The sequence below is a fragment of the Serratia sp. SCBI genome, assembly GCF_000747565.1.
GTDB classification, from domain to species: Bacteria; Pseudomonadota; Gammaproteobacteria; order Enterobacterales; family Enterobacteriaceae; genus Serratia; species Serratia ureilytica.
Genome location: NZ_CP003424.1, coordinates 1,583,303 through 1,640,973 on the forward strand (window position 1 = coordinate 1,583,303; position 57,671 = coordinate 1,640,973).

Consider the following 57,671-nt stretch of genomic DNA (forward strand, 5'->3'; position numbering starts at 1 on the left):
CCGGCGCTGGGCTGGTGGCGGCGATCAACTATTTGGGCTATCTGTGCGGCGCCTACGACGCGATGCGCGCTACGCGCCACGTCGAGCGGCGCCTGTGGCTGGGCGTATGGGGCGCGATGGCGCTGACGCTGCTGTCGGCGTTGGCGCAGGATGAATGGACCCACGGCGCGCTGCGCTTCGTCATCGGCTGGGCCAGCGGCTGGGCGATGGTGCTGGTGGCGGCCTGGACCAACGAGCGGTTGGCGCACTACGGCCGGCCGGCGCTGAGCGCGGCGGTGTTCGCCGGGCCGGGCGCCGGCATCTTCCTCAGCGGCATGCTGGCGGTGGGCATCAACGCGCTGGGGCTGACGGCGGCGCAGGCCTGGCTGGTGTATGGCGGGCTGGCGCTGGTGCTGGTCGGGGGGATTAGCGCCTTTCTGCCGCGCAGCGGCGAGCTGCATCGCCCGGACGTGGCCCCGGAGCCGCTGCTGCTGACGCCGGCGCTCAAGCGTCTGGTGTGGAGCTACAGCCTGGCCGGCTTCGGCTATATCCTGCCGGCGACCTTCTTGTCGCAGATGGCGGCGGCGCGTTTTCCCGACAGCCTGTTCGCGCAGTTCGTCTGGCCGGTGTTCGGCGGCGCGGCGGTGCTGGGGATCGTTATCGGCATTGTGACCCGCCATCGGCTGACCACCCAAACCCGGTTGGCGATCACGCTGTGGGTACAGGCGCTCGGCGTACTGAGCGCCGAAGTGGTGCCGGGCGTGGCCGGCCTGGCGCTCGGGGCGTTGCTGACCGGCGGCGGTTTCCTCTGTGTGGTGCAGCTCGCCCTTCAGCACGGCCGTGAACTGGCGCCGCGCCATGCGCGTTACATGGCCGGATTGCTGACCACCGGTTATGCGATCGGCCAGCTGGTTGGGCCGATGCTGTCGGCGCTGTCGACCGGCTTGACCCATCGGCTGGAACCGGCGCTGTATGTGGCGGTGATAGCGCTGTTGGTGGCCGGAGGGCTGGCGGTGAATACCCCGGCGCGGCGGTTGGCGCAAAAAACGGCGACTCGGTGATTAAAATCCATACAAAAAGCGTGGAGACCCGCAGCCGGCCTGATTGTGCTAAATGCGAAGATTTCACCTCTGGATGAAGCACTATCACTGGATAATCGCCGCGCTCTCATCTACAGTGGGGGCAAAATCTTGACCGGGTTCACGTTATCCACCACGAAAACTCTGCCGTCACGAGAGCAAGCAATTCGCCGGCCGCACGCCCTATCAGGCCGCCGGCGGGTTCCGTCCGCAGGAGAACAAATACATGACATCATTAAGTAAAGAAGCCGCTCTGGTGCATGCGGCACTGGAAGAGCGTGGTCTGGAGACACCGCTGCGCGGGGAAGTGCTGGATCGCGAAACGCGCAAGCGTCGCATCAAAGAGCACATGACCGAAATCATGCAGCTGCTGAATCTCGATCTGTCTGACGACAGCCTGGCGGAAACGCCGCATCGCATCGCCAAAATGTATGTCGACGAGATCTTCTCCGGTCTGGACTACGCCAACTTCCCGAAAATCACCGTCATCGAGAACAAAATGAAGGTGGATGAGATGGTGACGGTGCGCGATATCACGCTGACCAGCACCTGTGAACACCACTTCGTCACCATCGACGGCAAGGCCACCGTGGCCTATATCCCGAAAGACTCGGTGATCGGTCTGTCGAAGATCAACCGCATTGTGCAGTTCTTCTCCCAGCGTCCGCAGGTGCAAGAGCGCCTGACCCAGCAGATCCTGGTTGCGCTGCAGACCCTGCTCGGCACCAATAACGTGGCGGTATCGATCGATGCAGTCCATTATTGTGTCAAAGCGCGCGGCATTCGCGACGCGACCAGCGCCACCACCACCACCTCGTTGGGGGGCTGTTCAAGTCCAGCCAAAATACCCGCCAGGAGTTCCTGCGCGCGGTGCGCCATCACCAGGGGTGATGGCGTTGCGGGGCGACTCGCAAAACGACAACAGGCGCCTGCGGGCGCCTTTTTCATGAGCGGAAGACAGCGATAAAAAATGAACAGTCATCCTCTGCCGCGCATCGCCACGCTGGACTGCGTGCGCGGCATCGCCATCCTCGGCATCTTATTGCTGAACATCAGCGCCTTCGGCTTGCCGAAGGCCGCCTACCTCAATCCGGCCTATCTGGGGATGCCGTCATCGCGCGACGCCTGGACCTGGGCGCTGCTGGATCTCTTCGCCCAGGCCAAGTTCCTGGCGATGTTCGCACTGCTGTTCGGCGCCGGGCTGCAAATGCTGCTGCGACGCGGCAAAAGCTGGATCCGCGCGCGGCTGTCGTGGCTGGTGCTGTTCGGCCTCGCGCACGCCATCTTCCTGTGGGACGGCGACATTCTGCTGGCCTACGGGCTGATCGGCCTGGTGTGCTGGCGCATGATCCGCGAAGCCAAAGACACATTCCAACTGCTGAAAACCGGCGTGGTGCTCTACCTGATCGGCGTGGCGGTGCTGCTGCTGCTCGGTTTTGTCTCGCACGGTGAACCGGGCAGCTTCTGGCAGCCGGGCGTGGCGGAGTTGCAGTACGAGAAGTTCTGGAAGCTGCAGGGCGGTTTCGAAGCCTGGCGCAGCCGCGCCGATCTGCTCTCGTCCAGCCTGCTGGCCATCGGCGCGCAGTATGGTTGGGAGCTGGCGGGGCTGATGCTGTTCGGCGCCGGGCTAATGCGCAGCGGCTGGCTGCGCGGCAGCTATTCCTCCGGCTATTACCTGCGGCAGGCGGCGTGGCTGTTGCCGCTGTCCGTGCTGATCCAACTGCCGGCGGTGGCGCTGCAATGGCAGGTGCACTGGGACTATCGCTGGAGCGGTTTCCTGCTGCAGGTGCCGCGCGAGCTGGGCGCGCCGCTGCAGGCGCTGGGCTATCTGGCGCTGTGTTACGGTTTCTGGCCCGCGCTGTCGCGCCTGCGCATCGCCCACTGGCTGAGCCAGGTGGGGCGCATGGCGCTGAGCAACTACCTGCTGCAAACGCTGATCTGCACTACGCTGTTTTATCGCTTTGGCCTCTATGAGCAGTTCGACCGGCTTCAGCTGTTGGCGTTTGTGCCTCTGGTCTGGTTGGTCAACCTGGTCTTTTCCGCGCTGTGGCTGCGTTACTTCGAACAGGGGCCGATGGAATGGCTGTGGCGCAAATTGACGCAGATGGCCGCCGGTGAAACGGAATCCAAAGCGCTGAAGTGAGCGCCCATCGGCAGGTTAAAAAAATGTATGTAAACGTTTTCTTTCCTGTGACGTAATTCACGCAGAGCTGCGGGTCAATCGGGGTAGGATAGCGCCACCGGCCACTACCCCGATTTCAGGATCCCGCATGCCTCCAGTTCATCCGATCACTATTCGCGACGTGGCGAAACGCGCCGGCGTCTCCGTGGCGACCGTGTCTCGCGTGCTCAATCACAGCGCGCTGACCAGCAAAGAGACGCGCGAACAGGTGCTGCAGGCGGTGGCGGAACTGGGCTACCGCCCCAACGCCAATGCACAGGCGCTGGCGACCCAAAGCAGCGATACGCTGGGCGTGGTGGTGATGGACGTGTCCGATCCATTCTTCGGCGCGCTGGTGAAAGCGGTAGACACGGTGGCGCAGAAACACCACAAGTATCTGCTGATCGGCAACAGCTATCATCAGGCGGATAAAGAGCGCCATGCGATCGAAGTGCTGATCCGTCAGCGCTGTAACGCCCTGATTGTTCACGCCAAAGCCTTGAGCGACGCCGAACTGATCGGCTTTCTGGAGCAGGTGCCGGGCATGGTGCTGATCAATCGAATTATCCCCGGCTATGAGCCGCGCTGCGTTGGGCTGGACAACGTCAGTGGCGCTGACATGGCGATGCGTCTTCTGCTCTCGCAGGGCCATCGGCGCATCGGTTATCTGGGCTCCAATCACCCGATCGAAGACGGGCCGCTGCGTCAGCAAGGCTATGCGCAGGCGATGGCCGCCGCCGGGCTGGCGACGCCCGACAGCTGGCGCGCGTACGGTTCGCCGGATCTGCAGGGCGGCGAGGCGGCGATGGTCGAGCTGCTGGGGCGCAACTTACAGCTGAGCGCGGTGTTTGCCTACAACGACGCCATGGCCGCCGGCGCCATGGCGGTGCTGAAAGAAAACGGTATCACGGTGCCGCAGCATTTCTCGCTGATCGGCTTCGACGACATTCCCATCGCGCGCTACACCAGCCCCAAACTCACCACGGTGCGTTACCCGATCGTTTCGATGGCCACGTTGGCGACCGAGCTGGCATTACAGGGCGCAGCAGGCCTGGCGGAGCCGCAGGCGAGCCATCTGTTCATGCCGACGCTGGTGCGGCGCCATTCTGTCGCCCCCTGGCAAAGTGAGGCGACGGTCACTCTCTGACGATTTAATCTTGTGTAACCGTTTTCAATCTGTGAGAAAATTCACAGAATATTAACATCACGCCGTCTATGCTCTAGGCGTTTTCAGGCGCAAAGGCCCTTGCCGCTGTAACCGTTTACCTCGCGCTGACACAGCATTTCTCGGAAATAACAAGATCCACGGACGACAGGTGTTGAGTGGAAATCGCCTGGCCTGGGGTGCGCGCACTGCCGGTGACCATTGGCTCAAAGACGAGTAATACCCTACACAGAACCGGAGATTGACAATGAATAAGAAGGTTTTCACCCTGGCCGCCATGGCCGCTGCCATGATGTTTGGCGCCGCAGCCCATGCTGATACCCGTATTGGCGTCACGATTTACAAATACGACGACAACTTCATGTCGGTGGTGCGCAAAGCGATCGAGAAAGACGCCAAGGCGTCACCGGACGTTACCCTGTTGATGAATGACTCGCAGAACGACCAGTCCAAACAGAACGATCAGATCGACGTGCTGCTGGCCAAGGGCGTGAAAGCGCTGGCGATCAACCTGGTCGACCCGGCCGCGGCGCCGGTGGTTATCGATAAGGCGCGCGCAAACGATATCCCGGTGGTGTTCTACAACAAAGAACCTTCCCGCAAAGCGCTGGACAGCTATGACAAGGCGTATTACGTCGGCACCGATTCCAAAGAGTCCGGCGTGATCCAGGGCGAACTGATCGCCAAACACTGGAAAGCCAATCCGGCCTGGGATCTGAACAAAGACGGCCAGATCCAATTCGTGCTGCTGAAGGGCGAGCCGGGCCACCCGGATGCCGAAGCGCGCACCACCTACGTGGTGAAAACGCTGAACGAGAAAGGCATCAAGACCCAACAGCTGCAGTTGGATACCGCGATGTGGGATACCGCGCAGGCGAAAGACAAGATGGACGCCTGGCTCTCCGGCCCGAACGCCAACAAGATCGAAGTGGTGATCGCCAACAACGACGCCATGGCGATGGGCGCGGTGGAAGCGCTGAAAGCGCACAACAAGACCAGTATTCCGGTGTTCGGCGTGGATGCGCTGCCTGAAGCGCTGGCGCTGGTGAAATCCGGCGCGATGGCGGGCACGGTGCTGAACGACGCCGACAATCAGGCGAAGGCCACCTTCGAGCTGGCGAAAAACCTGGCGGCGGGCAAACCGGCCACCGAAGGCACCCAATATAAAATCGAAAATAAAGTCGTGCGTATCCCTTACGTCGGCGTAGATAAAGACAACCTGTCTCAGTTCATTAAATAAGAATTGAGATCCCGCTAAGACCCCGCCTGCGGCGCCAACACCAGGGATACCGCCGGCGGGGATGTTTACGACTGCAAGATCGTTAAGCCAGGTGTATTTATGGCCGATAGCTCACGCGAATTTTTGCTGGAAATGACGGATATTTGTAAGTCATTTCCCGGCGTCAAAGCCTTGGACAATGTCAATTTACGCGTCCGTCCGCACTCCATTCACGCCCTGATGGGGGAGAACGGCGCGGGGAAATCGACGTTGTTGAAATGCCTGTTCGGCATTTACAAAAAAAGACAGCGGCAGCATTGTATTTCAGGGCCGGGAAATCGACTTCAAGAGCTCGAAGGAAGCGCTGGAGCACGGCGTTTCCATGGTGCATCAGGAGCTGAACCTGGTGCTGCAGCGCACCGTGATGGACAACATGTGGCTGGGACGCTACCCGACCAAAGGCCTGTTCGTCGATCAGGACAAGATGTTCAAAGACACTCAGGCGATCTTCGACGAGCTGGATATCGACATCAACCCGCGCGAAAAGGTGGGCAACCTGTCGGTGTCGCAGATGCAGATGATCGAGATCGCCAAAGCGTTTTCCTATGACGCCAAGATCGTCATCATGGACGAACCGACCTCTTCGTTGACGGAGAAAGAGGTCAATCACCTGTTCACCATCATCCGCAAGCTGAAAGAGCGCGGCTGCGGCATCGTCTATATCTCGCACAAGATGGAAGAGATCTTCCAGCTGTGTGACGAGATAACGGTGCTGCGCGACGGCCAGTGGATCGCCACCCAGCCGCTGGAAGGGCTGGATATGGACAAGATCATCGCCATGATGGTCGGCCGCTCGCTGAGCCAGCGTTTCCCCGACAGGCAGAACACGCCGGGTGAGGTGATCCTCGAGGTGAAGAACCTGACGTCGCTGCGCCAGCCTTCGATCCGCGATGTGTCCTTCGATCTGCACCAGGGCGAGATCCTCGGCATCGCCGGGCTGGTGGGCGCCAAGCGCACCGACATCGTCGAGACGCTGTTCGGCATTCGCGAGAAGGTGGCGGGCACTATCAAGCTGCACGGCAAGGCGATCGACAACCACAGCGCCAACGAAGCGATTAACCACGGTTTCGCGCTGGTGACCGAAGAGCGGCGATCCACCGGGATTTACGCCTACCTCGACGTGGGTTTCAACTCGCTGATCTCCAACATCCGCAATTATAAAAACAAGCTCGGCCTGCTGGACAACGCGCGGATGAAGAGTGACACCCAGTGGGTGATCGACGCCATGCGGGTGAAAACGCCGGGGCATCACACCCATATCGGCTCGCTGTCCGGCGGCAATCAGCAAAAGGTGATCATCGGCCGTTGGCTGCTGACGCAGCCGGAGATCCTGATGCTGGATGAACCGACGCGCGGCATCGACGTGGGCGCCAAGTTCGAGATCTATCAGCTGATGACCGAGCTGGCGAAGAAGGGCAAGGGGATCATTATCGTCTCGTCCGAAATGCCGGAGCTTTTGGGGATCACCGACCGTATTTTGGTGATGAGCAATGGTCAGGTTGCGGGCATCGTTAACACCAAACAGACCTCGCAAAATGAAATCTTACGTCTCGCCTCCCTGCACCTTTAAGGATTCGAATTATGAACGCGCTAAATAAAAAAACCTTATTTACCTATTTCAAGGAAGGCGGCATTTACGTGGTGTTGCTGGTGCTGTTGGCCATCATCATCATTCAGGACCCCACTTTCCTCAGCCTGATGAACCTGAGCAATATCCTGACGCAGTCTTCGGTGCGCATCATCATCGCGCTGGGCGTGGCGGGGCTGATCGTGACCCAGGGCACCGACCTGTCCGCCGGGCGGCAGGTGGGGCTGGCGGCGGTGGTGGCGGCCACGCTGCTGCAGTCGATGGATAACGTCAACAAAGTGTTCCCGCACATGGAAACCTGGTCGATTCCCGTGGTTATCCTGCTGGTGTGTGCGGTCGGCGCGGTGATCGGCCTGGTTAACGGCCTGATTATCGCCTACCTCAACGTGACGCCGTTCATCACCACGTTGGGCACCATGATCATCGTCTACGGCATCAACTCGCTGTATTACGATTCGGTCGGCGCGTCGCCGGTCGCCGGCTTCGATCCGAAATTCTCCACCTTTGCCCAAGGCTTCTTGCGCTTCGGCGACTTCAAGCTGTCGTACATCACCTTCTATGCGCTGATTGCCATCATTTTCGTCTGGATCTTGTGGACCAAGACCCGCTTCGGCAAGAACATCTTCGCCATCGGCGGCAACCCGGAAGCGGCCAAAGTGTCCGGCGTCAATGTGCCGCTGAACCTGATCATGATCTATGCGCTGTCCGGCGTGTTCTATGCCTTCGGCGGCTTGCTGGAAGCGGGGCGCATCGGCAGCGCCACCAACAACCTCGGCTTTATGTATGAGCTGGACGCCATCGCCGCCTGCGTGGTGGGGGGCGTCTCGTTTGCCGGCGGGGTGGGTACGGTGTGGGGCGTGGTGACCGGGGTGATCATCTTTACCGTCATCAACTACGGCCTGACCTATATCGGCATCAACCCGTACTGGCAGTACATCATCAAGGGCAGCATCATCATCTTCGCCGTGGCGCTGGACTCGTTGAAATACGCCAAGAAGAAGTAGATCTACCGCAGCAGAGACGACAAGGCCGGCCTATTGCCTAATGCTGGTCAGTTAGCGTTTTTTTGAAGTACTCGAGTCGTTTTCGGTCGATAAATGAGAGGTGCATCATGAGGCTCCAGCACCTCGACCGAGCCAGGGGCCGAAGGCGCGGCCCCTGGCAACCCGCGCCTTTGCCCTATCAGACGGTTGGCTTTGCCAACTGCCCTCTCTCCGCCATAGCGCATTGAGGCCGGTTGCGACAGGCGTCCCTGCCTGTCTCACCTGAAACCGCCGTCCATGGCGGTTTCTCCTAATGCACTATGCCTGCGTTCGGCGTCTTCAAGGGCGTCCAATACCGTGCTCATCTCCGATTACGCTTCTCTGTCATAACCTCATAAGGGACAGGTTGCCCGGTAGCTGCCAGCTCGGGTGTTGACCTTAGGCGCGCATCACCGGCTGCCGAGCAAGACGGCGTTGTCAGGGGCAACCGGCCAGGGAAGGCCGGTTGAGGCGAGACTAACAGGGACGTTTGTCGCAGCCGACCCGCCCGACAATGCAGACACGGCAAGGACAAATCTGCCGGGGAGCAGAATTGAACGCTGCTTGCAACGGCACCGAAGGGGCGAGACACAAAGTGGGCCGAGTAATTTCCGCACAGCGGACAGACGGTGTTAAGCAAGGGCGCGGGTGGAGGGGCCGCGCCTTCGGCCCCTCCAATTGCCGTTCATTGTAGTAACAGAGAAATTCGGGGGATTTACGGCAATTCATCCTGCACGTCACGTAAAGAGACTGGATAAAAAATACCAGTCAGGCTTAAGTGACCGGCATTAGGCCTATTCTTCCGGCTTTTTTGGGCGTTTGCCGCGTCAGGGCTGTTTGGCTTTCTGTTTCTCTTCTTTCAGCTTGTGCTCCAGCTCCACCAACTGTTCAGGCGAGACGGCGGGATAACCCTGGGCGTCTTCCGGCACGGTGTGCATGGCGGAGATCGGGATCAGCGGGCCGAGGAAGCGCGGCTCGCGCTTGAGGATGTACAGATCGGTCAGCGCGCCCAGACGGGCGAAGATCTCGCGGGCGCGCACCGTCATCATGTCCTTTGGCGACGGCACCGCGTAACACTGTGCCTGAATGCCCATGTGCAGGGCGATAAACAGCGCGCGCTCGCAGTGGAAGCGCTGGGTGATGATGATGAAATCGTTGGTGTCGAACACCTTGCGGGTGCGCACGATGGAATCCAGGGTGCGGAAGCCGGCGTAATCCAGCACGATATCGCTCGGCGCCACGCCGGCGGCGATCAGATCGCGGCGCATGGTCATCGGTTCGTTATAGCTTTGCTGGGCATTGTCGCCGCTCAGCAGCAGGTATTTCACCTTGCCGCTGTTATAGGCGTTGATCGCTCCCTGAATGCGGTAACGGTAGTACTGGTTGATCACGCCGGTGCGATAATACTTGGCGGTGCCGAGCACTACGCCGACCTGGCGATGTGGCAATTCCTGCAGTTCGTCGTAGACGTAAGGCGCGGTTTTCCAGCTGATCCAGCGATCGAGCGCAATAGCCGAGCCCATCAACACCGCAATGATGATGAACAGGCTGATTATCAGGCGTTTCCACATGTTGTTGCCTTACGCGCGCCGGGCTGAAAAAGATGGATCAAGGCTACTTTACCTGACCGACCGACGCAAGACGCGAACCGCCTGAAGCACGCGCGTCGCCGCATTTTTCGGCGGTTTTGCCGCACAAAAAAGCCCGGCGGAACCGGGCTGGGTCATTTCAGCGCGTCAATCAGAACGAGGTGCGCTTATAGCTGCGGTACTGCGGCCGCCAGAAGTTGTGCTCGATGGCTTTCGACAGTGCGTCTTCGGAGGTGACGATCGCCACACCCTGCAGCTGCGCCGCTTTGCCCACTTCCATGGCGATGCACTTGGATACGCCCTGAATATCGTCGATATTCGGCAGCAGCGCGCCGTGGCCGTCGGTCGCCAGCGGCGAACAATCCGCCAGCGCGCGGCTGGCGGCCATCAGCATGGCGTCGGTGACGCGGGTGGCGCCGGAGGCCAGCACGCCCAAACCGATGCCCGGGAAGATGTAGGAGTTGTTGCACTGGGCAATCGGGTACAGCTGCTCTTTGTAGCTTACCGGCGCAAACGGGCTGCCGGTCGCGACCAGGGCGGCGCCGTCGGTCCAGTTGATGATGTCTTCCGGACGGGCTTCCACGCGCGAGGTTGGGTTGGACAGCGGCATCACGATAGGGCGTTCGCAGTGCTTGTGCATCTCGCGGATCAGCTCTTCGGTAAACAGCCCCGGCTGGCCGGAAACGCCGATCAGAATGGTCGGCTTGGCGTTGCGCACCACGTCCAGCAGCGAGATGGCGTCGCTGGCGGTTTCCCAACCGGCCAGGTTGTCGCTCTTCTGCACCAGCTTGCTCTGGAAGTCGAGCAGGTTCGGCAGTTTGTCGGTCAGCAGGCCGAAACGGTCAACCATGAATACGCGGGCGCGCGCTTCGTCTTCGCTCAACCCTTCGGACTTCATCTGCGCGATGATCTGCTCGGCGATGCCGCAGCCGGCGGAACCGGCGCCGAGGAAGGTGACGGTCTGATCGCGCAGCTGGCTGCCGGCGGCGCGGCTGGCGGCGATCAGGCTGCCGAGGGTGACCGCGGCGGTGCCCTGGATGTCGTCGTTAAAGCAGCAGATCTCGTCGCGGTAGCGGTTCAGCAGCGGGGTGGCGTTGTTCTGCGCGAAGTCTTCGAACTGCAGCAGCACGTTCGGCCAGCGGCGTTTGACCGCCTGAATAAACTCTTCGACGAAGGCGTGGTATTCCTCGCCGGAGATGCGCGGATGGCGCCAGCCCATGTACAGCGGATCGTTGAGGCGCTGCGGGTTGTTGGTGCCGACGTCCAACACTACCGGCAGGGTATAGGCCGGGCTGATGCCGCCGCAGGCGGTATACAGCGACAGCTTGCCGATGGGGATACCCATGCCGCCGATGCCCTGGTCGCCCAGGCCGAGAATGCGTTCGCCGTCGGTCACCACGATCACCTTGACGTTCTGCTTGGTGGCGTTTTGCAGCATGTCATCGATGCGATCGCGGTTCGGGTAGGAGATGAACAGCCCGCGCGCGCGGCGGTAGATATCGGAGAAGTGCTCGCAGGCCTCGCCGACGGTCGGGGTGTAGATGATTGGCATCATCTCGCTCAGGTGCGAGTCCAGCAGGCGATAGAACAGGGTTTCGTTGGTGTCCTGGATGTTGCGCAGGTAGATGTGCTTATCGTTATCGTTCTTGAAATCCTGATACTGACGGTAGGCGCGTTCCACCTGTTCTTCGATGGTCTCCACCGCTTCCGGCAGCAGGCCGTGCAGGTTGAAGTGGCTACGTTCTTCCTCGGTGAAAGCGCTGCCTTTGTTCAGCAGCGGAAATTCCAGCAGAATCGGGCCGGCGTAAGGGATGTAGAGCGGGCGTTTGCTTTCGTATTCTAGTTCCATCAGTTTTACTCTTCACGTATCAGATAACTGTATTGCCGACGATCCTAAAAGATAAAGAGAAGATGTACAGCATTTGTTGCCCGATGATGAACCAGGTTGGCGTAATTATCGACAATCAAATGATTTTTTAACTAAAGAAAGTGTCTCTGGCGGCGTCGGGGCATTGTATTTGGCGGGCGGTGCTGTTAACGGCGGAACCGGATGGCCCCGCCGTCGTGCGCTTAGAAGGCGGCGCGGCTGACGTTTTGGCAACCCAGCGCCGCCAGGGTGACGCGGGTGGCGTCCCATTGGCTGATGCTCGCGTCCTGCGGTTCGGCCAGGACGGCGCGACGGATAGCCCGGCAGTCGCCGCCGGAGAGGTTCAGCAGGATCAGCGCGGCCTGCAGCGGCGGCAGACTCGGGTTAAAAGCGGCGTTTTCCGCATAGCGGCCGGCGTAGAGGCTGCCGTCTGCCGTTTCCAGCGCCACGCCGCTGTGGGCGTTGCTGTACGGCGCGTGGCTCCGGTTGGCCGCCGCCAGCGCCGCTAGCGTCAGCGCATCGTTCAGCGGCAGTTGATGCCCGTGATTGACCTCGTCCATCAGCAGTGAAGCGACATCCAGATCTTTCGGGCCGAAGGCGTCCGGCAGATAGTCCGCCAGCGTGGCCGGTGCGCGGCCAGGCAAACGGATTTGCAGCGCGCCGCCGCTGTTCAGCTCATTCATAAACTGGCGGCAGTGGCCGCACGGCGTATAGTTGACGGTGATCGAGGCCAGCGCTTTTTCGCCGCGCAGCCAGGCGTGAGTCACTGCGCTTTGTTCCGCATGTACGGATTGCTGCAGCGGCGCGCCGCTGAATTCCATATTGGCGCCGAAATAGAGATTGCCGCTTTGCCCGCGCGCGATGGCGCCGACGTGGAAATGCGATATCGGGGTTAACGAGCAGGCCGCCGCCAGCGGCAGCAGCGCGAATGCCAGCGCGTCATCGTCCAACCCGCAACCTGAGCGGATCGCCGCCGCTTGCTCGGCCGTGAACATCGCCGGAAAGTCGGGCGCGTCCAGATAGGGCTGCAGGGCGGATTGCAGTGTCGCGGGCAGTGCGCTGAAAGCGGTGTGAAAACGCGGATGCATGGAAGGTCTCTCTACAGGTTAACGGGCTCACATTCTAGGCAGGCCAGAGACATTAAAGTGTGATCAATATCTCTTAAATGATGAAATCAATGCAATAAAAGGCGTAAATGCGAGATGTATCGCAAGTTTCATCCTGATCAACCGAACAGATGCAACAGCACCGGAAACACAAACGGCGCCAGCAGCGAGGTGATGATGCCGCAGATCACCAGCGCCAGCGAGCCGAAGGCGCCCTCCTGATAGTCCATCTCCGCGCAGCGCGCGGTGCCCAGCGCGTGGGAAGCCGTGCCCATCGCCAGGCCACGCGCCGAGGGGACCGTGATTTTCAACAGGTTGAACAGCGTGTGGCCGAACACGGCGCCGAGGATGCCGACGAAAATAACGCAAACCGCGCTGATCGCCGGAATGCCGCCGAGCGAATCCGCGACGGCCATCGCGATCGGCGTAGTGACCGATTTCGGCAAGATAGAGGCGGCGATTTCCGGCGTGGCGCCCAACCACAGGGCGATGGCGCCGCCGCTGATCATGGCGGTCAGGCTGCCGATGAAGCACACCGTGATAATCGACTTCCAGCGCGCGCGGATTTGGTGCAACTGCTCATACAGCGGGAAGGCCAGCGCGACGACCGCCGGCTGCAGCAGATCGTTGAGGATCCTGCTGCCCTGGAAGTAGCGCTCATAGGAAATGCCGCTGAGCAGCAACAGCGGGATGATCACCGCCATGGACACCAGCAGCGGATTGAGCAGCGGCATGTTCAACCGGAGCGCCAGCCAGCGCGCGGCGAAATAGACCGCCAGCGTCAGCGGCAGCGACCACCAGATTTCATGGATCATGAGTTGCCCTCCGTGTCGTCGGGCTTGCCGGCAATGCGCCGCTCGCGGTGAAAATAGTGTGAGGTATAGCCGACCACCACCAGCACCATCAGCGTGCTGATCAGGCAAGAAATGACCAGCGGGCCCAGATGCGCGACGATCTGGTCGTAATATTTCATCACGCCGACGCCGATCGGCACGAACAGCAGCACCATGTAGCGGATCAGCAAATGACAGCCGGGTTTAACCCATTTGGCCGGCAGGATCTGGGTGGAGAGCAGCGCGAACAGCAGGAGCATGCCGATGATGCTGCCGGGAATGGCGAAAGGCAGCAGCGCCGCCACTGCGTTGCCGACGAACAGACACAGGTAGATGAGGAGCAGGGCCCTGAGGTATTTCCAGCACAGTGTGAGCACGTTGGCCATTGTCTTTTCCCGTTTAACTGACGCATTCATCATACAATTAAACTGTGAGCCACGCCACAGATCGCACTATGAATTATCGCTATGCCTGCCATGCGCGATTGGCGGGTTGACATCCTGCTTTGAGAGTTGCAGGCAGGGTCAGCGCGCGTCTTCGGCCGTTGCCGCAGAACGTTCCGCCAAACGATGGCCGAGGAAGAAAAACAGCAGGCTGAGCAGCGCGGCGACGATCAGCATCACGAACATCAGCGGCGGCGCGGCGTAGCTGAGCATGACCCCGCACAGCACCGGGTTGATGGCGCCGCCCAATGCGCTGAGGTTCTGTACGCCATAGTAGCTGCCTTTCAGGTGCGGCGGCGCGATAAAGTCGATGAACATGTATTCCACCGGGATAACGATGATCTCGCCTAAGGTAAACACCGCCATCGCCGCCAGCCATAGCCAGACCGCCTGGCCGGCCACCATAAAACCGAGCAGCCCGACGATGAAAAACAGCGTGCCCAGCGCCAGCCAGCGCAGCATATTCTCCTGGCGCATGCCGCGGCTGAGCAGGTATTGCAGGGCGATGACGATACCGGCGTTGACGATCATCACCAACCCGATGATTTTGTAGGCGAACTCGGCGCTGGAGACGGTGATCAGGTACTGCGACAGATAGCCCGTGAACTGACCGAACACCACCGCGCCCAGCGTGCTGCCGAGGGTGAAGTAGATCAGCCGTCGATCGCTTCGCAAGATGGCCAGCGTTTGACGGAAGTTGGCCAGCGCGGCCGGTGCGGCGGCGCTGGGTGCCGGGCGCTGTTCACCACCGCGCAAGCGCAGGCTCAGCGCCGTCACCGTCGCCAGCGCCAGGCCGCCTGACAGGTAGAACGGCAGCAGCGGACTCAGCCCGGCCACCAGAACGCCGAGCGCAGAGCCGATCGCCCAGCCGACGTTGACCAGCGTGTAGTTGATTGAGAAAGCCTTGATGCGCTGCTCGACCGGCAGCCAATCGGCGAAACAGGCCTTAATGGTGATGCTCAGCACCGAATAACAGGTATGCAGGATCGCCAGCACCACGATCACGCCGCCGGGACGCGGGATCCAGGGAATGGCGAAGAAACTCAGCGCGAACAATAAAATCGACAGCAGGATCAGGCGGTTTTTGCTGAATTTGTCCACCAGATAGCCGCCGTACAGGCTGGCGATGATGCCGAGGGTGAGGCTGACGCCCAGGATCACGCCCACGCTTTTCGGCAACAGCTGGAAGTGCTCGGTGAGGTAGATGGTGATGAACGGCAGCGTGACGCCGCGGCCGATGGTCAACACCAGCGAACTGGCCAGCAGTACGTTGATCAGCGAGGGGAATCCCTTCATTTGAAACCTGTTTATGCATACAGTTATTGGGCGATGCAGATAACATAGCGCATTTTGGCGGGGACGGAAGGGGGCTGCCGATATTTATCTGAAAAACAGAGGCTGCGTCGGCAGCCTCGTGAAAAACAGCATTATTTACCGTGTTCGGCCTGCAGCGTGGCGAACCACGGCTGAACGAAATCGCTGCTGCTGCCCCAGCCGGGGATGATCTTCGCCAGGCCGGCGACGTTGACCGGCCCCGGTTGCGCCAGCAGCAGGGCCTGCGGAATGACCGCCGCTTTGAACTGATAGTTGTCCGGCGTGCTTTCCCCGGCGATCTTGTTGGCCACCAGGCGCAGGTTGACCGCGCCGATCAGCTTCGGATCCACCGCCACGCTGACCTGCCACGGGCTGCCGGCCTCGCGCATCAGCTGTAAATCCTGATTGGAGATATCGATGCTGTACAGCTTGATTTCGGTGCGGCCGTTCTCTTTCAGCGCCTTGTAAGCCCCTTGGGTAAAGGCGTCCCACGTGCCCCAGATGGCGTCGATCTTGCCTTTCGGGTATTTCGCCAGCACCGCGCCCACCTTGTTGGCGGTATCGCCCTGCACGTCGGATGAGACCGCGCCGATCGATTCCAGCTCATGAATGCCCGGATGCTGTTTCAGCAACTGCTGGTAAGCGGCCTGACGGCGCTCCATCGGCGGGAAGCCGGCCACCCACAGCTTGACAATATTGGCCTGGCCGTTGAAATCCTTCACCAGTTGGCCGAAGGAGGCATTGGCCAGTGAAGCGTCGTCCTGCTGCGAGACGGTGACGCCGGGAACGCTGCCGCTGACGTCGGTATCGAAAGCCGCGACGGCGATGCCGGCCGCCGCGATGCGCTTGACCAGGTCAGTGGAATAGGGGGCTCGCCCCTGCGAGAGAATGATGCCGTCATATTTCTGGCTGATAGCCTGATTGACGAAGTCCTGGAAGCGCGCGTCGTCGCCGTTGCTGAGGAAGGTATCCACCTTGAAGCCCAGCTTGCGCCCTTCCTGAATGGCGCCCGCCAAAAATTGCGTGGTGTTGTCGTCGGATCCGAGGTTGCGGATCACCGCGATGCGCACCGGCCCCTGATGCTGAGCGATGGCGGCGGGTACGGCGGCGTTTTCCGCCGCCTGCAGCGGCAGGGCGGACAACAGACTGAGGGCGAGTAGCGAAGTCTTGAGGTTTTTCATTATTATAGGCTCCAAAAAAGCAGGGAAACGATCCCGGTGAAGGTCTGTTATAGCAGTCTTTCTGTCTGGACGTCTATTTTGGGTTTCGGAGCATCATAGCCGGATGCGGCGGGCAGGGGAATCAGGGCGGTTATGACTTTTTCTTCATGCTTATAACGTGGGGGTTGGGGCAATAAAAAAGGGCCGAGCAAGCTCGACCCTCCCTACGCCGCGCATTTGCGCGATTACTTGACCTGCATGCCAGGCTGCGCGCCGCTGTCCGGGCTCAGCAGGAAGATCTCTTTCCCGCCTGGGCCCGCCGCCATCACCATGCCTTCTGACACGCCGAAGCGCATTTTACGCGGCGCCAGGTTGGCGACCATGATGGTCAGACGGCCTTCCAGCGCTTTCGGGTCCGGGTAAGCGGAGCGAATGCCGGAGAAGATTTGGCGCGATTCGCCGCCCAGATCCAGCTGCAGCTTCAGCAGCTTGTCGGAGCCCTCGACAAAGTCGGCGCTCTTGATCAGGGCGATACGCATGTCAACCTTGGCGAAATCGTCGAAGGTGATGGTTTCCTGGATCGGATCGTCAGCCAGCGGGCCAGTCACCGGCTTGGCGGCGGCCATGTCTTCTTTCGAGGCGCTGACCATCTCGTTGACCTTGTCCAGATCGATGCGGTTGAACAGCGCTTTGAACGCGTTCACCTGATGGCCCAGCAGCGGCTGCGGGATCGCCTCCCAGCTCAGCTCGGCGTTGAGGAACGCTTCGGCGCGTTCGGTCAGCGAAGGCAGCACCGGCTTAAGGTAAGTCATCAGCACGCGGAACAGGTTGATGCCCATCGAGCAGATGGCCTGCAGATCGGCGTCGCGGCCTTCTTCCTTCGCCACCACCCACGGCGCCTGCTCATCCACATAACGGTTGGCCAGATCGGCCAGCGCCATGATTTCGCGGATGGCGCGGCTGAACTCGCGGGCGGCGTAGGCTTCGGCGATGCTCTGGGCCGCGTCGACGAAGGTCTGGTACAGCGCCGGATCGGCCAGGGTGTCGGCCAGCTTGCCGCCGAAGCGCTTGTTGATAAAGCCGGCGTTGCGCGAAGCCAGGTTCACCACCTTGTTGACGATGTCGGCGTTGACGCGCTGCACGAAGTCTTCCAGATTGAGATCGATGTCGTCAATGCGTGAAGAGAGCTTGGCGGCGTAGTAATAGCGCAGGCAATCGGCGTCGAGGTGCTGCAGGTAGGTGCCGGCCTTGATGAAGGTGCCGCGCGACTTGGACATCTTGGCGCCGTTCACCGTCACGTAACCGTGCACGAACAGGTTGCTCGGTTTGCGGAACTGGCTGCCTTCCAGCATCGCCGGCCAGAACAGGCTGTGGAAGTAGACGATGTCCTTGCCGATAAAGTGGTACAGCTCGGTGGTGGAGTCTTTGCGCCAGAACTCGTCGAAGTCCAGATCGCCGCGTTTGTCGCACAGGTTCTTGAAGGAGCCCATGTAGCCGATCGGCGCGTCCAGCCAGACGTAGAAGTATTTGCCCGGCGCATCCGGGATTTCGAAGCCGAAGTAAGGCGCATCGCGGGAGATGTCCCACTGCTGCAGGCCGGATTCGAACCACTCCTGCATCTTGTTCGCTACCTGCTCCTGCAGCGCGCCGGAGCGCGTCCACGCCTGCAGCATTTCGCTGAAGGCCGGCAGGTCGAAGAAGAAGTGCTCGGAGTCGCGCATCACCGGCGTCGCGCCGGAAACCACGGACTTCGGATCGATCAGTTCCGTCGGGCTGTAGGTGGCGCCGCACACTTCGCAGTTGTCGCCGTACTGATCCGGCGATTTGCATTTCGGGCAGGTGCCTTTCACGAAACGGTCCGGCAGGAACATGCCTTTCTCCGGATCGTACAGCTGAGAAATGGTGCGGTTCTTGATAAACCCGTTTTCTTTCAAGCGGCTGTAAATCAGGGTGGACAGCTCACGGTTTTCATCGCTATGGGTCGAATGATAGTTGTCATAGCTGATGCCAAAGCCGGCGAAATCCTGTTGGTGCTCCTGGCTCATCTCCGCGATCATTTCTTCCGGTTTAACGCCCAGTTGCTGCGCTTTCAGCATGATCGGCGTGCCGTGCGCGTCGTCCGCGCAGATGAAATGCACTTCGTGGCCGCGCATTCGTTGGTAACGCACCCAGATATCCGCCTGGATGTGCTCGAGCATGTGGCCGAGATGGATGGAACCATTTGCGTACGGTAGCGCGCACGTCACCAATAATTTTTTCGCGACTTGAGCCATAGTGAGAACTTGCTTTCTGTAATGAATAAAAGGGCCTTCGATGTTAACCGATCGCGCCCTTCGCTGCTAGGGCGGTTTCTTACAGGTTATACGCGCCAGCCGCCGCGCAGTTCTGGTATGCTTAGCCGGAAGCTACCCATTCAAAATCAAGGAGCCGGGATGAACGCAAAATCCCCTGAGCAGACCAACCCCGAAGTTCTGCGCGCCCTGGTGACCGGTGTACTGGCCGCCTTTGAACACCCGACGTTGAAAAACAACCTGACCGCATTGAAGGCTATCCATCACTGCGCGTTGCTGGACGATGTACTGCATATCGAACTGACGATGCCCTTTGCCTGGCAGAGCGGTTTTGAAGCGCTGCAGGCGAGCGTCGGCCCCGAACTGCTGCGCGTGACCGGCGCCGGCGCCATCGATTGGAAGCTGAAACACGATATCACGACGCTGAAGCGCGCCAACGCGCAGGCCGGGATCAAAGGCGTGCGCAACATCATCGCCGTCAGCTCCGGCAAAGGCGGAGTGGGGAAATCCAGCACCGCCGTCAACCTGGCGCTGGCGCTGGCCGCCGAAGGGGCCAAGGTCGGCATTCTGGACGCCGACATTTACGGCCCGTCGATCCCCAACATGCTGGGCACCGAACACGAGCGGCCGACCTCGCCGGACGGGCAGCACATGGCGCCGATCATGGCGCACGGGCTGGCGACCAACTCCATCGGTTATCTGGTGACCGACGACAACGCCATGGTGTGGCGCGGCCCGATGGCCAGCAAGGCGTTGATGCAGCTGCTGCAGGATACGCTGTGGCCGGATCTGGATTACCTGGTGCTGGATATGCCGCCGGGCACCGGTGACATCCAACTGACGCTGTCGCAGAACATTCCGGTGACCGGCGCGCTGGTGGTCACCACGCCGCAGGATATCGCCTTGCTGGATGCCGCCAAAGGCATCGTAATGTTCGAGAAAGTGCATGTGCCGGTATTGGGCATTGTCGAGAACATGAGCGTGCATATCTGCAGCAACTGCGGCCACCATGAGCCGATCTTCGGTACCGGCGGCGCCGAGAAGCTGGTGCAGAAATATAACAGCCGTCTCCTGGGGCAGATGCCGCTGCATATCTCGCTGCGTGAAGATCTGGATCGCGGTACGCCGACGGTGATCAGCCGCCCGGACAGCGAATTCGCCGACATGTATCGTCAATTGGCCGGCCGTGTGGCTGCGCAGATGTATTGGCAGGGCGAGGCGATCCCGACGGAGATTGCGTTCCGCGCGCTGTAATCAGCCTTTCGCAATGCAAGAACCCGGCTTAAACGCCGGGTTTTTTTATGGGGTAGGGGTCGGCCTGTGCAGGTCGGCACGGGTATAAGGGCGTTCGATCTGCGCCAGCGTTTTGGCGATATGTTCCAGCAATCCCTGAGTGGGGGCCGGCTGCCGCTGCCCCATCAGCGCCAACGGCAAGGCCAGCGCGATGGCCAAATGCGGCCAGGCCAGCTGTGGTCGCGCTTTCCCTCGCTGCAGCCATAAAAACAGTGCGCTGGCCAGGTAGCCTAAAATCAGCCCGCTGATGACCTCGGATACCGAATGCACGCGGATTTCCAGGCGCGACACGCCGATGGTGAAAGGCAATATCCACCCGGTCAACAACGCGATGCTGCGCACCGGATGGGAAAATCGACCGGTTAAAGCCCAAAGCAGCGGCGGCCAGATGCTCGCGGCGAGGGCCGAATGGCCGCTGAATCCGGTGAAGTCATAACTTGCGCTACCAATGCCCCAGCCCATAAAGGCCAACTTGGACAGGCAGACCAGCCCGCCGGTGAAACCGAAAATCAGCGCCCATTGCCAGCCTGCAACGCGGGTGGCGGGCGATGCGAGCAGCAATAAAAAAAGAATCAGCGCGCAGGGCAGCAGCAGCATGCTGTCGCCGAAAAAAGTCAAAAAATACCAATCCAGCACATCATTCTCCGATGAAAGACTACGGGGTCCCTAAGTCAGCGCAGGAGTGTAACCTGTTGCGGGGCATTGCCCTAGCCGTGAGATTCTTAAAATGTCATATCGCCGGTAGGGCGCGATAGCCTGAATTCGCCCGCCGTCGCGCAATATACAGTGGCGCAAACCCCGACGACTCCCTATAATTGTCGCGTTTTAGTTCCCTCCCTTCACATTACGAAATCAGGTCTTTAATTTTATGACTGACAATCCGCATCAGTGCGTCATTATTGGTATAGCTGGCGCATCTGCCTCCGGAAAAAGCCTTATTGCCAGCACGTTGTACCGCGAACTCCGCGAGCAGGTCGGCGATGAGCACATCGGCGTTATTCCAGAAGACAGTTACTATAAAGACCAGAGTCACCTGACCATGGAAGAACGGGTCAAAACCAACTATGACCACCCGAGCGCCATGGATCACAACCTGCTGTTCCAGCATTTGCAGATGCTGAAGGCGGGCAAAGCGATCGAACTGCCGCTGTACAGCTACACCGAGCACACGCGCAAGAAAGAAACCGTCCACCTGAAACCTAAAAAAGTCATTATTCTGGAAGGGATCTTGCTGCTGACGGATATCCGCTTGCGCCAGGAGATGAATTTCTCGATCTTCGTCGACACGCCGCTGGATATCTGCCTGATGCGCCGCATGAAGCGCGATGTCAACGAGCGCGGCCGCTCGATGGATTCGGTGATGGCGCAATACCAGAAGACCGTGCGCCCGATGTTCCTGCAGTTTATCGAACCTTCCAAACAATACGCCGATATCATTGTCCCGCGCGGTGGCAAAAACCGCATCGCGATCGATATTCTGAAAGCCAAAATCAGCCAATTCTTTGAATAATGCCGCTTAATGGCCGGAAATGTGTATTTCCGGCCGGTGGCCAACTATTTGCACCCCGGCGTAGACCTTTCGCCCGTTGTGTGGCAATTTTTGTTTAGTTACGCGTTTTGATGGAGAAGAGAGACATGAGACTGTGCGACCGCGATATAGAAGCCTGGCTGGATAGCGAGAAACTGGTGATTTCCCCGCGTCCGCCGCTCGAACGCATCAACGGGGCCACAGTAGATGTCCGTTTGGGCAACCAGTTCCGCGTATTCAGCGGCCATACCGCGCCTTTTATCGATCTCAGCGGGCCGAAAGACGAAGTCAGCGCCGCGTTGGATCGCGTGATGAGCGACGAGATTGTCCTGCCGGAAGGCGAGGCGTTTTTCCTTCATCCCGGCGAGCTGGCCCTGGCGGTGACGTTCGAATCCGTGACGCTGCCGGACGATCTGGTGGGTTGGCTCGACGGCCGTTCTTCTCTGGCGCGCCTGGGGTTGATGGTGCACGTCACTGCGCACCGTATCGATCCGGGCTGGCATGGACGCATCGTGCTGGAATTTTACAACTCCGGCAAGCTGCCGCTGGCGCTGCGGCCGGGCATGCTGATCGGGGCCTTGAGCTTTGAACCGTTGTCCGGCCCGGCGGCCCGGCCATACAACAGCCGGCAGGACGCGAAGTATCGCGATCAGCAGGGCGCAGTAGCCAGTCGAATCGACAAGGACTAACGGCGCGGGATGCACCGTCGGTGTGGCGCTGACAAGAGGGTGGCATGAGAAGATTACTGACGACATTGGCGATTTTACTGGTGGTCGTGGTGGCGGGGATGTCCGCGCTGGTACTGCTGGTCAATCCGAATGATTTTCGCGGTTACATGGTCAAAAAGGTCGAGCAGAAGAGCGGCTATCAGCTGACGCTCGAAGGCGACCTGCGCTGGCATATCTGGCCGCAGCTCAGCATTTTGGCCGGGCGCATGACGCTGACCGCGCCGGGCGCGAAAGCGCCGGTAGTGAGCGCGGAAAATATGCGCCTCGATGTCAAACTGTTGCCTCTGCTGTCGCATCAGCTGTTTGTGAAACAGGTGATGCTGAAAAACGCCGTCATTCGCCTCACGCCCGATAGCGAAGAGCATTCGCAGATGGATGCCCCGATCGCGCCGGCCGGCACTGGCACAGACGCGGCAGATGCGGCCTGGAAGTTCGATATCGATAATCTGCGGGTCGTGGACAGTCTGCTGATTTGGCAGCGCGCCGACAATGAGCAAATCAATGTCCGGGATATCAATCTCACCCTGCAACAAACGCAGACGCGACAGGCGCAGCTGGAACTTTCCAGCCGGGTCAACCGCGATCAGCGCGACCTGACCTTCAGCATGGCGGCCGATGTCGACTTGCAGCAGTTCCCTCGCCAGATTGGCGCCAAAGTCACCCAGTTCAATTATCAACTGGCGGGTGCGGATATTCCGAACGGCGGTATTCAGGGAGAGGGCAATGCGCAGGTGGTCTATCAGCAGACGCCGGCGCAGATTGCCGTCAGCCAGCTGAGCGTCAGCGCCAATAACAGCCAATTGACCGGCGATATCAGCGCCACGTTGGGGGCGGTGCCCGGCTATGTGGTGAACCTCAATTCGGCTAACCTCGATCTCGATGCGCTCTCCGGCTGGCAATCCAGCACCAATACCGCCGAACAACCTGCCGTGACTTCCGCGCCGGTGATCGCCAGCCAGGTTGACGATCGGCAGCAGAATTTAGAGGCGCTGCGCGATTTCAATGCGCAGTTGAATCTGCAGGCCGCGCAGTTGACCTATCGCGGTATGAACGTCTCTCAGTTGGCCGTCGTGGCGGACAACCAACGCGGACTGCTGACGCTGCATAAACTCGCCGGACAATTGGCCGGCGGTGATTTCTCCTTGCCGGGCTCGCTGGACGCGCGCGGCAATAAACCGGTGATCAGCGTGCAGCCGGCGCTGAACCAGGTTGAACTGGGCACGGTGCTCAAAGCCTTCGACATGCCGCAGATGTTGACCGGCAAATTCAGCATGAAAGGGGATTTGACCGGCGATCGCCTCTCTTCACAGTCATTTGAGCGCCGCTGGCGCGGTACGGCGCAGCTGGCGATGCAGGATGCGCAGCTGCATGGCCTGAACATTCAGCAGCTGATCCAGCAGGCTGTGGCGCGCAACGATAACAGCGTGCGCGGGCAAGACAGCTATCAGCGTTATACCGAGGTCAAAAACGTCTCGGCGCAGGCCAGTCTGAATCAGGGCACGATCAAGCTCAGCGGTCTGACGGCGGATTCTCCTTTGCTGGCGCTGACCGGCGCCGGCAGCATCGATATGCCGGGCAAACAGTGCGATATGGCGCTTAACGTGCGCGTCACCGGCGGATGGCAAGGGCGCGGCGAGCTGATCGAGCAACTGCAAAAAAACGCCGATCCCGCTGCGGGTCTATGGGCCGTGGCAACAGCTCAACTATCAACTGCAGGTCGATCAGGTATTGCGTAAAACGCTGCAGGATCGGGCTAAAGATGCGCTGAACAAATGGGCTGAAAAGAACAAGGATTCGCGCGAAGGTCAGGATCTGAAGAAGCTGCTCGACAAGCTGTAATCCCTCCGATGCGGGCCACAGTGTGGCCCGCGTCAATATCGAGGTTCCCGCGATAATTTCTCTCCGTTACCTTGATGAATGTCATGAAGACCTCTGCTCAGTTTGTGCAGAGTAGGGGCCAGTTTTGCTATTACTGTGCGCTTGAGCGCGAAAAAATGACGAGTTGAGGAAACATGATAGAGCTCCTTATTGGCGCCGCAGTCGCGGCGGGCGTGGGCCGTTACATTATCAAGGGATATTCCGCTACCGGCGTCTTATTGGTGGGGGGGCTGCTGCTGCTCGGCATCAGCGCCTTGATGGGGAAAACGCTGTTGCCGTCCGGCGCCGCCTCAACCGGCTGGCGCGCGACCGACATGATCGAATACGTCAAGATTTTGCTGATGAGCCGCGGCGGCGATCTCGGCATGATGATCATGATGCTGTGCGGTTTTGCCGCCTACATGACGCATATCGGCGCCAACGACGTGGTCGTGAAGCTGGCTTCGCGTCCGCTGCAGATGATCAATTCGCCTTATCTGCTGATGGTGGCGGCGTATTTTGTCGCTTGCCTGATGTCGCTGGCGGTCTCTTCCGCCACTGGCCTCGGCGTGCTGCTGATGGCGACGCTGTTCCCGTTGATGGTGAACGTGGGCATCAGCCGCGGCGCGGCGGCTGCCATTTGCGCTTCGCCGGCGGCGATTATTCTGGCGCCGACGTCCGGCGACGTGGTGCTGGCGGCCAAAGCGGCGGAGATGCCGCTGGTGGACTTCGCGTTCAAAACCACCCTGCCTATCTCGATTGCCGCCATTGTCTGCATGGCTGTGGCGCATTTTTTCTGGCAGCGTTATCTCGACAGAAAGAGCAATGAACAGCATCACATCATGGACGTCAGCGAAATCAAAACCCATGCGCCGGGATTTTACGCGATATTGCCGTTTACACCGATCCTCGGCGTGCTGATTTTCGACGGTAAATGGGGACCGGAGCTGCACATCATTACCGTGCTGGTGGGGTGCATACTGTTGGCGGCATTGATTGAGTTCGTGCGCAGTTTCAGCGCGAAACAGGTATTCAGCGGCCTGGAAGTGGCTTATCGCGGCATGGCGGACGCATTCGCCAGCGTGGTCATGCTGTTGGTGGCCGCCGGGGTCTTCGCGCAAGGGTTGAGCACCGTCGGCTTTATCAGCGGGTTGATCGGGCTGGCGCAGTCGTTCGGCACCGGCGGTTTGATCATGATGTTGGTGCTGGTGGTGATCACCATGCTGGCGGCCATGACCACCGGCTCCGGCAATGCGCCGTTCTATGCGTTTGTCGAACTGATCCCGAAACTGGCGGCGCAAATGGGCGTCAACCCGGCTTATCTGGTGATCCCGATGCTGCAGGCGTCTAACCTCGGCCGCACGCTGTCGCCGGTCTCCGGCGTGGTGGTAGCGGTCTCCGGCATGGCGAAAATCTCACCGTTCGACGTGGTGAAGCGCACTTCGGTGCCGGTGATTGTCGGGCTGGTGGTGGTGATCGTGGCGACGGAGTTGCTGGTTCCCCAGTAAAACCAAGGCCGGGCAATGCCCGGCCTCAATGTTAAACCTCGTAGTCCTCCGGTGGGGGAGGCGGGGTGATCTTCACTTTCAGGATACGGTGGCTGTTGACCTCCAACGGCTCGAACAGGTAGTCACCGATCGTGATTTGTTCGCCTTTTTGCGGCACGCGCTGGCTGTGTTCCATCAGCAGCCCCGCCAGCGTGTGGTATTCGCGCTTTTCTTCCAGCGGCATCGGCAGGTACAACACCAGATCTTCCAGCGGCATATAGCCGTTGGCGGTCCAACTGCCGTCCTCGTTTTGCTGAATGTCGTGGCGTGCATCCACCTCTTCGCCGGCCTCCGGCAGGTTGCCGGCGATGGTTTCCATCACGTCCGTCAGGGTGACGATGCCTTCGACGGAACCGAACTCATCGACCACAAAGGCAAAGTGCGTCTGTGCCTGGCGGAATTGTTCAAGGGCGCTCAACAGCGTGAGCTGTTCCGGGAAGATCAACGGTTGGCGTATCAGCGCGCGCAGATCCAGCGGCGCCTGCGCCAGCTGCTGTTTGAGGACGTCGATAGTGTGGATAACGCCCAACGGCTCATCGCTGGCGCTGCTTTCTACCACCACGATGCGCGTGTGTTGATTGCGCTCCAGCAATTGCGTCAGCTTCTCCTGCGGATCGTTCAGCTCAAGGTATTCGACGTCGTGACGTGAGGTCATGATGCTGCTGACCGTGCGCTGCGCCATACCCAGCACGCGTTCGATCATGCGCCGCTCTTGCTGATTGAAGATCTCGCCGTTTTCGCTGTCGCTGTCGGCCAGCAGATTGGCGGAATGACTGTCGACCTCGGCTTCTTCATGTTTGCCGCTCAGCATGCGCAGCACCGCCTCGGCGGTACGCTCGCGCAGCGGCCGCACCTTCGACAGGAAACGACGGCGGTTGAATTGCGCCAGTTGGTTCAATGCTTCGATCATCACCGAGAAGCCGATCGCCGCGTAGAGATAGCCTTTCGGAATGTGGTAGCCGAAGCCCTCCGCCACCAGGCTGAAACCGATCATCAGCAGGAAGCTCAGGCACAGAATGACGATAGTCGGGTGAGCGTTGACGAAGCGCGTCAGTGGTTTGCTGGCCAGCAGCATCAGGCCGATGGCGATACAGACCGCGATCATCATCACCGCCAGGTGGTCGACCATGCCGACCGCGGTGATCACCGAGTCGAGCGAGAAGACGGCATCCAGCACCACGATCTGCGCCACCACCGGCCAGAAGCGCGCGCCTTTGCGTGTGCCATGCTGCTCTTCATCCTTGCCCTCCAGCCGCTCGTTCAGCTCCATGGTGGCTTTGAACAGCAGGAATATGCCGCCGACCAGCATGATCAGATCGCGGCCGCTGAAGGGGTGTTCTGCGACGATGAACATCGGTTTGGTCAGCGTCGCCAGCCACGAGATGGAGGCGAGCAACGCCAGACGCATCACCAGCGCCAGCAACAGACCGACGACACGAGCCTTATCTCTTTGTTGTTTTGGTAGTTTATCCGCCAGAATGGCGATGAAGACAAGGTTGTCTATACCCAGAACGATTTCCAGCACGACCAATGTGGCCAGGCCGGCCCAAATTGTTGGATCAGCGATCCATTCCATACGCCCAATTTCACCTGTAAGTTCTACGGCTTATGCCGCACGGGAATGATGGGCGCTGAGGCGGCAAAATTCAACTCTAATCCGGGACATGTCGACAAAAACGGGCGTTGCAAGACTTTGCGCAACAAATATTGTTCGCCGATGCTGGGCATGAAAGCGGCGTGCGGTATCAGGCTGTTTTTGCCGGAATACGCCTCGCTCATAAAAAGAACGTCTCTATAAATCTATTTAAATCAAAATATTAAAATCTCTCTCCACGTCAGGGACTCGTTACGGTATGTGGCATGAGTAGTCTTATTCTGAAAACGGCTGGCTGGGGGGATCTAAGGCTTGTATCACTTGGACATTAGTATAAGAATCCTAGCCATATAAACGTCAGTAACTAACATTGTTTGGTTATAAAGGCTCCAGTTTTTTTATTTTTTTGTGAGCGGTGCGGCAATCCAGATTAAGAGCAAATGCCGCTTTACAAAAAGTGATTTGGCTCACGGGGTGACGTGAGTGAAAACGTCAATAACAGTACTTTGGTAGCTGCAAGCCAAGGGCGGTAGCATGCTTGATGAATGTTCCCTTTTTACTTGCCGCGGGGATGCAGCGCCACGATGAATTGGAATGAAAATGCAGAAAAGACTCAAGGCAGTGATCCCTGTAGCGGGCTTGGGAACCCGAATGTTGCCGGCAACCAAAGCCATCCCTAAAGAAATGTTGCCGGTGGTCGATAAGCCCTTAATTCAGTACATCGTCAGTGAGTGCGTAGCGGCGGGCATCAAAGATATCGTTTTGGTTACCCATTCATCAAAAAATGCGATTGAAAACCATTTCGATACCTCCTTTGAGCTTGAGGCGATGCTCGAAGCGCGCGTGAAGCGTCAGTTGTTGGCCGAAGTAAAAAGCATTTGTCCACCGGATGTGACCGTGATGCAAGTGCGCCAGGGCCAGGCGAAAGGGCTGGGACATGCCGTATTGTGCGCCAAGCCGATGATAGGCGATTCTCCTTTCGTGGTGCTGCTTCCGGATGTTTTGCTGGATGATGCAACCGCGGATCTGCGCACAGAGAATCTGGCCAGAATGCTCCAGCGTTTCGACGAGACGGGATTCAGCCAGATTATGGTTGAACCGGTGCCGGAACAGGATGTGTCCAAATATGGCGTAGTTGACTGCGCCGGCGCGACGATCGCTGTGGGTGAAAGCGCGCCGATGACGGCCGTGGTAGAGAAGCCGGCTCGCGAGGATGCGCCTTCCAATCTGGCGGTTGTTGGCCGTTATGTGCTTGCCGCCGATATTTGGCCGTTGCTTGAAAAGACGCCACCCGGCGCGGGCGATGAGATCCAACTGACCGATGCGATCGCGATGTTGATGGATGAACAAACGGTGGAAGCGTTCCACATGAGCGGTAAATCCCATGATTGTGGTGACAAGCTTGGCTACATGAAGGCATTTGTGCAGTATGGATTGCGTCACGGTTCCGAAGGCGAAAACTTCAGCCGCTGGTTGAAGCAGACGTTGAATAAGTAACAGGCTGTCGCCACTGCGGCTGAAAGCGATCACCAGATTGAATGAGGGCTACTATGACGAAGTTGAAAGCGGTTATTCCTGTGGCAGGGCTGGGTATGCGTATGCTTCCGGCGACCAAGGCGATTCCGAAAGAAATGTTGCCGATCGTAGATAAACCGCTGATTCAATACATTGTCAATGAATGTGTTGCTGCCGGGATCAAAGAGATCATCTTGGTGACGCATTCTTCTAAGAACGCCATCGAAAACCATTTTGATACCTCATTCGAATTGGAGGCGATGCTGGAGGCTCGTGTGAAACGGCAGCTGTTGGATGAGGTGCAGTCGATAACGCCAAAAGGCGTCACGCTGATGCATATCCGGCAGGGGCAGCCAAAGGGGTTGGGCCACGCGGTGCTCTGTGCCAAACCTTTGGTCGGTGATTCGCCGTTTGTCGTTCTGTTGCCAGATATCTTGCTGGATGACGCAAAAGCCGATTTGAAGAAAGACAATCTGTCACACATGATTGCGCGCTTTGAACAAACCGGTCTGAGCCAGGTGTTGGTTCAGACGGCGGATGAACACGTCCTGCATGACTATTCTGTGGTGCAGTGTGAAGCCAGCAGCCTGGCTCCTGGCGAAAGCGCTCGTATCACGTCGATTATCGAAAAACCGGCGCCGGAAACCAAGTTGGAATCCAACTATTCGGCGGTGGGACGTTATGTGTTGTCAGCGGATATTTGGCCTCTTCTGGAGACGACCAAACCGGGGGCCTGGGGCCGTATTCAACTGACCGATGCGATTGCCGAATTGTTGAAACACAAACCGGTAGAGGCAACAGAGTTGGTTGGGGAGTCGTTCAACTGTGGTGAAAAACTGGGGTACTTGCGGGCGTTTGTCACCTACGGTTTGCGTCATCCTACTCAGGGCAAGGCTTTCCGGGAATGGGCTGAACAGCTGGCGTTTTGAACTAGACTGGATGGTTCCCTATCGGCCCGATCACTGTAAGGAAATCAGGAGAGTGGTTGAATTTTGGGGAATTTCACTGTCTCAATTTTTATATTAGTATACATTCAATAGCGGGTTGCTGAGTTGCCTTGGCGAGTACTTTTTGCACGAACTTGCCAGGCTGCTCTGCAATATACTGTTATTAATACAAATTAAAGCCCGAATCGGCCCCGGTATCGATTTTCGCCAATGCGAGGCTTCTCAGCTTATTTATCTTGCCAATAATAGCTTTGCTCTTATCAACGGCAGATAAACGTTATTGAAAATTGCAACAGGGCGCTTATTGAGAGACGGCGCAGCAAGTGTCAGGCATTTTGATAAGGTTACAGCGAGGCAGCCACGGTTGGCTAGCATTGTAGCTTTGCAGATACATTTACTTGAAAGTGATGATAATTTGATGGCAAAACGACAATTGAAAGTGATATCGCTATTGATATCAATTAGCGTAATCAGTGGATGCACGGTGTTTCCTGGAACCCATTTATCGACCAGTGGAAAAGATGTCGTAAAACAAGAAGATGCTGACTTCGATATTGATAAGCTGGTCAATATTTACCCTATGACGCCTAAGCTGCTGGATTCGATGCGTCCCGCAAAGGTGGTTGCTCAGTCGAATGCGCAATTGGACGCATCGCTGCGCACGTATGAATACCGGATTGGTGTGGGTGACGTCCTTAACGTAACGGTTTGGGACCATCCTGAACTGACTACGCCTGCGGGCCAATACCGCAGCGCCAGCGACACCGGTAACTGGGTGCATGCCGACGGTACTATTTTCTATCCTTATATCGGTAAGGTGAGCGTGGTAGGTAAAACGGTCACCGAGATCCGCGATCAAATCGCCAGGAGACTGGCGCAATACATTGAAAGTCCACAGGTTGACGTCAATATCGCCGCTTTCCGTTCACAGAAAGCGTATGTGACGGGGGAAGTCGCCAAGTCGGGTCAACAACCGATCACCAACGTGCCATTGACGGTGATGGATGCCATCAACGCCGCCGGCGGGCTGACGGAAGATGCCGATTGGCGCAATATCATTTTGACTCACAACGGCAAAGAGCAGCGCCTTTCATTGCAGCAACTGATGCAAAATGGGGATTTGACCCAGAACCGCCTGCTCTATCCCGGGGACATTCTGTACATTCCTCGTAATGACGATCTCAAGGTATTCGTGATGGGGGAAGTAAAAACTCCATCCACGCTCAAAATGGATCGCAGCGGTATGACGTTGACGGAGGCGTTGGGTAGCAGTCAAGGGCTTGTACAATCGAGTGCTGACGCGACAGGCATTTTCGTTATTCGACCTCTGCATGGCACTCAGGGCAATAAACTGGCAAACATCTATCAGTTGAATATGTCGGATGCGACAGCCATGGTGATGGGGACGGAATTCCACCTTCAGCCTTATGACATTGTCTATGTCACTGCGGCGCCGGTCGCTCGTTGGAATCGTCTGGTCACGCAGTTGGTGCCAACCATCGACGGCTTCAACAACCTGACGGAAGGTACGCTGCGTATTCGTAACTGGCCGTAGAGGATACGCTATGTTTGATTCTGTTTTGGTTGTCTGTGTTGGAAATATCTGCCGTTCTCCGACGGGGGAGCGGCTGTTGAAAAAACATCTGCCACAAAAAAAAATCGCGTCGGCCGGTATCGGCGCACTCGTCGGTAAGCCGGCGGATGAGGCTGCGGTGGCGGTGGCGGAAGAGCATGGTCTTTCTTTGGATAACCATGTTGCACAGCAGTTGACCAAGGAAATGTGTCGTGAATATTCGCTGATACTGGTGATGGAAAAAAGTCACATTGAGGCCGTTTGCCGTTTAGCCCCCGAAGTCAGGGGGAAAACCATGCTGTTCGCTCACTGGATGGGGCAGGCTGAAGTTCCTGATCCGTATAAGAAGAGTCACGAAGCGTTTGAGTTTGTATATAACCTTCTGGCTGAAGCTGCGCAGAAATGGGCAAAAGCATTAAATCGTTAACCAGAGATGACAATGATTGATAATAGCAAACTGGGTCCGGCTGCGGGCGCAAGTAATGATGAGATTGATTTAGGTCGGTTGCTGGGAACGCTGCTGGATCATCGGTGGCTGATTATAGGGATTACGACATTCTTTGCTGTGATCGGCATCGTCTATTCTCTGTTCGCAACGCCTGTATACCAGTCGGATGCATTGATTCAAGTTGAACAAAGTTCGGGTAACTCGATCCTCAACAACCTTTCCGAAATGTTGCCCACGGCACAGCCTGGTTCTGCGGCGGAGATTGAGCTGATCAAATCCCGCATGGTGCTTGGCAAAACCGTCGCAGATTTGAACCTGAATACGGTCGTTGAACAAAAATACTTCCCGATCTTTGGGCAGGGTTGGAATCGTTTGATGGGGAACGAACCTGGCAAGATAGCCTTGTCGCGTTTGTCTATTCCTTATTCATGGAATGAGAAAGACCTTGAGCTGGAAGTGATTGATAAAAACAGTTTCGCTCTCAGCGTTGATGGTGATGAATTCCTCAAAGGCAAAACGGGTGAGCTGGTCAATCAAAAAGGCGTGACCATGCTGGTCAGCGAAATTGACGCGGCGCCTGGTACGGTCTTCAAAGTGACCAAGCGCAGCGATCTGATGGCTATTAACGCGTTGCTCGCGGCGTTGACGGTTGAAGATAAAGCCAAGGACACCGGCGTGTTGGCGTTGACCCTGCAAGGGGAAGATCCTGAGCTGGTGGGTAAAACGCTCGACAGCATTTCGAAAAATTATTTGCTGCAGAACGTTGAGCGTAAGTCGGAAGAAGCGGCCAAGAGCCTCGAATTTCTGAAAGAGCAGTTGCCGCAGGTGAGAACCTCTCTGGACATCGCCGAAGATAAGCTGAATAAGTTCCGTCAAGACAATGATTCCGTCGATCTGTCGCTTGAAGCCAAGTCTATGCTGGACAGCGTGGTTTCTGTCGAGGCACAACTGAATGAGTTGACCTTCAAAGAAGCTGAGATATCGAAGCTGTACACTAAAGAGCACCCGGCATATCGTGCTTTGATGGAGAAGCGTGGGACCCTGGAAGGGGAACGCGCGAAGCTGAATAAACGTATTAGCGTAATGCCTAAGACGCAGCAGGAAATCTTGCGGCTAACCCGAGATGTTGATGCGGGTAAAGAAATTTACATGCAACTGCTGAATAAGCAACAAGAGCTTGGGATCACCAAAGCCAGTACCGTGGGTAATGTGCGTATTGTCGATCCGGCGGTGACTCAGCCAAAACCGGTTCAGCCACGTAAAACCTTGATTGTTCTGCTGTGTGTGGTGTTGGGCGGGATGTTCTCCATCGGCATCGTGGTGCTTAAAACCATGCTGCACCACGGAATCGAGAGTCCTGACGAGTTGGAGCAACGCGGTATCAACGTCTATGCCAGCATTCCATTGTCTGAATGGCAGCAGAAAAAAGACCGCGAAATGTTGCTGCGCACTCATCGCAAGTCCAATACGCGCGCCAACTCGTTGCTTGCCGTCGGCAACCCGGCTGACCTTGCCATCGAAGCCGTTCGCAGTCTGCGCACCAGCCTGCATTTTGCGATGATGGAAGCGAAGAATAATGTGCTGATGATTTCCGGCGCCAGTCCAAACATCGGTAAGACGTTTGTCAGTATCAACCTGGCGGCGGTTATCGCTCAGGCGGGGCAACGTGTGTTGGTTATCGACGCCGACATGCGAAAAGGGTATTCACATACATTGCTGGATGCCGATTGGCAAAATGGTCTGTCTGATATTTTGTCAGGCAAAATCGATGCGGCCAGCGCGGTTCGTCCTACGCAAATCAACGGTATGGACTTCATTCCGCGCGGCCAGATTCCACCGAATCCTTCTGAGTTGCTGATGCACAGCCGTTTTGCCGATTTGGTCGAATGGGCGGACAAGCATTATGATCTGGTTCTGATCGATACTCCGCCTATCCTGGCTGTCACCGATGCGGCAATTATTGGCCACCATGTCGGTACGGCGCTGATGATCGCGCGCTTCGGTATGAACACGGTTAAAGAACTCGAGATCAGCGTGCGCAGATTCGATCAAAACGGTATCGAGATCAAAGGCATTATTCTGAACGCCGTTGAACGTCGCGCAAGCAGCTATTATGGCAACTACGGTTACTACCAGTACGAATACAAATCTGGCGGTAAAGACGCGTAATAAAGCAAATCTCCCTTCAAGAGGTTATAAGTGTCTTTATAACCTCGCTTTATCTAAAGCGCCTAGTCTTACGGCGCCGAAATACCTGATAAAAACCGGCTATTATGAATATATTAATTGTTAATACATTATATGCACCATTCAAGGTTGGCGGCGCGGAAGTGTCTGTGCAACTTTTGGCGGAAGAGCTGGTTTCAAAAGGCGATAGAGTTCGCGTAGTTTGTTTACACGATGAAAAGTTCAGAAAGCAGACGGAAATAAATGGCGTTGAGGTGGTTTATTTACCGCTGAAAAATCTGTACTGGCCTTTCAGTAATGAGCAAAAAGGGAAGTTGTCAAAAGTCGTCTGGCATTTGGTTGACAATTTCAATCCAATGATGGGAAAGGCTTTCTCCAGAGAGTTGGATGATTTTAATCCCGATGTGGTACATACCAATAACATCAGTGGCTTTTCTGTTGCGATTTGGGACTGTGTCAAAAAAAGGAATATAAAACTCGTCCATACGGCTCGTGATTATTATCTCTTTCACCATAACTGTACGCTGTTTCAACATGGGGAAAATATGGATGTAGGTTCTGCAGCGGTCCAGTTGACATCTATGGTGAAAAAGCGAAAAAGCCAGAATGTCGATAGGTTTGTCGGCATCAGCAAATACATCTCTGCATTGCATCAAGATAATGGCTTTGCCATTAATGCCCGACACAGCCACATCTACAATCCGATAAAAAAATGTCATGTTGCCGACCAATCGTCGTCGGTTATCCGGATTGGCTTTATTGGCCGTTTGACCGCAGATAAAGGGTTCAAGGCGTTCTGCGCCAAAGCGTTGGAAATGACGATACCGGGTGAGGTGGAGTTTTACGCTGCCGGGCGTTTTTCCTCCTCCGATGAAGGCCGCGCCTTGCAACTCAGGGCGGAGGAGGCTGGCGTCCATCTGTTGGGGTTTGTGCCGGTAGAATCCTTCCTGGCTCAGATTGATATGGTTTATTTGCCTACACTCTGGAATGAACCGTTTGGCCGAGCAGTAGCGGAAACGGCTGCTGCCGGCAAGCACGTCTTCACTTCTTTCGCCGGTGGCGTTGCTGAAATCGCTGAACATTACCCCAATGTATATCAGCTAAGTGAATTTACGTTGGAAAAACTGCGAATCTTAAAAAATGAGCGCGTCGAGTTTGTTGATGTGAATCCCTTTGACGCCGGGCGGTTGGCTGCGGGTTATCAAGAGGTTTATAAGAGCTGATATGGGATTCTCATCGAAAAAATTCGCAGACTATTTTGTTATCACCTATCTGGTAGTAATTTCAATCAGTGGGGTTATCAATATCGTCGCTCACAATACGACGCGCCTGATACTGCTTTATAAAGATGTCTATTCATTGGCATTACCGGCGTTTTTGCTGCTTTATCTGGCGGCCAATAAGAGTAGAACCGGCCCGGGTTTTAGAAGCTACCTACTGCTGTTTATTGGCATGGTTATGCTTTCCCTGTCATATGTTCTTATTTCTATTCTTAACAGCAATTTTAAAATTGGTAACGTCGTTACGCAATTCCGCTTCGAATTGTTTACCTATTCGTCGTTGCTGGTTGCCGCACTCTTGGTGTGTCTAGAGCCTGAACATCGCATGAAATTGCTGATGAGGCTGATTAAAGTTTACGTCATAGTCACCGTTGTCAATGCTATTTTCGCCATACTGGAAAGCGTGTTTTCAGGTTTGCTTTATGCGCTGACCGGGGTAAGTCCTGGATTGCAATTTACGCAAGTGGGAAAAGATAATGGGCTGATTTTACGTACCGCAAGCGGATTCTTTAGGGCGATAGGTCTTTTTAGTAGTCCTTTTACACTATCTGAGTTTTTATTCTTCGGTCTCATATTAAGTCCATTTGTTAGTAAGAAAAATCGCTTGAGATATATATTGATTGTCTCGGCCGGTATTGTCTGTTCCACATCGAAAACAGCTATAATTATGGCCGGTATTTATTTTGGCTATCTGTTTGTTCGTCGATTCCTATCGTTGAAAGCCAGTTTAGCCAGTGTGGTGCTTGTATGCGTGGCATTGTCATCATTCTTCTACGCAACCATGACGGACATGGGGATCTATAAATCTATCTATTCAAGCGATAATAATTATGCAGAGCAAAGTATTCTGGAAAGGATCTTACTGATTGAAGAAGTGAGAAATAGTGACACCTATTCAATTTTTACCGGAGCAGGTTACGGCGTTAACGGTAATGCCGCGGTCGGTGATGATGCTGCGCTGCCGTTGGACAGTATCTATATTTTCTTGCTTTCCAACTATGGCGGAGTGGGAATTTTCATCTTCTTACTTGCTGCGTCAATTATTTTGCTGAAACTGTATAATAAAGTCCGTTATGGACAGTTCTACACGGGCGTGTTCCTGTATTGGATGATTTCGCTATCTATCAACTTAGTTTATAACAACCCGATTACTAATTATCCAGGGTATGTTTTCTCGATTATTATTTCTGCTTTGCTTTTGTCATTTAGACAAGATGAGTTTTCTAAGATGGCTGATGCCCAAAGGCTCCAAGCGCAGACACGATAAGCTTGAATTGTATAGTGGCGTCGTCATAGAGGTATATATGATTGTTGTTAATGCACGATTTCTCACACAAGAGTTAACAGGGGTGCAGCGCTTTGCCGAACAGATTAGCCTGGCGCTACGGGAACTACGCGACGATATCGTTTTTGTTTCACCTGGTGACATAAAGAATACGAAGGCTGCTGAGTCGCTCAATGTAAAGGTGGTTGGACATCGAACCGGGCATCAATGGGAACAACGAGACCTGCCAAAATATCTGAAAGCCAATGGCAATCCATTGTTGATCAATTTAGGGAATACTGCGCCGCTGTGGTATAAGAATAAGGTCGTGACTCATCATGACGTGACTTATAAGAAATTCCCGCAGAGCTATTCTAGAAAGTTTCGGTTGATGTATAACCTGCTGATTCCCATCATGCTAAAAAACAGCCGTGCACTATTGACCGTTAGTGAATTTTCTAAAAAAGAAATTACGACGGCTTATGGTTACAATCCGAAAAATACCTTTGTGATCGCCAATGCTGTATCCGATCTTTTTTCTCGCAGAAGTGTCGAGAGTGCCAGCAATACTGATGAGCGTTTTCTGTTGGCGGTTTCTTCGCCTAACTATCATAAGAACTTTCATGGTTTACTGGCCGCTTTTTCTGCCGCATGTCAAAATACGGATGTTAAACTTAAGATTATCGGTGGAAAGAATAAGAATTTTTCAGGCATGGATTTCTCTGGCAATGATGAGAACGCCATGAAGAATGTTGAATTCTTAGGGCGAGTCACCGATGAAGAGTTGGTGGCGATTTACCAACGCGCTTTAGCGTTTGTTTTTCCTTCGTTCTATGAAGGCTTTGGTATTCCTCCATTGGAAGCCCAAGCTTGCGGATGTCCCGTCGTTTCGTCGAACCAGGCCTCCTTACCCGAAGTATTGGCGGATAGTGCCCTGTATTTTAACCCGTATAAGCATCAGGAAATGGTTGATGCACTGAATAGAATTATCAACGATGAATCGTTGCGCGAACAGCTCAAAGAGAAAGGGTACAACAACATCGGTCATTATTCCTGGCTTGAATCGGCCAAGAAGTTGGAAAATATTATCACTCAGTTGAGATAGCGCTAGGGTATTAGGCATTCGGTAATTGTAGAACGTTATTATGAAATTACGGATGCCTGGCATATCTGAAGAGACGTTGAGAAGATATCATTCAGCGATTCAGAAAAGCCGAATCATTAGTGAAGAGTATTCTTGTATTGGGATTTCAAATTTAAGGTGAGTTGGGGAGAGGTATGTCTGAACAGAAGTCGTTAAATGTCGGGGTCGTAGCCGATTGGTTGGTGACCTACGCAGGAGCTGAGCGCGTAATAAAAGAGTTTATTGACATATATCCCGATTCTACTCTCTATTCCGTGGTCGATTTTTTGTCGGATGCCGCTCGACAACAGATTCACAACAAGCATGCCACAACCACATTCATACAAAATCTACCGAAAGCCAAGACCAGCTATCAAAAGTATTTGCCTCTGATGCCGTTGGCTATTGAGCAGCTTGATGTCTCCTCTCATGATGTCGTGCTATCCAGCAGTCATGCTGTGGCCAAAGGCGTTCTGACTGGACCCGATCAGCTGCATATCAGCTATGTGCATTCGCCCATCCGTTATGCCTGGGATCTGCAGCATCAATACCTGCGCGAAGCTAACTTGATGAAGGGCATGAAAGGGCGGTTGGCTAAATGGTTGCTGCACAAAATTCGCATGTGGGACTATCGTACCGCTAATGGCGTTGACCATTTTATCGCTAATTCACAGTTTATTGCGCGTCGTATTAAGAAAGTGTATGGCCGTGAAGCCGACGTTATTTATCCACCTGTTGATGTGGATCGATTCTTACTTAATGAAAACAAGGATGATTTCTATTTTACGGCGTCGCGAATGGTCCCTTATAAGCGTATGGACTTGATCGTTGAAGCTTTCAGTGCGATGCCTGACAAGAAGCTGATCGTGATCGGCGACGGCTCGGAGATGGCGAAGATCAAAGCCAAAGCGGGCAAAAACGTTGAGATCTTGGGATACCAGAGCAATGAGGTATTGCAGGATCACATGTCCAGAGCCAAAGCGTTTGTTTTCGCTGCTGAAGAAGACTTCGGCATTACGCCGGTAGAGGCGCAGGCATGCGGAACACCCGTTATCACCTTCGGTAAAGGTGGCGCGTTGGAAACCGTGCGTCCGTTTGGCGTCAGCAATCCTACCGGGCTTTTCTTCTCGGAACAAACGGTCCCTTCGTTGGTCGCTGCCGTAGAGCAATTTGAGAAAATACAGGACCAAATCAGCCCTGTTGACTGTCGTACTCAAGCCTGCAAATTCTCTGCGGAACGTTTTCGCAGTGAGCTGACCGAATACATTAATGCCAAATGGCATGAGTTCAATACCGCGAAAACCATAAAATACTGATCGGTGAGATTTATTATGAGTAATATTTATCCTGTAATTATGGCTGGCGGTACCGGAAGCCGTTTATGGCCTCTCTCAAGAGAATTATTTCCGAAACAGTTTTTAGCGTTGTGCAGTGAATTTTCCATGTTGCAAACCACGGTCAACAGACTTGATGGGTTGGAGATATCAAACCCGCTGGTGATCTGCAATGAAGAGCACCGTTTTATTGTTGCAGAACAGCTGCGACAGATTACTCGTTTATCCCACAACATTATTTTGGAGCCGGTTGGGCGCAATACGGCACCGGCCATTGCACTGGCCGCGTTGCAGGCGACCGCTGGCGGCGAAGATCCTTTATTGCTGGTTTTGGCAGCAGATCATGTTATCCAGAATGAGGAAGCATTCCGTACGGCTGTATTGCAAGCGGTGCCTTACGCTGAAGCAGGAAAGCTGGCGACCTTCGGGATTGTGCCGACCGGTCCGGAAACAGGGTATGGTTATATCCATAAAGGTGAAAGTATTGATGGGGCGCTTGCCTCTCGGGTGTCTCGCTTTGTTGAAAAACCGAATCTGTCGACGGCTAAAGAGTATCTTGCCAGCGGAGAATACTTATGGAACAGCGGGATGTTCCTGTTTAAAGCCAGCCGTTATCTCGAGGAGTTGAATAAATTTCGGCCGGATATTTTGGCTGCGTGTCGTCAGGCCTTGCTGCATACGGCGCCGGATCTGGATTTTGTCCGTGTCGATCGCGAAGCCTTTATTGTCTGCCCAGATGAGTCCATAGACTATGCGGTGATGGAGCAGACAGCGGATGCCATCGTGGTGCCGTTGGATGCGGGGTGGAGCGATGTCGGTTCCTGGTCGGCGCTTTGGGACATCAGTGCGAAAGATGCAAACGGCAACAGCACCTTTGGTGATGTGTTGCAACATGATTGTTCAAATAACTATATTCGTGCCGAACATAAATTGGTCGCAACGGTAGGTGTAGATAACTTGGTTATCGTTGAAACCAAAGATGCTGTGTTGATCTCGAATAAAGATAAAGTGCAAGATGTTAAAGAGATCGTCAATCATCTGAAACGTGGACAGCGTTCGGAATGCAAGCAGCATCGTGAGGTCTACCGCCCATGGGGCAAGCATGACGCCATTGCGCAAGGCGAGCGTTTTCAGGTACGTAAGATAACGGTTAAACCTGGCGAGAAACTCTCATTGCAGATGCACCATCATCGTTCAGAGCATTGGGTGGTCGTTTCGGGTACCGCCAAAGTTATAAAAGGCGGTGAGACGAAGTTTGTAACTGAAAACGAATCTATTTATATTCCATTAGGTACTGAACACTCATTAGAGAACCCAGGAAAAATTGCATTGGATTTGATTGAAATTCAATCCGGCTCTTATTTGGGTGAAGACGATATTATTCGCATTGATGATAATGGAAAATACAAATAACGGTGATGTGTCTTAAGCGTGACATGTTTTCGTAAATTTTTTGGTAAGGATTTTTAGATGACTCAAACTTTAACTTGTTTCAAAGCATACGACATTCGTGGCCGGTTAGGTGAGGAGTTAAATACGGATATTGCCTATCGTATCGGTCGGGCTTACGGTGAGTTTTTGCAACCACGCGAAGTTGTGGTTGGTGGCGATGTTCGTTTGACCAGTGAAGAGCTGAAACTGGCGCTGGCTGAAGGTTTGCGTGATGCCGGCGTTGACGTACTGGATATCGGGCTCAGCGGTACCGAGGAGATTTATTTCGCGACTTTCCATTTGGGTATTGATGGTGGCATTGAAGTGACCGCCAGCCACAATCCTATGGATTACAATGGCATGAAGCTGGTGAGAAGCCAGGCCAAACCGATCAGCGGTGATACCGGCTTACGCGATATTCAGCGATTGGCCGAAGGGAACGCGTTTGCCGAAGTGGATCCCTCTGCGCGTGGCAGCTACCGTAAGATTTCCGTAGAGGATGCCTATATTGAGCACCTGCTAGGCTATATCGATGTCAAAAATCTGAAGCCGCTTAAACTGGTGGTCAATTCCGGCAATGGTGCAGCAGGGCATGTGATCGATGCCATTGAAGCACGTTTCAAGCAACTGCAAGTTCCGGTCGAATTTATCAAGGTTCACCATCAGCCGGATGGTAATTTCCCTAACGGTATTCCTAATCCTCTGTTGCCTGAGTGTCGTGAAGATACGGCGCAAGCGGTTCGCGCGCATGGTGCCGATATGGGCATTGCGTTTGATGGCGACTTCGATCGTTGCTTCCTGTTTGACGAGAAGGGCGGCTTTATTGAAGGTTACTATATTGTTGGCCTTCTGGCTGCGGCGTTTCTGGAGAAAGAAACCGGTGCCAAAATCATTCACGATCCGCGCTTAAGCTGGAACACGATTGATGTGGTCAACGCCAGCGGTGGCGTGCCTGTCATGTCGAAAACCGGCCATGCCTTTATCAAGGAACGCATGCGTAAGGAAGATGCTGTCTATGGCGGTGAGATGAGTGCTCACCACTATTTCCGCGAGTTTTCTTATTGCGATAGCGGCATGATCCCATGGCTCTTGGTTGCCGAATTGCTTTGTCTGAAGAATATGTCCCTCGGACAATTGGTGGCCGATCGCATGGCTGCCTACCCGGCTTCCGGGGAGATTAACAGCCATCTGCAAGATCCTCAGGCATCGATTGATAAAGTCCTGGAATGCTATCGGTCTGATGCGCTGCTGTTCGATCACACCGATGGTATCAGTTTGGAGTTTTCTGACTGGCGATTCAACTTACGGAGCTCGAACACGGAGCCGGTGGTTCGCTTAAACGTTGAGTCGCGGGCGAATCCGTCATTGATGCAGCAGAAAACAGAGGAAATTCTTGCCTTGCTCCGCAGTTAAACTCTGCACTTACGCTATATTGGAAGTTCGGGGCTGTATTGCCCCGGCTTTAGGAATATAGGTACCAGAGAGAACTAACAAAAGGCATCTATACTATGCTAGCGAATAGGCCGTTATCTATGAATGGTTTCCGTCGTGGGAGTTTGCATACCAATGCGTCCCTGACATCAATGTTGCAACGATTTTCCGATATTTTTATCGTTTTTTGCGGGCTCTACTTATCCTGTCTGATTTCAGGAACGCGCTTCGCCATACAACACTGGGTTATGGTATTAACGTCGATTGTGATATTTCAAATGATCGGCGGCATTACGGATTTTTATCGTTCCTGGCGCGGTGTGCGAGCAGGGTTAGAGATTCGGCTTATTATCCAAAACTGGACGATAAGCTTGGTGATGACTTCGGGTGCTGTTGCATTTGTCAATGATTTTAATAATGAATATATAGTATATATTCAATGGTACTTATTTGTTTGCTGCGGTTTAGTCATTACACGCAGCACTATCCGTTTGATGCTGGGATATATGCGGAATTTAGGATTTAACACCCGTAATATCGCCATCATGGGATCGATGCCGGTTGGTATTCGGCTCGCGGAAACGTTGAGTGATGCGCATTGGATGGGATTCCGGGTACTGGGTATCTATGATGACAGTGCAGAGCCATTGGACAGTGTGATCGAACGCCGTGGCGATTTAGCGCAACTAATTGAGGACGCTAAGTGTGGTCGAATTGATCGGATTTATATCGCGATGCCTATGGAGCAAGAAAAGCTGATCAAGGATACGGTGACTGAACTTTCCGATACCACGTGTTCCGTGATGCTGATTCCAGACATATTCACCTTTAATATGTTGCAGTCGCGATCGGAAGAAATTAACGGCGTATCCGTTGTCTCGTTGTTTGATACACCAATGAGTGGTATTAACCAGGTGATAAAGCGGGTAGAAGATATTGTTCTCTCCATTTTTATCCTGCTCTTTATTTCACCGGTACTGGTGTTGATTTCAGCCGCAGTGAAGTTTACTTCTCCCGGCCCGGTGATTTTCAAACAGCGCCGATACGGCATGGATGGCAAGGCAATTGAAGTGTGGAAGTTTCGCTCCATGAAGGTAATGGAGAATGGCGATAAAGTCGTTCAGGCGACAAAGGGCGATTCGCGGGTGACACCGGTGGGGGCATTTCTTCGCCGTACTTCACTCGATGAGCTGCCACAATTTATCAATGTGCTGAAAGGCGACATGTCGATTGTAGGGCCACGCCCTCACGCCGTTGCGCATAATGAGCAGTATCGTAAGTTGATCAAGGGTTATATGCTGCGGCATAAAATGAAGCCTGGCATCACAGGTTGGGCCCAGATAAATGGCTGGCGGGGTGAAACCGACACGCTGGATAAAATGGAAAAGCGTGTTGAATTTGACCTTGACTACATTCGGAACTGGAGCGTTTGGTTGGATGTAAAGATTGTTTTCTTGACGATATTTAAAGGGTTCGTCAGTAAAACAGCCTATTAATTACTCTGATGGTAAATTGCCTCATCGGGCTTCCTGTTCAACAGGTTGCCTGGGGGCGTGCAGGAGGTCGCGTTGAAAATCCAGCCTTGTACCACACGTAGCCCCGTAAATGGCTATGCGAAAATAGTAAAAGCATGCGCGGTTGCGGGCGCGTTATTGTTCGGTTCATACGGATACGCGAATGCGTTTGAGGTGGGTGTGAACGTACATTTACGTCACTACCCTAAACCGACAGACAACTATCTGTCGTTAATCAAGGAGTATGGCTTTACTTCTTTCCGAGCCGGCTATTTGTGGGGATTGGTAGAGCGAACACCTGGTACGATGAACGTCGCAGATCCGTTGACTAAGGAAGATGATGCTTATCAACACGGTCTCTCTCAGTATGGGTTGAATTCTTTACTCATTCTCGCCTACGGGAATACCGCCTATAACGCACCTGACTACCCCACAACGCCTGCGGCTATCGATGGATTTGCCAATTATGCATACTGGACCGCAAAGCGCTTTAAGGGAAAGGTAAAATATTACGAAGTTTGGAATGAGTGGACGGTGGGAACCGGTATGAGTAAAAAAACGGCCATTCCTCCGCCTGAAGTGTTTGCAGAGCTGGTTAGGAAGACATCCGCCGCCGTAAAACGCGCAGACCCCGATGCCATCGTTCTCGCCGGTTCGCTTAATCCTCTGGGGCCGGCGGGGCTCAGTTGGTTCGACCAATTGATGAAGCTAGGCATACTTAATGATATTGACGGTATCTCGTTGCATCCTTATTCCTACCGTTTGCCGGACTTAGCGTTAAGAACGCCAGAGGATAACCTCAACGCTATCGATAAATTTGAGCAAAGGGTGAAAGCCTTCGCCAAGAAAAGCGTCCCTGTTTACATTACAGAGATGGGGGTGCCGACTTACAATGGGCCCGGTGGGTTAAGTGATGCTGCTGCGGCGCAATACGTTGTTAAGTATACGATGTTGGCTAAATCTCGACCGTATATCAAAGGTATTTGGTGGTATGATCTCATTGATGATGGTGACAACCCGGCAATCAATGAACATCGGTTTGGCTTGCTAAATCGACAGGAACAACCAAAAGCTGCCGCATTGGCTTACGAAAAAATTGCCAAAGTAGCGCGCGATTTCACCGTAAGTGACTACAAAGCATCGTCTGACGGCGTGATAAGTATCGCGTTGAAGGGCAGCGGTAATCAGTATGCGATGCTCTATTGGCAAAAACCGCAAGTGGCGCAACCTTCAGCTCAGGCAAATGGTTTGAGATCATTAATCAGCAGCGCGCCAGTACAGAAGACGAAAGAGTCTGCCGCCCAACCGTTGATTGAGTTAAACAGCCAGAAAACTGTGTTGCAAGGAGATACTCCTGTGTTGATGTTATCCGATAAGCCTATCTCATCGCCGACGCGTTAATATTTTTTTTACTATTTTGGGCTTTTATTTTTCCTGGATTATGACTGATAAATATTTTTCTCAACATCAGGTGGTTTCTATGCAAATAGAGAAACAGGCGAAAACCACCGCTGACAATAAAACTCCTGTTCGTTTGGATTATGTAGACTCGATACGAGGAATTGCGGCGATAAGTGTAGTTATTGCCCATTTTCTGGTGCCGATTTACGGTTACGATAAGTATATTTTTTCCCATGTTTTTGATGTCGGTAAAATAGGTGTCGTATTATTTTTTATTATCAGCGGGTTTATCATTCCCTTTAGTTTTCGTCGTGAAAACGGCGGTGTTCAAGCCTTCTTCATCTCGCGCTTTTTCAGGCTTTACCCTGGATATTGGTTCTCGTTGTTTTTGTATCTTGTTGTTTCTTATTGCTTTGGTGAGCAGTTCCCCTTGCGGCAAATTTTGGCCAACATCACCATGTTTCAAACGGCTTTGCACGTGAAAGATATTGTCGGCGTATATTGGACGCTGTTTATTGAACTGGTCTTTTACATCATGTGTGTATTTGCCTTCATTCTGGGGTTACTCAACAAGGTAAGATTCAATTTTATTTCTGCGCTTGTCATGTTAGGTGTTGCTCTGGCGATGGGAGTTGCCAGGCATAAACTGGATGCTGCGTTTCCTGTCGCTCTGCCGCTTGCATTGTCACTCATGATGTTTGGCGGTTTATGGCGTTCATATTTGTTGGAAGGCGATCTATTCGCTAAAAAACAGGCGATTTACTATATCGCGATTTTTGCTTGTGTCATTCCGCTAGTCAGTTTCTATTCCTATGGTTCGGAGCCCGGGCATACGATGAGATATACTTTGACGTATTATTTCAGCATGCTGCTGTTCATCCTGTTGACAACGCGGCTCAAAATTCATAACAAATTCATGGTGCTCATGGGTGTTATTAGCTACTCTATTTATCTGATTCATCCTAGCCTATTGATTGTATTCGAACATCTGACAGCTAATCTCGACAATGGCACTCGCTATCTTTGGGGGAGCGTCGGGGCGACTTTAACTTTGCCGGTTTCATCTTTGGTATACAAATATATCGAGTTGCCATCGATCCACTTTGGCAGAAGAGTTAAGTCCAGCTTGGTCAAAGCGATGCCTCTCTGAGCATGTTTGCTGCAATTACCTGATTCATTTCTACAGGTATTATCTATGGGCATCTTCATCACCATCGATGAAGATGCCTTTTTTTATGCCTGTTTCCCGCCTTCATCACCGCGCTCCAACTTTTCAACGCTCATGTAATATCTTTATTCTTCAATGAGATAGTTTTTATCTTTATATCACTTATGCCCCTATCCCCATCCCTCCGCGGCGACTAACCGGCATTGCACGTCTGAAAAAATCCTCTCTATTTAGTATGGTTTTTCTCTGTCTAACTTAGGTTTGAGCCACCACTGAAGCGATCTTTATATGAAAATGGCAATATCATTGCCATTTTATTCGAAGTTTAAACAAATCATCTTATTAACCATCGCCTTACCGTTAGATGTGCTGCCTTTAATTGACATAACAATAATCTCATTGCGTTCCTTGACAGATCCGGTCATCAGATACTTTACTCAGTAAATAACTATGGGCGCGTTTAGGAGAGTTATTTAGCTGGAATTGATTTTATTGCTATTAATTTGATGTTGAGTTTACAGGCAAGACCAAACTTCTTTAAATTCAGCAGCTAAGCTTATGTTGCTGAACATCGAAAGTTGTGTGGAACGTTCTTTTTACCTTATCTCACTTAGATTAGGAGTTTTTATGGCTTCTCTAGCATCTCAGCAGCAGGCGGCGGCGATCTACTATTCGGTTTTGGGACGTACTCCGTCTCTGACCGAGATCAACACCTATGGGCAGCAGCTCGAGGGTGGCACACAAACCGCAGCGCAACTGGCACAGTTCTTCATCAGCTCTTCCGGCGGGAATGCGCTCTATTCTGGGAAAACCGACTCGGAAATTCTGCAGATTATCTATACCCGTGAGTACGGCTCTGCCGCCACATCTCAACAACTGACTGATTTCCTGAATGGCAACACCCTGAGTTCGGCGGTTTCCAATGTCGTCAGCGGGTTGCTGAACTACAGCGGTAGCGACGCCACGATATTGGCTCAACAGACCGCATTCCAAAACACGGTTAACACGTTGCTATATCCTTCGACGGCCTCCGCTGCCTTAGGGCAAGGTGCATCGGATATTCAAGCTATTTTGCATGTTATCGGTTCGACCGTGACTGCCGATGCCGTCAACTATTTTGGCGCTAAAATCAATGCCGGGATGACGATCACTCAGGCTGCGGCCGCCAACATTGCGGGGCGTTCTTACCTGACTTCGCTGAGTGACGACGCATTTATCGCTCGTCTGTTCCAATTTGGTTACGAGCGTGCGCCATCCTCTGCCGAATCTGCCAGCTTCCTGTCATTGCTGCAGGGGGGCGCGACTCGTGCCGATCTGGTGGTTGATATTATCCAGGGATTGCGTGGCACCGTCGCGGCCGGCGATCTGACGGCGCAGCAACATTTCAATAGCGCTACGACCGTGTACCAACCAGGCCATCTCCCAGGATTGGCGTTCCAGGAACAAATCGCGGCTGTCTACCTGGGCGTTCCGGAACGCGGCGTTGATGCTTCCGGTTTAGACACCTGGAGCAAAGCGTTAGCCGCCGGCATGTCATATAACTCATTGATCGGTAACCTGGTTAGTTCTTCCGAGTTCCAACGTAAGGGCGGGCAGTTAACCGGCACTGATTTTATCCAGCATGTTTTCACCGCGGTGCACGGCGTTGCCGCCACGACGGCTCAACTGGCTATTTACAGCGCATTGGGCTCAGACAAAGGGATCATTACCCAAGCGATTATTAATGATCTGCGCTCTTCGACCGCGACGGATGCAGCAACCGTAACCCAACAGCATGCTTTCGAATTCGATATCGGCACCAGCTTGTTGTATAAAACTAGTGCCAACCTGTCTGTTACGGCGGGGGGCGGCAACGGAACCGGCACCGTCAATACCGGCGCCAGCCATGCGTTGAGCAATGCGGAGACCGCGGTGTTGACCAACGTGGTGTTGAACGCCAACGCCGCCAGCCTGGTCAACCTGAAGTTCGCCGATCACTTGGCCAACCTGACCATCAACGGCACCAGCGCGGCAACGGTGAACCTGTCTGACAACGGCGCCAGTTCTGGGGTTGCTGTCACCGTCAACAACGGCAATATCATTCTGAACACCGGTTCAGGTGCGGACAATGTGGTCGTTACTTCGACGGCAAATCTCGCGACCGGTACCGCGCAGTTTAACCTCGGCGCCGGCAACGACAGCCTGCACTGGGCGGGTAACGCCGTTGCCGGCGCGGCGAACACCGTCGCCAATACCGTCAAGGCTGACGGTGGCGCAGGGACGGACTCCATCTCCGCCAACTTCATCACCAAAACCGTGGTGACCAACCAGAACGCCTTGGGCGTTCGTACCAGCACCGTAACCAGCAACGCCAACAACTTCTCGAACTTCGAGCAGATTGATCTGACCGGTTATATCGGCAAGTCTGTCGGTACGCTGATTACGACACCGCTGGTTGGTTCACCGACTACCACTACCGTCACAACACCGACCAACACCTTCGACTTTGGCCTGACCAACGGCACGTCCACGGTGGAAGGCACCACGGGGGGCACTGTCACCCAGAACGCGGCGGCAACCAACCTGGGTGCGCAAGGGTTTGTGATCTCCGGCCTGGCTAATGTCAACGTCATCAACGCCGCCGGCGGCAACGCCGCGCAGCTGGAAGTGAAAGGGGACGCGACCTCCGCCAGTACGCTGAACTTCACCTTCGTGCAGAATGCCACCGATCACTTCAACATCAACTTTGATGCGGTGAGCTCTGCCAACGTGAATGCTGGCGCCATCAGCCTGAACAGCAGCAGCAGCGTTCTGTTGGGGACGGCATTGACGACGGTGAACGTGGCTTCCGGCGGGACCGGTGCGTTCAGCAATATTCTGTCTCTGGCAGGCACCAACGCGCAGGTTCAGAATATCAACGTGACCGGCGACCATGCGTTGAACCTGACCGTGGGCGCGGGCTACAGCAACGTGCGCGACATCAATGCCTCTGCCAATACCGGTGGTTTGAACCTGGATTCAAGCCATGCGGGTACCGGTGACGGTATTATCGTGCAACTGCTGAAAGCCTTGCCGTTGAGTGCGGCTACCACGGCGCTGCTGACTCCGCTGCTGAACACGCTGGGTCTGAACGGTTACCAATTGACGGTGGAAGGGACGTCGACGACCGACAGCTTCAACGTGCTGGGTAACACCACGCTGACTGGCGGTAACGGAGCGAATACTTACGATCTGAAATCCAGTAACTCGCAGGCGGGGGTCACCATCACCGACTTCAGCACCGCGAAAGACAAGATCGTCGATGCCGCTTCCGGCCTGACCCTGTCCAACACCGGTACCGCGGTGGCGGATTACGGTACTCGCGCTTCAGATACGTTGGATGCGCTGTTAGGTTCGCTGGTTGGCGGTCTAACTACCGGCGTTGTCGGTCTGTTGGGTGGCATCCTGGGCCTGAGCAATCCTAACTCGCTGACGGCGAAGGTGGGCGTGGCCTCGGTGGTGTTCAGCGGGACAGGTAACAATGCTGACTCCTATGTGATTATTGACAATAACAATAACCACACGCTGGATGCCAACGATACGGTCATTTACCTGACTGGCCAGAACCACCAGCAATTGGTGGATACTCTGCACTACGCCTAAGGGTAAAGTTGCAATAACAAATAATTCCATATGGAACTATTTGGAGTTAAATAATGCGGGGGCGTAATCCCCCGCATGTTTAATTTTGTGAGCGGCGTCATTCTCTCTAAGTTATTCCATTTCGTTATCTTCCCTCCCTGCTTTTATTTTCTCATATCGCATTGTTTTGTTGGGCTTTTGTCAGGCGCGTTGACCGGTCTTTTTTTTTATGACCCACCTTGCCGGTTTTCACTTTCTCTACCTATAGTTAACAAAAGTATCTGCAGTCTCGGGCATTTCTTTGGGGTGAGCCTTCTCGGGATAATTCTTTTTTTAGGAATTTCTTTAGGTAGGGGGTCAATGCGGATTGGACTGACAGTGCACATGATGTAAGGGCAGAACGTGAATCAATTTATCCCGCGCAACGAAATTGCGGATGTTATACGTACACGCAGCAAAGTCTTCTGGACCGTTGGTATATTTACTGCGTTTATTAACCTGTTAATGCTGGTTCCTTCCATTTACATGCTCCAGGTTTACGACCGGGTGCTGCCTTCGCGCAATGAAATCACGCTGTTAATGCTGACGCTGATCATGCTGGGTATGTTCGGCATGATGTCCTTGCTGGAATACGTACGCAGCATGGTGGTGATCCGCATCGGCAGCCAGTTGGATATGCGCCTCAATACGCGCATTTATACGGCGGCTTACGAGGCGAATTTAAAGAACGGCTCGTCCGATGCCGGCCAGATGCTGAGCGATCTGACCAACGTGCGCCAATTCCTGACCGGTAGTGCGCTGTTTGCCTTCTTCGATGCGCCCTGGTTCCCGATCTATCTGCTGGTGATTTTCCTGTTTAACCCTTGGTTGGGGTTGTTCGCCCTGGTGGGCTCCTTGCTGTTGATCGCCCTGGCGGTGATCAACGAAGTGGTGTCGAAGAAGCCTCTGGCGGATGCCAGCCGGCTTTCAATCATGTCAGGCAATCTGGCCAGCACGAATTTGCGCAATGCCGAAGTGATCGAAGCACTGGGGATGCTGCCTAACCTGAAGGGACGCTGGTTCGGTTTACACCAGCGCTTCCTGAATAGTCAGCGTATCGCCAGCGAGCGGGCATCGCGGGTGACATCGATCACCAAGTTTGTGCGTTTGTCGCTCCAGTCGCTGGTTTTGGGGCTGGGGGGCTGGCTGGCGATCGATGGGCACATCACGCCGGGCATGATGATCGCCGGTTCCATCTTGATGGGGCGCACGCTGGCGCCGATCGAGCAAGTGATTAACGTATGGAAAAGCTGGAGCTCCGCCAAGCTGGCTTATCAGCGTCTGGTGCGCCTGCTGGAACAGCATCCGCCTCGCGGTACCGGCATGTCGCTGCCGCGTCCGGAAGGGGTGGTTTCCGTTGAAGGGGTGACCGCTACGCCGCCGGGCTCGAAGGGGAGCGCGGTATTGCATAACGTCAGTTTCGCCGTTCAGCCGGGAGATGTGCTGGGGATTATTGGGCCAAGCGCCTCCGGCAAATCGACGCTGGCGCGTCTATTGGTCGGCATCTGGCCGGTCAGTGAAGGCATCGTGCGACTGGACAATGCCGACATCTACCAGTGGAACAAGGACGAGTTGGGGCCCTATATCGGTTATCTGCCGCAGGATATTGAACTGTTCGCCGGCAGCATCGCGGAGAACATCGCCCGCTTCAACGAGCTGGACTCAGAGAAAGTGATTGAGGCCGCCAAGTTGGCCGGCGTGCATGAGCTGATTCTGCGCTTCCCCAATGGCTATGATTCGGTGATCGGCAGCGGTGGCGCCGGGTTGTCCGGCGGCCAGAAACAGCGTATCGGTTTGGCGCGTGCGCTGTATGGCGATCCGTCTCTTATCGTGCTGGATGAACCCAACTCCAATCTGGACGATGCCGGTGAGCGGGCGTTGAACCAGGCCATTACGTTCCTTAAACAGCGCAATAAAACGGTGATCCTGATTACTCACCGTACCAATCTGCTGGCGATGACCAACAAGCTGTTGCTGCTGGTTAACGGGAACGTCAATGCATTTGGCCCAACGCAGCAGGTATTGCAGGCCCTGGCGAATGCGCAAAAAGCGCAGGTGCCTCCGCAGGCAGTGCGTGCGGTGAACTCCGAGCCGGATGAAGGCGATATCCCTAAAACTCAAACTAATTAAGCCGTGAACTCGCCTGGCGGCGCCGTTGCGTCGCCGGCAGTCAAAGGAGTTGGTATGTCTACGCATATTGGCGAGCCGCATGACTCGTACTCAGAACAGATCCCGTTGGATGAGCGTCGTTATACCCGCCTGGGGTGGTTGGCGCTGGGAGTGGGCGTGTTCGGCTTCTTGGCCTGGGCGGCGTTTGCGCCTCTGGATAAAGGGGTGGCGTCGCCGGGCTCGGTAACCGTTTCCGGCAATCGTAAAACGGTGCAGGCTCCGGCCAGTGGCATCATCAAAAATATCGCGGTGAAAGACGGCGATAAGGTGAAAGCCGGCGAGGTGCTGGTGCAACTGAGCCAGGTGCAGGCGCAAGCGCAGGTCGATTCGCTGCGCGATCAGTACTACACCACCTTGGCTACCGAAGGGCGCCTGCTTGCTGAACGGGACGGGCTGGGCAATGTCACGTTTTCCCCGATCTTCGCCAAGATCAAGGATCAGCCGCGCGTCGCGGAGATTATTGCGCTGCAAACGCAGCTGTTCGCTTCCCGCCGCCAAGGGCTGCAAAGTGAAATAGACGGCTATAAGCAGTCGATGGACGGGATCCGCTTCCAGTTGAAAGGCCTGCAGGATTCGCGTGCCAATAAACAGATCCAGCTTTCCAGTTTGCGCGAACAGATGAACAGCATGAAGCAGTTGGCCGCGGACGGATACCTGCCGCGCAACCGCTACCTGGAAATTCAACGCCAGTTCGCCGAGGTGAACAGCAGTATCGACGAAACCGTCGGGCGGATTGGCCAATTGCAAAAGCAACTGCAGGAATCTCAGCAACGCATCGATCAGCGCTTTGCTGATTATCAGCGCGAGGTCAGAACGCAGCTGGCGCAAACCCAAATGGACGCCAGCGAGTTCCGCAACAAGCTGCAAATGGCTGATTTCGATCTGGGCAACACCGCCATCACCTCACCGGTGGACGGCACCGTGGTCGGATTGAATATCTTCACTCAGGGGGGCGTCGTGGGAGCGGGTGACCACCTGATGGACGTTGTGCCCAGCCAGGCAACTTTGGTGGTGGATTCTCGCCTCAAAGTCGACCTGATCGATAAGGTGTACAACGGGTTGCCGGTGGATCTGATGTTTACCGCCTTCAACCAAAACAAAACCCCGAAAATTCCGGGAACGGTCACGTTGGTTTCCGCCGACCGTCTGGTCGACAAAACCAATGGCGAACCCTACTACCAGATGCAGGTCACGGTCTCGCCGGAGGGCATGAAAATGCTCAGTGGCGAGGACATCAAGCCGGGGATGCCGGTGGAGGTGTTCGTGAAAACGGGGTCGCGCTCGCTGCTGAGCTATCTGTTTAAACCTATTTTGGATCGCGCTCATACTTCATTAACCGAGGAATAATTTTGATTCATTCAAAACGACAGGCTGCCGGTCTGGTTATCGGCACCCTTTTGTTTGCGATGTCTGCGCCGGTTTATTCGATAGGGATTTTAGACGCATATTCGCTGGCATTAGAAAAGGACCCGACCTTCCGGGCGGCTATAAAAGAGAAAGAAGCGGGGGATGAAAACGAAAACATCGGCAGGGCGGGGCTGCTGCCGAAGGTATCGCTGAATTACCAGAATTCGCCGCGTAACTGGCAAACCCAGAAATATCCGCAAAGCGACTTCTTTGGCAACATTACGGAAGCGACGCGGCGCCAGCAGTACCGCAGCTACTCCAGCTCGGTGACGCTGACGCAGCCGCTGTTCGATTATGAGGCCTATGCGCGTTATAAAGGCGGCGTGGCGCAGACGATGATGTCGGATGAGCGCTATCGCGGCAAACTGCTCGATCTGGCGGTGAGGGTGATCAGCGCGTATGTCGAAGTGGCCTATGCCAAAGATCAAATAGCCTTGGCCGAGGCGCAGAAAGCAGCCTATAAAGAACAGTTGGCGTTGAACGATCGTCTGATGAGCGCGGGTGAGGGGACCCTGACCGACGTCTCTGAAACGCAGGCGCGCTACAGCCTGGCAGAGGCGCAGGTGATAGAAGCGCGCGACGCGCTGGACGCTGCGCAGCGTGAGCTGGAGGTGATCATCGGCGTGCCGTTGAATCAGTTGGATGAGCTGCAGAGCTTACGACCAGGGCAATTCAAGGTGGCGCCGCTGATCCCGTCGAAGTTTGAAGAGTGGCAAAAGATCGCCCTGGAAAACAACCCAGTGCTGGCCGCCTCGCGCCATGGCGTCGATGCGGCGAAATACGAAGTGGAGAGAAACCGCGCCGGCTTTATGCCGAACGTGCAACTTTACGCTTCGCATTCGGAAAACGACTCCAGCAGCGATAACACGGTTAACCAGAAATATCGTACCGACAGCATCGGCGTGCAGGTGAGCCTGCCGATTTACTCCGGCGGCGGCGTGGCGGCATCCACCCGGCAGGCCGCGGCGCGCTACGGCCAGGCGATGGCCGAAATGGACACGCAAGTCGGCACGACGCTGAACGATCTGCGCAAGCAGTTCAATCTGTGCATCAGCAGTCGTGCCAAACTGGCGGCCTACGAATTGGCGGTGAAGTCGGCGACTACGCAGGTGACGGCGACCCGGCAGAGCGTGTTGGCGGGGCAGCGTGTCAACGTCGATGTGCTCAACGCCGAACAGCAGCTCTACAGCGCCCAGCGTGACTTGGCCTCCGCCAAATACACCTATATCAAGTCTTGGATTACCTTGTTGAGCGATTCCGGCACCTTGGACGAGAAGGATGTGCTGCGCGTCGCGCAGTATTTTGCCCGTAATCGCTAGAGGTTATTCCACTATAAGCATGACTCTGAAAGAGCAGCGTTAAGCTGCTCTTTTTCAATTTCATGCGTGTATTTCTCAGGTTGTGTTTACTTGTTTTTTATTTGATTCATAAAGAATGTCTGCTTGGGCTTGGGCTTGGGCTTGGGCTTGGGCTTGGAATGCGGTCATGCTCCTGAGAGGGTATCGAATTCTGCCGAAAGATAACGAGAAGCCACCCAAGCGCGATGCCACGTTCACCCCCAGGAAAAGGTGATGCTGCAGTTAACCCTTCATCGCTCAAGAGGCGCACATACCGTTTTCTCTTCATGCGTGAACCATTGAGCTGTATTATGCGTTTTGTCATCAATGGATGGTTTGCGTGAACGTCTCATGAAACAAACGGTCTTCTTATAGAACGAGTAACTATGCTTCGATGCTATCGAAGCGTAAGGGGTTGATATGGCAATTTTAGTTACCGGTGGCGCTGGTTACATCGGATCGCACACCGTGCTATCGCTTCTGGAGCGTGGCGAGGACGTTGTGGTGCTGGATAATTTGTCCAACTCATCTGCGGAGTCATTGCAGCGCGTGGAGAAACTGACGGGGAAAGCCGCGGTGTTCTATCAAGGCGATGTTCAGGATGCTGAATGCCTGCATCGTATCTTCGGCGCGCATGATATCACTGCCGTGATCCACTTCGCCGGCCTCAAGGCTGTTGGAGAGTCAACGCGCAAACCGCTTGAGTATTATCAGAATAACGTCACCGGCACGCTGGTACTGTTGGATGCTATGCGCCGTGCCGGCGTACATGATTTCATCTTCAGTTCCTCCGCCACTGTCTATGGTGCCAATTCGCCGGTGCCTTATGTTGAAACGACACCGATCGGCGGCACGACCAGCCCTTATGGCACGTCTAAGCTGATGGTGGAGCAGATCCTGCAGGATTTCGCTAAGGCTGAACCGCAGTTTTCGATTATTGCCTTGCGTTACTTCAACCCGGTCGGCGCTCATGAATCGGGTTTGATCGGCGAAGATCCTAACGGTATTCCCAATAACCTGCTGCCTTATATTTCGCAAGTGGCTATCGGCAAACTGGAGAAGTTGGGTATTTTCGGTGGTGACTATCCAACAAAAGACGGCACGGGCGAGCGCGACTATATTCACGTTATGGACTTGGCCGACGGTCATCTCAAAGCGATGGATCATCTGGCGAAGATCAGCGGATTTAAGGCTTATAACCTTGGGGCCGGTGTAGGGCACTCGGTGTTGGCGATGGTTCAGGCATTTGAAAAAGCTTCCGGCGTAACGATCCCTTACCAAATCTTGCCTCGCCGCGACGGCGATCTGCCTGCTTTCTGGGCGAACGCGGATCTGGCATATCAAGAGCTAGGATGGAAAGTACGTCGGAATATTGATGACATGATGCGCGACACTTGGAACTGGCAGAAGAAAAATCCGCAAGGGTATAAGTAAGAAAACTGATATAAAGTTAAGCAACGAAAAAGCCCACATCTCGATGTGGGCTTTTTCGTTGTTGGTCATGAAGATACCGGGGAGTACTTTTCTTGTAATTAATAATCATTCTCAATTAACCAGTGTTTTTATTAGCGTGCTTATTAAATTTTGCTTTTTTTGGCCACTCTTACCCTGCGGTAGCAAAAACGGCACCTGGCGTCAGGAGGTTTTTAGGACAAGTTTGAAAGCATGAATGGTTTATTTTTTATTTTTATTCAGTGTGTTAGGATTTTTCTTGGTGGCTGGCGGTTACTGCATAGACAAATGACGTTTTGTCTATGTGGCGTTAATGTATTAACTTCCCACATGGGTGTATAATTCAGCCCGAAGAAAATAGAGGTCTCTTGGTTGCATAACCGAGGACGGCGATAACGTCGAAATGTTATCGCGATAATTTTGACATGTTGCATTAATGAAACTGAAGTCGTTGGGAGCCCCCACAGATATGCTGAAAGCTGTCATTCCCGTTGCCGGTCTTGGTACCCGCATGTTACCGGCCACTAAGGCGATTCCTAAGGAAATGCTACCGGTTGTCGACAAACCTCTTATCCAATACATCGTAAATGAATGCGTCGCCGCCGGTATTAAAGAGATTATTCTGGTTACGCACTCGTCAAAAAATGCTATTGAAAACCATTTTGACACCTCGTTTGAATTGGAAAGCATGCTGGAGTCACGCGTTAAGCGCCAACTGCTGGAAGAAGTTCAGTCTATCTGTCCGAAAGGCGTGACCCTGATGCATGTGCGGCAGGGGCAATCCAAAGGGTTGGGCCATGCGGTACTCTGTGCCAGACCCCTGATCGGTGATGCGCCGTTTGCCGTGTTGCTGCCGGATGTGCTGATGGACGACATCGCCTCTGATCTGACGAAAGATAACCTCGCCAGCATGATCGCTGAATTTGAAGCGCACGGTCGCAGCCAGATCATGGTAGAACCTGTGCCAGAAAAAGACGTGTCCAAATACGGCGTGGTTGATTGTCGCGGCGTGGCCGTGGCGCCAGGCCAAAGCGTGCCGATGCATGCGATCGTCGAAAAACCCTCGCAGGAAGAGGCTCCTTCAAATTTGGCTGTCGTTGGCCGCTATGTTTTGGCTGCTGATATCTGGCCGCTGCTGGAAAAAACGCCTTATGGCGCTGGCGGTGAGATCCAGCTTACCGATGCTATCGCCATGCTGATGGAGCAAAAACCGGTTGAGGCTTTCGCCATGGTTGGGCGTTCGCATGACTGCGGTGATAAATTAGGTTATATGAAGGCCTTTGTTGAGTATGGTCTTCGTCATCCGACGCAGGGTGAAGCATTTTCTGAGTGGTTAAAGGGGATGTTGCAGGCTTAAGCGTCTGCTATACCTGACGAATCCAGCCGATTCCTAAAGTAAAATGAATTGGCTGGATGTAGCTTGAGGGCAGGTTACACGCGCTCATCGCGCTGTGTAGCGAACTGGGTGCAGGAAGTTTTCCCGGTTATGAAGTAAAATCAACAGGTTGTTTTAAGTGTGCTCTGGTTGCCGCAATGCCAGGGGCGGTAGCGTGGTTGCGATTAGTTCAGCAACGCATTCTACCCGTCATGCCATCTGGCTACGCTGGACCTGAAGACGTACGGCCATG

At 54.6% G+C, this 57,671-nt stretch carries 39 protein-coding genes and 3 pseudogenes (1 of these 42 cut by a window edge); 32 read left to right on the forward strand and 10 right to left on the reverse strand.

The annotated features are described in order from the left end of the window. From SERRSCBI_RS07405 to mglC, 7 genes and pseudogenes are all read left to right on the forward strand, one after another. Nucleotides 1-1,040, forward strand: the 3' portion of a protein-coding gene (locus SERRSCBI_RS07405; RefSeq protein WP_042784036.1) for a YbfB/YjiJ family MFS transporter. The gene continues 118 nt to the left of window position 1, outside the view; 1,040 of the gene's 1,158 nt are visible here — the last part of the coding sequence; its start codon lies beyond the left edge, outside the window; its stop codon occupies nucleotides 1,038-1,040. A 244-nt stretch (nucleotides 1,041-1,284) separates the two neighbouring features. Next, nucleotides 1,285-1,949 (forward strand): annotated as a pseudogene (folE, locus tag SERRSCBI_RS07410) (GTP cyclohydrolase I FolE). A gap of 79 nt (nucleotides 1,950-2,028) precedes the next feature. Beyond that, nucleotides 2,029-3,201: a DUF418 domain-containing protein YeiB gene (gene yeiB / locus SERRSCBI_RS07415; RefSeq protein WP_042784037.1), complete on the forward strand. Its 1,173-nt coding sequence runs from the start codon at nucleotides 2,029-2,031 to the stop codon at nucleotides 3,199-3,201. 127 nt (nucleotides 3,202-3,328) lie between these two features. Further along, on the forward strand, nucleotides 3,329-4,366 hold the full coding sequence (gene galS / locus SERRSCBI_RS07420; protein ID WP_042784038.1) for an HTH-type transcriptional regulator GalS: 1,038 nt from the start codon (nucleotides 3,329-3,331) through the stop codon (nucleotides 4,364-4,366). 265 nt (nucleotides 4,367-4,631) lie between these two features. Next, nucleotides 4,632-5,624 carry a galactose/glucose ABC transporter substrate-binding protein MglB gene (gene mglB, locus SERRSCBI_RS07425; RefSeq protein ID WP_033650594.1) on the forward strand — a complete coding sequence of 331 codons (993 nt, stop codon included), beginning with the start codon at nucleotides 4,632-4,634 and terminating at the stop codon, nucleotides 5,622-5,624. Nucleotides 5,625-5,723: 99 nt separating this feature from the next. Beyond that, a pseudogene (gene mglA, locus SERRSCBI_RS07430) lies at nucleotides 5,724-7,233 on the forward strand (galactose/methyl galactoside ABC transporter ATP-binding protein MglA). An 11-nt stretch (nucleotides 7,234-7,244) separates the two neighbouring features. Next, nucleotides 7,245-8,255, forward strand: a complete 1,011-nt coding sequence (gene mglC, locus SERRSCBI_RS07435) for a galactose/methyl galactoside ABC transporter permease MglC (RefSeq protein WP_033642445.1) — start codon at nucleotides 7,245-7,247, stop codon at nucleotides 8,253-8,255. An 845-nt stretch (nucleotides 8,256-9,100) separates the two neighbouring features. Here mglC and sanA read toward each other — a convergent pair. The 8 genes from sanA to metG all read right to left on the reverse strand — a co-directional run bounded on the left by sanA (nucleotide 9,101) and on the right by metG (nucleotide 18,858). Next, a complete protein-coding gene (sanA, locus tag SERRSCBI_RS07440) occupies nucleotides 9,101-9,844 on the reverse strand; it encodes an outer membrane permeability protein SanA (protein WP_004938948.1) in 744 nt (247 codons plus the stop codon). A 169-nt stretch (nucleotides 9,845-10,013) separates the two neighbouring features. Further along, nucleotides 10,014-11,711, reverse strand: a complete 1,698-nt coding sequence (locus SERRSCBI_RS07445; protein WP_004938945.1) for an NAD-dependent malic enzyme — start codon at nucleotides 11,709-11,711, stop codon at nucleotides 10,014-10,016. A gap of 221 nt (nucleotides 11,712-11,932) precedes the next feature. Next, complete coding sequence (cdd, locus tag SERRSCBI_RS07450) at nucleotides 11,933-12,817, reverse strand: cytidine deaminase (protein ID WP_042784041.1); 885 nt, start codon at nucleotides 12,815-12,817, stop codon at nucleotides 11,933-11,935. Nucleotides 12,818-12,954: 137 nt separating this feature from the next. After that, the gene (locus SERRSCBI_RS07455) at nucleotides 12,955-13,650 is read right to left on the reverse strand and encodes a CidB/LrgB family autolysis modulator (protein ID WP_042784042.1); all 696 of its coding nucleotides are present in this window, start codon (nucleotides 13,648-13,650) and stop codon (nucleotides 12,955-12,957) included. After that, nucleotides 13,647-14,054 (reverse strand): CidA/LrgA family protein, encoded by a 408-nt coding sequence (locus SERRSCBI_RS07460; protein ID WP_033642448.1) that lies wholly within the window; start codon nucleotides 14,052-14,054, stop codon nucleotides 13,647-13,649. Before SERRSCBI_RS07460 ends, SERRSCBI_RS07455 begins: the two co-directional genes overlap by 4 nt. A 138-nt stretch (nucleotides 14,055-14,192) precedes the next feature. Then, entirely contained in the window at nucleotides 14,193-15,407 is a 1,215-nt protein-coding gene (locus tag SERRSCBI_RS07465) for an MFS transporter (protein WP_033650599.1), read from the reverse strand. Nucleotides 15,408-15,538: 131 nt separating this feature from the next. Further along, nucleotides 15,539-16,606, reverse strand: a complete 1,068-nt coding sequence (locus SERRSCBI_RS07470) for a sugar ABC transporter substrate-binding protein (RefSeq protein ID WP_042784043.1) — start codon at nucleotides 16,604-16,606, stop codon at nucleotides 15,539-15,541. 224 nt (nucleotides 16,607-16,830) lie between these two features. Next, nucleotides 16,831-18,858, reverse strand: a complete 2,028-nt coding sequence (metG, locus tag SERRSCBI_RS07475) for a methionine--tRNA ligase (RefSeq protein ID WP_042784044.1) — start codon at nucleotides 18,856-18,858, stop codon at nucleotides 16,831-16,833. A gap of 159 nt (nucleotides 18,859-19,017) precedes the next feature. Here metG and apbC point away from each other — a divergent pair, with 159 nt between their 5' ends. Next, entirely contained in the window at nucleotides 19,018-20,130 is a 1,113-nt protein-coding gene (apbC, locus tag SERRSCBI_RS07480) for an iron-sulfur cluster carrier protein ApbC (RefSeq protein ID WP_033650602.1), read from the forward strand. A 45-nt stretch (nucleotides 20,131-20,175) separates the two neighbouring features. Here apbC and SERRSCBI_RS07485 read toward each other — a convergent pair whose 3' ends face one another. Further along, a complete protein-coding gene (locus tag SERRSCBI_RS07485) occupies nucleotides 20,176-20,805 on the reverse strand; it encodes a phosphatase PAP2 family protein (protein WP_033650603.1) in 630 nt (209 codons plus the stop codon). 232 nt (nucleotides 20,806-21,037) lie between these two features. Between SERRSCBI_RS07485 and udk the strand changes: the two genes are divergently transcribed. The 4 genes and pseudogenes from udk (at nucleotide 21,038) to dcuC (ending at nucleotide 25,790) form a co-directional block, all read left to right on the forward strand. Then, nucleotides 21,038-21,679, forward strand: a complete 642-nt coding sequence (udk, locus tag SERRSCBI_RS07490; RefSeq protein WP_033642454.1) for a uridine kinase — start codon at nucleotides 21,038-21,040, stop codon at nucleotides 21,677-21,679. 125 nt (nucleotides 21,680-21,804) lie between these two features. After that, on the forward strand, nucleotides 21,805-22,386 hold the full coding sequence (dcd, locus tag SERRSCBI_RS07495; RefSeq protein WP_019454407.1) for a dCTP deaminase: 582 nt from the start codon (nucleotides 21,805-21,807) through the stop codon (nucleotides 22,384-22,386). Nucleotides 22,387-22,430: 44 nt separating this feature from the next. Further along, a pseudogene (gene asmA / locus SERRSCBI_RS07500) lies at nucleotides 22,431-24,264 on the forward strand (outer membrane assembly protein AsmA). A gap of 173 nt (nucleotides 24,265-24,437) precedes the next feature. Further along, nucleotides 24,438-25,790, forward strand: coding sequence for an anaerobic C4-dicarboxylate transporter DcuC (dcuC, locus tag SERRSCBI_RS07505; protein WP_033642456.1), 1,353 nt, complete (start codon nucleotides 24,438-24,440; stop codon nucleotides 25,788-25,790). Nucleotides 25,791-25,821: 31 nt separating this feature from the next. On the opposite strand, the gene SERRSCBI_RS07510 is transcribed toward dcuC, so the two are convergent. After that, complete coding sequence (locus SERRSCBI_RS07510) at nucleotides 25,822-27,405, reverse strand: TerC family protein (protein WP_042784045.1); 1,584 nt, start codon at nucleotides 27,403-27,405, stop codon at nucleotides 25,822-25,824. Nucleotides 27,406-28,023: 618 nt separating this feature from the next. Here SERRSCBI_RS07510 and galU (SERRSCBI_RS07515) point away from each other — a divergent pair. The 20 genes from galU (SERRSCBI_RS07515) to galU (SERRSCBI_RS07610) all read left to right on the forward strand — a co-directional run bounded on the left by galU (SERRSCBI_RS07515) (nucleotide 28,024) and on the right by galU (SERRSCBI_RS07610) (nucleotide 57,400). Beyond that, entirely contained in the window at nucleotides 28,024-28,920 is an 897-nt protein-coding gene (gene galU, locus SERRSCBI_RS07515) for a UTP--glucose-1-phosphate uridylyltransferase GalU (protein WP_033650760.1), read from the forward strand. 53 nt (nucleotides 28,921-28,973) lie between these two features. Next, entirely contained in the window at nucleotides 28,974-29,867 is an 894-nt protein-coding gene (gene galU / locus SERRSCBI_RS07520; protein ID WP_033650605.1) for a UTP--glucose-1-phosphate uridylyltransferase GalU, read from the forward strand. A gap of 436 nt (nucleotides 29,868-30,303) precedes the next feature. Then, entirely contained in the window at nucleotides 30,304-31,440 is a 1,137-nt protein-coding gene (locus SERRSCBI_RS07525; RefSeq protein ID WP_033650761.1) for a polysaccharide export protein, read from the forward strand. A gap of 10 nt (nucleotides 31,441-31,450) precedes the next feature. Next, nucleotides 31,451-31,885, forward strand: coding sequence for a protein-tyrosine-phosphatase (locus SERRSCBI_RS07530; protein WP_033650606.1), 435 nt, complete (start codon nucleotides 31,451-31,453; stop codon nucleotides 31,883-31,885). Between the two features lie 12 nt (nucleotides 31,886-31,897). Next, entirely contained in the window at nucleotides 31,898-34,075 is a 2,178-nt protein-coding gene (gene wzc / locus SERRSCBI_RS07535; RefSeq protein ID WP_033650607.1) for a tyrosine-protein kinase Wzc, read from the forward strand. 104 nt (nucleotides 34,076-34,179) lie between these two features. Then, complete coding sequence (locus tag SERRSCBI_RS07540; RefSeq protein ID WP_033650608.1) at nucleotides 34,180-35,316, forward strand: glycosyltransferase family 4 protein; 1,137 nt, start codon at nucleotides 34,180-34,182, stop codon at nucleotides 35,314-35,316. 1 nt (nucleotide 35,317) lies between these two features. Continuing rightward, nucleotides 35,318-36,640: a hypothetical protein gene (locus SERRSCBI_RS07545; protein WP_033650609.1), complete on the forward strand. Its 1,323-nt coding sequence runs from the start codon at nucleotides 35,318-35,320 to the stop codon at nucleotides 36,638-36,640. Between the two features lie 37 nt (nucleotides 36,641-36,677). Next, entirely contained in the window at nucleotides 36,678-37,742 is a 1,065-nt protein-coding gene (locus tag SERRSCBI_RS07550) for a glycosyltransferase family 1 protein (protein WP_033650762.1), read from the forward strand. 173 nt (nucleotides 37,743-37,915) lie between these two features. Beyond that, the gene (locus SERRSCBI_RS07555) at nucleotides 37,916-39,076 is read left to right on the forward strand and encodes a glycosyltransferase family 4 protein (RefSeq protein ID WP_033650610.1); all 1,161 of its coding nucleotides are present in this window, start codon (nucleotides 37,916-37,918) and stop codon (nucleotides 39,074-39,076) included. A gap of 15 nt (nucleotides 39,077-39,091) precedes the next feature. Then, nucleotides 39,092-40,507 carry a mannose-1-phosphate guanylyltransferase/mannose-6-phosphate isomerase gene (locus SERRSCBI_RS07560; protein WP_042785671.1) on the forward strand — a complete coding sequence of 472 codons (1,416 nt, stop codon included), beginning with the start codon at nucleotides 39,092-39,094 and terminating at the stop codon, nucleotides 40,505-40,507. A 57-nt stretch (nucleotides 40,508-40,564) separates the two neighbouring features. Then, nucleotides 40,565-41,938 (forward strand): phosphomannomutase CpsG, encoded by a 1,374-nt coding sequence (gene cpsG, locus SERRSCBI_RS07565; RefSeq protein ID WP_042784047.1) that lies wholly within the window; start codon nucleotides 40,565-40,567, stop codon nucleotides 41,936-41,938. 119 nt (nucleotides 41,939-42,057) lie between these two features. Then, complete coding sequence (gene wcaJ, locus SERRSCBI_RS07570) at nucleotides 42,058-43,452, forward strand: undecaprenyl-phosphate glucose phosphotransferase (RefSeq protein WP_033650763.1); 1,395 nt, start codon at nucleotides 42,058-42,060, stop codon at nucleotides 43,450-43,452. A gap of 72 nt (nucleotides 43,453-43,524) precedes the next feature. Beyond that, complete coding sequence (locus tag SERRSCBI_RS07575) at nucleotides 43,525-44,871, forward strand: cellulase family glycosylhydrolase (RefSeq protein WP_232230747.1); 1,347 nt, start codon at nucleotides 43,525-43,527, stop codon at nucleotides 44,869-44,871. A 79-nt stretch (nucleotides 44,872-44,950) separates the two neighbouring features. Beyond that, the gene (locus SERRSCBI_RS07580) at nucleotides 44,951-46,021 is read left to right on the forward strand and encodes an acyltransferase (protein ID WP_042784049.1); all 1,071 of its coding nucleotides are present in this window, start codon (nucleotides 44,951-44,953) and stop codon (nucleotides 46,019-46,021) included. Between the two features lie 645 nt (nucleotides 46,022-46,666). Continuing rightward, nucleotides 46,667-49,660, forward strand: a complete 2,994-nt coding sequence (locus SERRSCBI_RS07585; RefSeq protein WP_042784050.1) for a DUF4214 domain-containing protein — start codon at nucleotides 46,667-46,669, stop codon at nucleotides 49,658-49,660. 381 nt (nucleotides 49,661-50,041) lie between these two features. Beyond that, nucleotides 50,042-51,808, forward strand: coding sequence for a type I secretion system permease/ATPase (locus SERRSCBI_RS07590; RefSeq protein WP_033650615.1), 1,767 nt, complete (start codon nucleotides 50,042-50,044; stop codon nucleotides 51,806-51,808). 54 nt (nucleotides 51,809-51,862) lie between these two features. After that, nucleotides 51,863-53,194, forward strand: coding sequence for an HlyD family type I secretion periplasmic adaptor subunit (locus SERRSCBI_RS07595; protein WP_042784051.1), 1,332 nt, complete (start codon nucleotides 51,863-51,865; stop codon nucleotides 53,192-53,194). 2 nt (nucleotides 53,195-53,196) lie between these two features. After that, on the forward strand, nucleotides 53,197-54,573 hold the full coding sequence (locus SERRSCBI_RS07600) for a TolC family outer membrane protein (RefSeq protein WP_033650617.1): 1,377 nt from the start codon (nucleotides 53,197-53,199) through the stop codon (nucleotides 54,571-54,573). 438 nt (nucleotides 54,574-55,011) lie between these two features. Further along, on the forward strand, nucleotides 55,012-56,025 hold the full coding sequence (gene galE, locus SERRSCBI_RS07605; protein WP_033650618.1) for a UDP-glucose 4-epimerase GalE: 1,014 nt from the start codon (nucleotides 55,012-55,014) through the stop codon (nucleotides 56,023-56,025). A gap of 487 nt (nucleotides 56,026-56,512) precedes the next feature. Beyond that, entirely contained in the window at nucleotides 56,513-57,400 is an 888-nt protein-coding gene (gene galU / locus SERRSCBI_RS07610) for a UTP--glucose-1-phosphate uridylyltransferase GalU (protein WP_033650619.1), read from the forward strand. Nucleotides 57,401-57,671 lie beyond the last annotated feature (271 nt).

Excerpts from the sequence above, each read along its gene's own strand:
- yeiB (WP_042784037.1), top strand. The coding sequence starts at position 2,029 with ATGAACAGTCATCCTCTGCCGCGCATCGCCACGCTGGACTGCGTGCGC.
- galS (WP_042784038.1), top strand. The coding sequence starts at position 3,329 with ATGCCTCCAGTTCATCCGATCACTATTCGCGACGTGGCGAAACGCGCC.
- mglB (WP_033650594.1), top strand. The coding sequence starts at position 4,632 with ATGAATAAGAAGGTTTTCACCCTGGCCGCCATGGCCGCTGCCATGATG.
- mglC (WP_033642445.1), top strand. The coding sequence starts at position 7,245 with ATGAACGCGCTAAATAAAAAAACCTTATTTACCTATTTCAAGGAAGGC.
- sanA (WP_004938948.1), bottom strand. The coding sequence starts at position 9,844 with ATGTGGAAACGCCTGATAATCAGCCTGTTCATCATCATTGCGGTGTTG.
- SERRSCBI_RS07445 (WP_004938945.1), bottom strand. The coding sequence starts at position 11,711 with ATGGAACTAGAATACGAAAGCAAACGCCCGCTCTACATCCCTTACGCC.
- cdd (WP_042784041.1), bottom strand. The coding sequence starts at position 12,817 with ATGCATCCGCGTTTTCACACCGCTTTCAGCGCACTGCCCGCGACACTG.
- SERRSCBI_RS07455 (WP_042784042.1), bottom strand. The coding sequence starts at position 13,650 with ATGATCCATGAAATCTGGTGGTCGCTGCCGCTGACGCTGGCGGTCTAT.
- SERRSCBI_RS07460 (WP_033642448.1), bottom strand. The coding sequence starts at position 14,054 with ATGGCCAACGTGCTCACACTGTGCTGGAAATACCTCAGGGCCCTGCTC.
- SERRSCBI_RS07465 (WP_033650599.1), bottom strand. The coding sequence starts at position 15,407 with ATGAAGGGATTCCCCTCGCTGATCAACGTACTGCTGGCCAGTTCGCTG.
- SERRSCBI_RS07470 (WP_042784043.1), bottom strand. The coding sequence starts at position 16,606 with ATGAAAAACCTCAAGACTTCGCTACTCGCCCTCAGTCTGTTGTCCGCC.
- metG (WP_042784044.1), bottom strand. The coding sequence starts at position 18,858 with ATGGCTCAAGTCGCGAAAAAATTATTGGTGACGTGCGCGCTACCGTAC.
- apbC (WP_033650602.1), top strand. The coding sequence starts at position 19,018 with ATGAACGCAAAATCCCCTGAGCAGACCAACCCCGAAGTTCTGCGCGCC.
- udk (WP_033642454.1), top strand. The coding sequence starts at position 21,038 with ATGACTGACAATCCGCATCAGTGCGTCATTATTGGTATAGCTGGCGCA.
- dcd (WP_019454407.1), top strand. The coding sequence starts at position 21,805 with ATGAGACTGTGCGACCGCGATATAGAAGCCTGGCTGGATAGCGAGAAA.
- dcuC (WP_033642456.1), top strand. The coding sequence starts at position 24,438 with ATGATAGAGCTCCTTATTGGCGCCGCAGTCGCGGCGGGCGTGGGCCGT.
- SERRSCBI_RS07510 (WP_042784045.1), bottom strand. The coding sequence starts at position 27,405 with ATGGAATGGATCGCTGATCCAACAATTTGGGCCGGCCTGGCCACATTG.
- galU (WP_033650760.1), top strand. The coding sequence starts at position 28,024 with ATGCAGAAAAGACTCAAGGCAGTGATCCCTGTAGCGGGCTTGGGAACC.
- galU (WP_033650605.1), top strand. The coding sequence starts at position 28,974 with ATGACGAAGTTGAAAGCGGTTATTCCTGTGGCAGGGCTGGGTATGCGT.
- SERRSCBI_RS07525 (WP_033650761.1), top strand. The coding sequence starts at position 30,304 with ATGGCAAAACGACAATTGAAAGTGATATCGCTATTGATATCAATTAGC.
- SERRSCBI_RS07530 (WP_033650606.1), top strand. The coding sequence starts at position 31,451 with ATGTTTGATTCTGTTTTGGTTGTCTGTGTTGGAAATATCTGCCGTTCT.
- wzc (WP_033650607.1), top strand. The coding sequence starts at position 31,898 with ATGATTGATAATAGCAAACTGGGTCCGGCTGCGGGCGCAAGTAATGAT.
- SERRSCBI_RS07540 (WP_033650608.1), top strand. The coding sequence starts at position 34,180 with ATGAATATATTAATTGTTAATACATTATATGCACCATTCAAGGTTGGC.
- SERRSCBI_RS07545 (WP_033650609.1), top strand. The coding sequence starts at position 35,318 with ATGGGATTCTCATCGAAAAAATTCGCAGACTATTTTGTTATCACCTAT.
- SERRSCBI_RS07550 (WP_033650762.1), top strand. The coding sequence starts at position 36,678 with ATGATTGTTGTTAATGCACGATTTCTCACACAAGAGTTAACAGGGGTG.
- SERRSCBI_RS07555 (WP_033650610.1), top strand. The coding sequence starts at position 37,916 with ATGTCTGAACAGAAGTCGTTAAATGTCGGGGTCGTAGCCGATTGGTTG.
- SERRSCBI_RS07560 (WP_042785671.1), top strand. The coding sequence starts at position 39,092 with ATGAGTAATATTTATCCTGTAATTATGGCTGGCGGTACCGGAAGCCGT.
- cpsG (WP_042784047.1), top strand. The coding sequence starts at position 40,565 with ATGACTCAAACTTTAACTTGTTTCAAAGCATACGACATTCGTGGCCGG.
- wcaJ (WP_033650763.1), top strand. The coding sequence starts at position 42,058 with ATGAATGGTTTCCGTCGTGGGAGTTTGCATACCAATGCGTCCCTGACA.
- SERRSCBI_RS07580 (WP_042784049.1), top strand. The coding sequence starts at position 44,951 with ATGCAAATAGAGAAACAGGCGAAAACCACCGCTGACAATAAAACTCCT.
- SERRSCBI_RS07585 (WP_042784050.1), top strand. The coding sequence starts at position 46,667 with ATGGCTTCTCTAGCATCTCAGCAGCAGGCGGCGGCGATCTACTATTCG.
- SERRSCBI_RS07595 (WP_042784051.1), top strand. The coding sequence starts at position 51,863 with ATGTCTACGCATATTGGCGAGCCGCATGACTCGTACTCAGAACAGATC.
- galE (WP_033650618.1), top strand. The coding sequence starts at position 55,012 with ATGGCAATTTTAGTTACCGGTGGCGCTGGTTACATCGGATCGCACACC.
- galU (WP_033650619.1), top strand. The coding sequence starts at position 56,513 with ATGCTGAAAGCTGTCATTCCCGTTGCCGGTCTTGGTACCCGCATGTTA.